The organism is Streptomyces sp. NPDC058464 (genome assembly GCF_042721035.1).
In the GTDB taxonomy this organism is placed as follows: Bacteria; Actinomycetota; Actinomycetes; order Streptomycetales; family Streptomycetaceae; genus Streptomyces.
In genome coordinates this window covers 1-55063 of sequence record NZ_JBHXMA010000033.1, presented here as the reverse complement: position 1 = coordinate 55063, position 55063 = coordinate 1, and the positions used below count along the sequence as shown (strand labels likewise).

Genomic DNA, 55063 nt, shown 5'->3' with positions numbered 1-55063 from the left:
TGCTGGGCTGACCCCACGCGGGCGTACCTCGCCAAGAGGGCCGGGTCCGGGCCGCGTAAGCTGGGGCCCGGCTCTTGTACGTACGCCCGCCTTCGCTCAAGGAGCACCCGTGGAAGCCTTCTTCGAAACCCTGCTGGTCCTGGTCTGCGTCGGCGTCGTCGCCTTCGCCTGGCTGACCGTGAAGAAGCTGTACCAGGGCCAGCGCTGAACCGAGTCCGACCCTAGGAACCCCCACTCATGATCGAGATTCCGTCCGACCTGCACAAGGACCTGGTCCCGCTCGCCTTCCTGCTCGGCAGCTGGGCCGGCGCGGGCGTCCACGACTTCCCGGGCTCGGAGAAGTGCAACTTCGGCCAGGAGGTCAGCTTCAGCCACGACGGGCGGGACTTCCTGGAGTACCACTCCCACACCTGGGTGCTGGACAACGACGGGAACAAGGTCCGTCCGCTGGAGTCGGAGTCCGGCTTCTGGCGCATCGACGCCGACCGCAAGGTCGAGGTCACGATGGTCCGCGACGACGGCGTGATCGAGATCTGGTACGGCGAGATGGCCGCGAAGACGCCGCAGATCGACCTGGTCACCGACGCCGTGGCCCGGACGGCGGCCTCCGCCCCGTACAGCGGCGGCAAGCGGCTGTACGGCTACGTCAAGAGCGACCTCATGTGGGTCGGCGAGAAGCAGACCCCCGAGGTCGAGCTGCGCCCCTACATGTCGGCCCACCTGAAGAAGGTCGTCACCCCGGAGGACGTCGAGCGCTGGGCCAAGGCCCTCCCCGACGACATGCCGGACGACGGCATCGCGTTCTTCAAGTAGTTCCGAACATCGGAAGTAGTTCTAGACTTTCGGTGTGGTGAGCACCGACTGGAAGAGCGACCTAAGGCAGCGCGGCTACCGGCTGACGCCGCAGCGGCAACTCGTGCTCGAAGCCGTGGAGACCCTCGAGCACGCGACCCCCGACGACATCCTCGGTGAGGTGAGGAAGACGGCGTCGGGGGTCAACATCTCGACGGTCTACCGGACCCTGGAGCTCCTGGAGGAGCTCCAGCTGGTCAGCCATGCCCATCTCGGGCACGGGGCGCCGACGTACCACCTCGCGGACCGGCACCACCACATCCACCTGGTCTGCCGCGACTGCGACAACGTGATCGAGGCGGACGTGGCGGTGGCCGCGGAGTTCACCGCCAAGCTGCGGCGGGACTTCGGCTTCGAGACGGACATGAAGCACTTCGCGATCTTCGGGCGCTGCAAGGACTGCGCGCTGAAGAGGGCCAAGGGGGCGTCTCCCGCGTCCGCATCCGTCCAGAGTTCAATTACCGAGTCGTAGGCTTACTCATATGAAGAGCCCTCTGCTGTCCCTGCCCGGCGCGGTGCCCGCCGAGGGCGTGGACGAAGGCGTCGCCGCGCACTACGGCGACCTGTTCCGCGAGCAGCGCGCCCTCGCCGACGGCGCCGGTTTCGTCGACCTCTCCCACCGGGGGGTCGTGGCCGTCACCGGCGAGGACCGGCTGAGCTGGCTGCACCTCCTGCTCACCCAGCACGTCAGTGCGCTGCCGGCCGGCGAGGCCACCGAGGCGCTGATCCTCTCCGCGCACGGCCACATCGAGCACGCGCTGTACCTGGTCGACGACGGTACGACCGTCTGGGCGCACGTCGAGCCCGGCACCCAGGAGGCGCTGATCGCCTACCTGGAGTCGATGAAGTTCTTCTACCGGGTCGAGGTCGCCGACCGGACGGACGACTTCGCCGTCGTCCACCTGCCCGCCGGGTCGATCGCCGAGGTGCCGGACGGCGCCGTCGTCCGCGAGACGGCGTACGGCCGTGATCTCTTCCTGCCCCGCGCCGACCTGGAGCCGTACGCCCGGAAGGCGGGTCCGGCCGCCGGGCTGCTCGCCTACGAGGCGCTGCGCGTCGAGCACCACCGGCCGCGGCTCGGCTTCGAGACCGACCACCGGACCATCCCGCACGAGCTGGGCTGGATCGGCACCGCGGTGCACCTCCAGAAGGGCTGCTACCGCGGCCAGGAGACCGTGGCCCGGGTGCAGAACCTCGGCAAGCCGCCGCGCCGCCTGGTCTTCCTCCACCTGGACGGCAGCGACGTCCACCTGCCGCCGCACGGGACCGAGATCCGGGTGGCCGACGAGGGCGAGGACGGCCGGAAGATCGGCTTCGTGACGACGTCGGTACGCCACTTCGAACTGGGCCCGGTGGCCCTGGCGTTGGTCAAGCGCAACGTCCCGGCGGACGCCCGGCTGATCGCGGGGGAGACGGCCGCGGCACAGGAAGTGATCGTCGAGCCGTAGCCCCGCCGCGGGGATCCGTCCACAGGCTGTGGATCTCCACGGGCGGTGAATCCCCCAGGCCGTGGATCTCCACAGGCTGTGGATCTCCGCAAGCTCGCTGCGAGATATGCCGTTGACACTCCATAATTGGCAACGGGCAGCGACCACTTGGACACGGTGTGCACGTGTTCGACCCGATGAGCGGGGTGCCCTCGGGGGGAGGCGCCGTGACACCGCAGGAGGAGTTCGCCGAGGCGCTGCGCGTCCGCCGGGAGGCCGCGGACCTCTCCCTCGCCGAGCTGGCCCGCCGGGTGCACTACAGCAAGAGCTATCTCAGCCGGGTGGAGAACGGCCTGCGGCCCCCGGGCCGGCTGCTGGCCGAGCGCTGTGACGCCGCTCTGCGGGCCGACGGCGCCCTGCTCGCCCTGCTGCCGCCCGGACCCGAGCAGCACGAGAGACGGGACGAGAAGCGGGCCGAGGCCGACCAGCCCGTCCGCTCCACCCGGCGTCGCCCGTCCCCCGGTCCGGCCCCGGCCCCGGCCTCCGTCCCGGTCCCGGCCGTCGACCCGCCCGCCCGGCCGAGCGGCTACGGCGCCGCCTTCGACCAGCACATCCGGCGCGGCGACACCCGCCACCTGCTCGGCGAGATGTACGAGGCGGGCCGGCACTACCAGGCCGCCTACGAGGCCGCCGGCGGCGACGAACTGGCCCGCGCGCACGCCGTCGTCCGCAGCGCCCGGCGCTGGTCGGACCCCGGGCAGGTCGACCGCGACCTGCTGTTCCGCATCGACGCCTGCCTGGCCGCGCTGGCCGGCCGCGAGGACACCCGGGCGGTGGAGCTGCGGCTCCAGCTCACCGCCCACCGGGCCAAGAAGCTCGCCATGGCCATCGGCGACGACACCGCGGTCACCGGCGCCGAACCCCGCACCGGCGCCCGGCTGGCCCGCCAGGCGCTGGCGGAGCTGCGCGAGCGCGGCCGCCGGCCGGCCGGAGCACCCGGCGGCGTCGGCGACGAGGCCCGCTGCGAGGTGCTGACCGAGACCCGCTGGGCGCTGTACGACTTCGAGCCCGCCCGCACCCTGCTCGCCCTCTCCACCGAGCTCCGCGACCTCGCCGTCCGCTCCCACTCCGCCTACTTCCAGGGGGAGGCGCTGGTCGCCCTCGCCATCGACCAGCTGCGCACCGGCCGGGTGCCCGCCGCCGAGGCGACCCTCAGCCGCCACCGCGAGTACGCGGCCCGGCACCGCAGCCGCCTCGCGCACTGGCAACAGGGCACGTTGGACGCCCTGATGAACCTGTGGCGCGGGGATTTCGCCGCCGCCGAGGGCTGGATCCTCGGGGAGGCCGGTGAGGTGGCGGCGGCGATGGAGACGGGGTTGTCGATGCCGGCGGACGCCCTGAGCCAGACCGTGCTCGGCCAGGAGTTCTGGCTGCGCCACGAACAGGGCCGCCTGGCCGAGCTGTTCGCCTCCCCGCGGATGGCCGGCGTCCAGCGCCGCGGCTACTTCCCGGTGTGGCGGGCGGGCCTCGCCCTGGCGCTGTGCGAGACCGGACGGTACGAGCAGGCCGCGGACCAGTTGCGGGCGTTCGCCGCCGACGCCGACGGCTTCACCCGGTTCCCGCCGAGCGGCTGGGCCCTGCCCACCGCGGCGACCCTCGCCCTGGTCTGTACCGAGCTGGCGGAGCGCACGGACCGCCGTGCCGAGGTGTCGGCGTACGTCCCGGCGCTGCGCGCCCTCCTCGACGCGCACGGCGACGAACTGGTCCTGGCCGGCTGGCCGACCGTGCTGCTCGGCCCCGCCGCCCGCTTCAGCGCCCTGCTCGCGCTCGTCGCCGGCGAGCCGGAGACCGCGCTCGGGCACCTCGCCCGCGCCGTACGCCTGGCGCAGCGCTACCCGGCGCAGATGGCCCGGCTCCGCCTCGACGAGGCCCGCGCCCGGCTCCGTACCGGCTCGCCCGCCGCCCGGGCCGCCGCCCAGACTGCCGCCCAGACTGCCGTCCAGGCCGCCGCCCAAGGCCTGGCCCGGACCGCGCTCGGCACGGCGGAGGAGCTCGGCATGGCGGCCCTGGCCCGGGACTGCCGGGAGCTGCTCACATCTCCAGCAGGACGGTGAACGGGCCGTCGTTCGTCAGCGACACCCGCATCTGCGCCCCGAACCGCCCGGTCGCCACGGTCGCCCCCAGCGACCGCAGCTGCGCGACCACCTCGTCCACCAGCGGCTCGGCCACCTCGCCGGGCGCCGCCGCGTTCCAGGTCGGCCGCCGCCCCTTGCGGGCATCGCCGTAGAGCGTGAACTGGCTGATGACGAGCAGCGGTGCGTCGACGTCACTGCACGACCGCTCCTCCGCCAGCATGCGGATCGACCAGAGTTTCCGGGCGAGTTGGGCCGCCTTCTCCTTCGTGTCCTCGTGGGTCACGCCGACGAGCACGCACAGGCCCTCGCCCTCGATAGCGCCGACCGTCTCGCCGTCCACGACGACGCTCGCGCCGTCCACCCGCTGTACCACCGCTCGCATGCGGACCATCATGCCCGGTGTCCGCCCGGCCCTCGCAGGGGGTTGCCGCGGGGCCCATTATTGATCCTTAACGTCCCAACTAGGGCCGTTCGGGGGCACTCGGTCACATTGCGGCCACTTGGGGTGGCACCATGCTTCCACACGCCGGTCGAGGGGACGGTTGAGACGCATGAGCACACCGAGTACCGGGCGACTGAGGACGCAGGGCACGCAGAGCGTGCAGAGCCTGCACCGGCCGCCCGTACAGCGCGGCGAGGACATCCCGCTGCCCGCGGAACCACCGGAGCACGACCTGGCCCGCCTGAGCCTGCCCGAACTGCGCGTCCTGCGCCGGGACGCCCAGCGCGACGAGGCGGACCTGAGCTATGTACGACGGCTGCTCCAGGGCCGTATCGACATCCTGCGCGCGGAACTGGCCCGCCGCTCCCCGGCGGGCGCGGCCTCCGTCGTGGACCGCCTCCCGGAGATCCTCACGGACGCCCCGGCCCGCCACCGCTCCTCCGCCCGCCACGTCACCCTGGGCACCCCGCACAACGAGGAGTACGGCAGGCTGGCGGCCGACATGCTGGCCGAGGTCGAACTCTCCGACCTGCGGGCCCGCACGGACACCGAGCTGACGGCGGCGATGGGCCGCCTGGTCCGCTACGAACAGGAGGTGTCCCGCCGCAGGCAGCGCCTGCAGCGGACGGCGGACGATTCGAGCGGCGAGATCACGAGGCGCTACCGGGAGGGCGAGGCGCAGGTCGACGATCTGCTGACGTGAGGCAGAGCGCCCCTGTCTTCGGTCCTTCAGGGGCGCGGGACTGTATCGATATGCGGCTCCGCCGCGTGGGCGCGGCCAGCCCCCACCGGCCCGCACCCGAAATTGAATCGGCACCACCCCCACCCACCACCTACCGTGCTGTCATGACTGACGCCGTCGAAGTCCGCCCCATAACCGAACCCGAACTCGCCGACTGGCACCGCGCCCTGTCCACCGGCTTCCTCCAGACCCCCACCCTCTCGGCCGACCAACTGGACGCCCGCCGAAGGCAGTTCGTCCCGGGCAGGCTCCTCGGCGCCTTCGACGGCCCCCGCTGCGTGGCGACGTTCCGCTCCTTCGACCAGGAGCTGACCGCGGTCGGCGGCGCGACCGTCCCCGCCGACGCCATCTCGAACGTCACCGTGACCCCCACCCACCGCCGCCGCGGCCTGCTCACCCGCATGATGAGCCAGGACCTGGCCGCGGCGAAGGAGCGCGGCGACGTGGTCGCGACCCTGATCGCCGCCGAGTACCCGATCTACGGCCGCTACGGCTTCGGCCCGGCGACCACGCTGACGGAGTGGACGGTCGAGGTCCCGCGGTCCGGCCTGGACCCGCGCTGGTCGGGCCCCGGGGACGGCGGCCGTATCGACCTCGTCGACGGCGAGGACATCCGCAAGCTCGGCCCCGACCTGCACGAGCGCATCCGGCGCAGCACCCCCGGCGCGGTCAGCCGCACCGACCTGTGGTGGCAGTTGCGCACCGGCGTGGTCCGCTTCGACGAGGAGTGGAAGGAGCCCTACTTCGCGGTGTACCGCTCGGCGGCCGGCGAGGTGGAGGGCATCGCGTCCTACGAGTCGGACGACAACTGGCAGGGCAAGCAGCCGTACAACACGGCCGAGGTGCACTGGCTGCTCGGCACGACCCCGGCGGCCGAGCGCGCGCTGTGGCACTACCTGTGCTCGATCGACTGGATCACCCGGGTGAAGACCGGCTGGCGGTCGCCGGACGACCTGCTGCCGCACTACCTGCCCGACCCGCGCGCCGCACGCGTCACCAACCAGGCGGACTGGCTGTGGGTGCGGATCCTCGACGTCGTACGGGCTCTGGAGGCGCGGACGTACGACAGGGCGGGCTCGCTGGTCCTCGAGGTCGCGGACCGGCAGGGGCTGGCCGGCGGCCGGTTCCGGCTGGACGCCTCCCCCGAAGGCGCGTCCTGCACCCCGACCACCGACACCCCCGAACTCACCCTCGACATCGCCGAGTTGGCGAGCGTCTGGCTCGGGGACCAGTCCGTGGCGCGGTTGCACGCGCTCGGACGGGTCCGGGAAGAGCGAGTGGGCGCCGCCCGGGAGGCCGACGCCCTGCTGCGCACGTCCGGGCGTCCTTGGTGCCCGGACATCTTCTGAGGCGGGTCTCCTTCCTCCCGGGGGCGGTACTCAATCCGTAGCGAGCTGTGAAGTTGTGACTGTGCGGGTCTGCCTGTGTTCGGTTGTCGGTGTTCAGTTGTGACTGTGCCGTGTGCTGGTCGTGCGCCCCGACAGCCGGCCCTGGTGGACCGGGCTCCCGGCTCCCCTCCGGAAGGGAACCCGGATGGCCAACCGCCGAGGAAGTATGACCATGTTGCTTGAGTTGGTGACCAACTCAAGAGTACTTATCTCCACTTGGATGCGACTCATAACCACCTTCCCGTGAACTGCCGAAAGATGGCGGGAAGTTGTACTGTTTGTCCGTGGACCCGGAACTCGCCTCCGTCAATGGGCGGAAGAGGTCACAGCGGCCTCAGGCGTCACACCGCGAGGTGGCCGACGAGCTGCGCACCCGGATCAGGTCCGGGGTGCTGCGGCCGGGCCAGCGCATGCCCACACAGGCCAAACTGGCCGACGAGTTCGGCGTCGAGCGCGGAGCCGTACGGCAGGCCCTGCGCATCCTGCAGTCGGAGCACCTGCTCATCAACGTGTCGAAGGGCGCTCCGGCGACGGTGGCCCAGGGTCAGGGCCCGGCGCGGCCCGCGAGGGGCCGGGAGGCGCCGCCGCAACCGACCATGGTGGCCCTCACCCCCCGCATAGAGGCGGCCTTCGCGGCCTCGCACGTGAGGATCGACGCGCTCTGCCTGACCTCGGTCTCGCTCAACCTCGCGCTCGGCGGGCCGCTGCGGCTCATCCACGCGGGGAGTCTGGAACCGGCCAAGATCGACGTCCGGGTGCTGCTGCCGAGCCGGGACATCGACCTCGCGTTCCCGACGGCGGTGGCGGCCGACGCCTCGGCCGAGGACGCGGTGCACGACCGCTGGCTGGCCCAGCGCAACGCCCAGGGGCAGGTGCTGCAGCACAACCTGCTGGCGCTGCGCGCCACGCACGGCATCGACGTGCACGTCACCTTCCGGGCCCTCCCGTTCACCCCGCCGGTCAAGCTGTACCTGCTCAACGGGGCGGAGGCGCTCTTCGCGTACTACACGCTGGGGCGCCACGAGCGGGAGATCGACCACGAGCACCTGCAGACGTACGACGCCGAGGGCACGCGGTCGATGCTCTTCGCCTTCGAACAGGGCGCGGGGCTGCGGGACACCACGTTCGTGGACCAGTCCACGAGGTGGTTCGACGCCCTGTGGGAGACGATCAGTTCGGAACTGCACCTGACGGCCTAAGCGGCCCGTCGGTCCCTACAGGGCGGGCCCGGTCAGCATCAGCGCGAGCAGGACGGCGCCGGCGGAGCTGAACGCCGGGCTCTTGGCCTTGATCCCCACGGTGAGCAAGAGCAGGCCGATAATGCCAGTGGCACCGTACTTCGACTGGACCATCTGCTCGAAGCCGATGACGAAGACGGCGGAGACGAGAGCGAGGGCGGCGGGCATGGTGGTTCCCCCATCAGTCGGGAAGCAAGGCTTCCGCCAACTTGACCAAGTTGGTGACCAACTCTGATTAAGTTGTCCCCAGTTGGCTACTACTTATAAACAACCTTCAAACAACTCCCGCTAGATGGATCAAAGTTGTAGCGTTTGGTCGTGACTCAGGAGAACGTGGCAGTGAACGGCGGCAGCACACCCAAGGAGATCGCCGACGCCCTGCGGGAACGCATCCGTTCGGGCGACCTCAAGGCCGGCGACCGCCTGCCCACCCAGGCCGAACTGGCCGAGGAGTTCCGGGTGGAGCGGGGGACCGTACGCCAGGCCGTGCGGGTACTGCAGGACGACGGTTTCCTCGTCGACGTCGGCAAGGGCAGCCCGCCGCGCATCGCCGAGCCGTCCGCCCCGGCGCTCGACGAACCCCAGCCGACGATGGTCGGCCTCGGCCCCCGTATGACGGAGGCGTTCGCCGCCGAGCACGTCCGCATCGACGCCGCCTGCCTCACCGCCCAGAGCCTGCTGCCGGCCCTCGCCGAGCCGCTGCGCATGATCCACGAGGGCCGGTTCCGCCCCGAACGCATCGACGTCCGGGTCCTGCTGCCCAGCCGGGACATCCCGCTCGCCTTCCCGACGGCGGTCGACGGCGACGACGACACGGTCCACAACCGCTGGCTCGGCATGCGCAACGCCCAGGGCCAGGTCCTCCAGTACAACCTCCAGGGCCTGCGCTCCACCCACAAGATCGACGTGAACGTCACCTTCCGGGCCCTGCCGTTCACCCCGCCGATCAAGCTGTACCTGCTCAACGGCGCGGAGGCGCTGTTCGCGTACTACACGGTCACCCGCCGCGAGGAGCAGACGGAGGACGGCCTGCTCGACATGTACGACGCCGTCGGCTCGGAATCCCTCCTCTTCTCCTTCGAGAAGAGAACCAGCCAGCGGGACGCCGCGTTCGTGGAGCAATCGCAGAAGTGGTTCGACGCCCTCTGGGAAACCATCACGACGGACCTGACACTCTCTTAGTGACTTCTGATACGACGCAGACTGAACTGGTGGCGGCCGAGCGCAAGAACACGACCGAAGAGCTCACCCGACTGGTCAGAGACGCCCGTGTCGTCCTCTGGGACTTCGACGGGCCGATCTGCCGGTTGTTCGCGGGCCACTCGGCGGCAGGCGTGGCCGGCGACCTGGTCGAGTGGCTGGCGGACCGGGGCCTGCACAGCCTGGTCACGGACACGGAGCGGGACTCCCTCGACCCGCACCTGGTACTGCGCGCCGTGGACCGCCGGCACCCCGGCAGCGACCTGGTCGCGGAGCTGGAGGAACGTCTCACCAAGGAGGAACTGCGGGCCACGTCGACGGCGATGCCCACGGCGTTCGCGGACATCGTCATCCAGACGTGGCGTGCGCGTGGCGCCCGCATGGCGGTCACCACCAACAACTCCCCCCGGGTGGTTCGCGCCTACCTCGACGACCGCGCCCTGACCCCCTGCTTCGCCCCGCACATCTACGGCCGCACCCAGGACCTGCACCGCCTCAAGCCCGACCCGCACTGCCTCAACCGCGCCCTCAACGCGATGGGCGCCGCCCCCGGCGCGGCCCTGATGATCGGCGACTCACCCACGGACTTCCAGGCGGCCCGGACGGCCGGGGTGCCGTTTCTTGGCTACGCGCGTAACGCCCGGAAGGCCAAGCTCCTGACCGAGGCCGGCGCGGAGTACGTGGTGGGATCCTTGTGGCCGTTGCTGGAGATACTGCGGTACTAGGCGGTGCCGGGCGGGTCTGTCTGCTGCGGGGTGTCCGGGGGAGCGATGCGCTTGCGGCGCCATGCCACCAGGATGGCGATCACATTCGACAGGGTGACGGCCAGTTGCAACAGGTCGTCGATCTGTACCGTGATCCCGAGTGCCCGTAACTCCATGGTGTCCGCCCCCTGAAAGCTCCGGTCGACCGTGCAGCATCCGGGCCCACCTGCCTGGTTGCCGGTCAATATCAGGCATGCCCGGGCAGGTTGATCCGTTAACCGGCAATGGTGCCTGGCTTCCTGTCCGACCGGATGGTGTTTGCATGGCGGCTGTGAGAGGAAAGTTCGCTGTATGGCGGCCAGGCAGGCACGTGACGGTGGTGGCAAGGCGTTCCGGCAGGTTTCGGAGGCGCTGCGGACCCGGATGGTCGACGGAACGTACCAGCTGGGTGCCGAACTGCCCGCGCAGGGCAAGCTCGCCAGGGAGTTCGGGGTGTCCCGCGACACCGTCCAACGGGTGGTGCGCGAACTGGGCAACGAGGGGTGGATCGAATCCCGCCAGGGCAGCCCGGCGCGGGTCGTCAAGGTCCAGCGCGTGCAGTCCACCACGGCCAAGGCCACCAGGTCACGGCAGGCGATGACGCTGCAGCCGCTGATAAGCGAGGCGTTCGAGCAGTCCGAAGTCTCCCTGGACGTCTTCACGTTGACCTCGGAGTCGCTCGACACCCACATCCGGCTCCAGGCGGAACGGATCCGGGCCGGTGCCATCGCTCCCGGCAGCATCGCCGTACGGCTGCTCCTGCCTGACCCCGGGCTCGACCTGCCGTATCCCGTGGTCAGGCAGGACAAGGAGGATCCGCGCCTCCGGGAGCGCCTGCGCGCCATCACCGACCGGCACACGGAGTCGCTGCGCACCGCGCTGCGGGACCTGCAGGCCGAGCGGTTGGTGCCGTCCGTCGACGTGCAGGTCAGGCATGTACGGCTGGCTCCGGCCTTCAAGCTCTACGTCATCAACAGAACTGAGGTGCTGCACGGCCTCTACGAGGTCATCGGACGGCCCATCATCCTGGACACGGGTGAGGAGATCGACGCGCTCGACGTGCTGGGGCTGGGTGCGATGCTGACGCACCACGTGGAGGACACCGACGTGGACTCGCCGGGATCGGTCTTCGTGCTGAAGATGCGGTCCTGGTTCGAGTCGGTTTGGAACCTGCTCGCCGAGTAGCGCTTCTGTCAGGTCTTGGACGAATCGAGGTGGGGGCAAGCAACGTGCGCTAGCATGCCCGCATTATCTGAGCAACCGCTCCGGTTCCTCCGTATGAGAAGGTCAAGCACACCGATCTCAGAACGACCTGACGCAGCGGGGTACCAAACCCACCCGTTGTGGCTACTCGATTGCGCCTCTGGTCGTGCGGGCAGTCCTTCGAGTTTACCGTTTGCCGTACTTTCCAGCCAGCGCTAGCAATCCCGGAGTGGCCAGTGGGCGCATCTTCTGTTCCCTCCATGTCCTTTGGGGAGCGCGCCAAACCCGGTGCAGGTCATGCGCTTTACCAGCAGATCGTGGGCCATGCCATGGAGCACGGCAAGGCGCACAGCGGGTACCACAACAAGAACTACGTCCTGCCCTTGACCGGTCCTATGGCGCTGCTGCTGCGCCGTGAGCCAGGCATGTCGGCGACCGTGCGCATCCGGCGTGCCGACGCACTGCCGGTGGTGATCAGGACCTGGCAGAACGAAGCGGAGATCCTCAGGGCCGTCAAGGCCGCGCTGCCGCACGTTCCGGAATGCCTCTTCGAGGGAAACGGCTTCGCCATCCACAGCTATGTGGAAGGAGTGCCGCTGTCCAGCGTCTGCGGCAACGGCAAACCCGTGGACACACTGCTCATCGAGGAAATCGCCCGGCTTCTGGCGCAGATGACCCAGGTGCGCAGAGGCACGCTTCCGGCGCTGCCGGCCTCCTGGCCCAGCAACGGGCATGACGGCCAGGGCTTTCTGCAGACGCTGGCGCACTGTGCCGACCAGCAGGTCCGACGGGCCAACTTGTACGCCTACGGTGGGCTGTTCGCGGCGCTGGGCATCCCGGAGGACGCGCTCACCCGGTTCGCGGAGCGGGTGCCGGTGATGGCCCGCCGGCCGTACAGCCTGCTCCACGCGGACCTGCACCGGGACAATCTGATCGTCACCTACGGTGGTCGTCCGTCGCTCATCTGCGTCGACTGGGAACTCGCCACGTACGGCGATCCCCTGCACGACCTGGCGACCCACCTGGTGCGTATGCAGTATCCCGGCGATCAGTGGTCCGAGGTGATCGAGGCCTGGGCCCGGGCCATGGAATGGACCCGGCCCGGAGCCGTCAACGGCGTGGGCAAGGACCTGCGCCACTACGTCGCCTTCGAGCGGGCGCAGTCCGTCTATCCGGACGTGATGAGGGCCGCCACATCCCTGGACGAATCGTTCGATCAGAAGGGTCTGGACGAGGCCACGTCGGCGGTGCGCCGTGCCCTGGAAGCGGCCCAGACCCCCCTGCGGCTGCGGCAGCTGCCCAGCGAAGCCGAGATCGAGCGTGTCCTGTTCCGGTGGCGGATTTCCCGGGGCGCGGCACGTGAGGAGACTTTCCACAGTTTCGTCACCGTGCCCTGGACACCGGACAGACGTGTTCCGGAGCGCCCGGACTTTCCTTATCTGGCTGTGCACAGAGCACTGCTCGCCGAGGGCGCGGCCCCGGCCGGCCGGGTGTTCAAGGGAACCGGCCACCTGAATTCGGTGGTACGGGTCTCCGGCATCGAATTCCCTGTCGTCGTACGGCGCAAGGTGAAAAACGTGTTCCGCCGCGAACGCAGTTTTCTCAGCGAACATGCCGTGCTCACAGCCATCGAAAATTCGGGTGTCTCGGTGGCGGCACCGAGAATCCTGGCCCTCGGCGAGAGCTATCCGGAAAAGTACCGGAAAGACAGCTTTGCCATTCACACCTACGAAGGATCGCCCGACATCGACCGGCCGCCCAGTCATCCGGTCCACGGCCTGCTGCCGCACGAAGCGGACCGGCTCGTCGACCAGCTCAGCGCGCTGAAGGACGTCGACTACACGAGGCTCGATCCGGCCGCCGGTGAAGCGGGCTACCGCTTCTACAGCTATCTGAGTGACCAACTCGTCCTGCTGGTGGAGAACCTGCCCAAGGAGTCGCAGCAACTCGCCAGGCAGCTCGGCCTGCCGGATGCCGGACGGCTGCGGCAGATACTGGCCCGGCACGAGGTGACTGATCGCAGACCGATCCTCCTGCACGGTGACCTGAATCCCTGGAACCTGGTGCGGCGGGACGACGCGATGGCGCTGACCATCATCGACTGGGAGATGGCGGTCGTCGGCGACTCCCTGTACGACCTGGTGCGGCACATGCATCTCACCCCGACCCGGCCGGAGATCCGGGACCGGATGTTCCGCCGCTGGGAGCGCCTGCTGCCGGCCGAATACACCCATGCCTGGCAGCAGGACTGGCGGGTCTACCGGTGGATCGAGATCGTCCGCTCCGCCTACGTGGACCTGGACCGGCTGGTCACCGGGGCGAGCCTGGACGCCCCCAACGTCCGCCGGGCCGTGGACTCGTACGCCATGACACTGGCGGCGGCGATCGCTTCCCTGGGCCTGCCGGTCCGGGCGACCGCGAATCCCCATCTTGCCCGTGCGCTGGCCTAGGGGGAGCATGGCGGAACCGCGTACCTGCCTGCCCATGGGCCTGCAGCGCCGGCCGGGCAGGGCGGGCGGAGGGGGGCGTGCGTGTTCGGGCGGAGCGGGCATTCGGCGGGCGAGGACGGGGTATCGCGGCTGAGGCGGTTTCAGGAGCGGGTCGAGCCGGTGGTGACCCGCGTCCTGCTGCTCGGCATCTTCGTCACCGGCCTCACGGCCCAGTTCGTGAAGCCGGTCGGTGACGCCCTGGCGGGCCAGGCCTATCTCGGCGGCGCCCTGCTGAGCCTGGTCGGCTATGTGCTCTACGACCAGGTGAAGGAGCTGACGGCATCCGTTCGTGCCCCGAGCCGGGCACTGGTGAACTCCAGCCAGCTGGGCAGCTTCGTGAGTGAGGCCTTCGAGGCGCGGAGAGTGGAGATCAGCTTTCTCGGGTACACGGGTGAGACGCTCTACGCCACGCTCTACCACCATCTGGAAGACCTCTTCGACCGTCCCGGCCCCACCCGCAGGGTGCTGGTCCGCATGCTCGTCCCGGACTTCGGCCAGCCGATGACGGTCCCCTCCAAGGTCGGGGAGCAGGACCTGCCCGTGGACGACCCCGACTTCCGCAAGCGTATGGAGCAGCGGTGCCGTGAGTACGACGGCATCCTCTCCGAGCTCGCGGAGCGGCTCACGGCCGCCGGCCGGGTGCGCGTCGAATGTGAGTACCGGCTCTATCCCGGCATCCCGCGCGACAAGATCTGCATCTTCAACCGACAGCAGGTGCTGCACGGTCTGTACGACCTGTCCGTGCGGATGCGGCTGCACCACCTGGGCGACGAGTACTACGACCCCAAGGGGTACCGGACCGACCTGAACGTGTGGTCCCGGGAGGGCGTCGCCGAGGCGGCGGTGGCGACCTGGGCCAAACATTTCGACGACCTGTGGAGCCTTGCGAAGCTCCCGCACTGGCGGCAGGTACCGTCGGCCTGACCCCCGCTGCGTAGGCTCGGCCCCATGGGTGAGATGGGCCTGCGTGAGCGCAAGAAGCGGCGGATGTATGAGGACGTGTCGGACATCGCCGTGCGGCTGTTCCTGGCGAAGGGGTTCGACGCGGTGTCCGTCGCCGAGGTGGCCGCCGCCGCCGGGATCTCCAAGCCGACGCTGTTCCGGTACTTCCCGGCCAAGGAGGACCTGGTCCTGCACCGGATCGCCGACCACGAGACGGAGGCCGCGCGGCTGGTCGCGGGGGCCGGGTCGCCGGTCGGGGTACTGAGGGCGCACTTCCTGGACGGGCTGCGGCGTGGTGACCCGATCACCGGGCTCAACGACCACCCCCAGGTCCTCGCCTTCCACACCCTGCTCAACAGCACCCCCACCCTGGTCGCCCGCCAGTACGCCTACCTGGAGCGGTCGGAGGCCGCGCTCGCCGAGGCCCTCGGCGGCACCCTGGCGGACAGGCTGGCCGCCGGCCAGATCATCGCCGTACAGCGGATCCTCGCGCAGGACAACTGGCGGCGGATCGTGGCGGGGGAGCAGGTCGAGGACGTGCGGGAGGACGCGGTGCGGGCGGCGGAGGAGGCGTTCGGGCGGCTGGAGCGGGCTGTCGCGGGTGACTGACGGGTTCGGGTTAAAAATTTAACCCGGTTACATTTTCTCGTCTACGCTGTCCCCATGCAGCAGGAACTCGACCGCGAACGCGCCTACCACGACAGCTGCCGAGCCGCCCTCGCCCGCATGGTCGAAGGCGCCGTCGAGCACGTCGTCACCGGGGTGGACGTCTCCGCGTCCGGTGCCGACGCCGAGGTGCTCGGGTACCGGCTGCGCAGCCGGGCCAAGGAGATGCGCGAGCTGCCACAGGGCCCGCTGTTCTTCGGCAAGCTGGACTTCGAGGCGGGCGAGCACGCGGGGCAGAGCTACCGCATCGGCCGGCTGCGGATCAGCGAGGAGCCGACCGCCCCGCCCCTCGTCGTCGACTGGCGCGCCCCCGTCTCCCGCGCCTTCTACCAGGCCGGCCCCGACGACCCGCAGGGCGTGGCGGTACGGCGTCGGTTCGGCTGGGCACCCGGCAGCCGCGGCGACTCCGCCGACCTCACGGGGATGGAGGACGAGCGGCTCGGCAAGGGGGAGTCGGGGACGGGGGCGCTGCTCACCCATGAGATCGAACGGCCCCGCGTCGGCCCCATGCGCGACATCGCCGCCACCATCCAGCCCGACCAGGACGACCTGGTCCGCGCCGGCCTCGCCGACTCCGTCTGCGTCCAGGGCGCCCCGGGCACCGGCAAGACCGCCGTCGGCCTGCACCGCGCCGCCTACCTCCTCTACACCCACCCGCAGCGCATCCGCCGCTCCGGCCTCCTGATCCTCGGCCCCAACCGCACCTTCCTCTCCTACATCTCCGAGGTCCTCCCCGCCCTGGGCGAGACCGGCGTACGGCAGGCGACCCTGCCCGAGGAGATCGGCCGCCAACCGGTCACCGGTACCGACCCCGAGCCCACCGCCGCGCTCAAGCACGACCCGCGGATGGCCGAGGTCCTGCGCCGCGCCCTGTTCGCCCACGTCCGCACGGACACCGCCACCCCGCTCTCGCTCTCCGACGGCACATACACCTGGCGGGTGCCCGCCGGCACGCTCACGGCGATCGTCGAGGGGGTACGGGACGAGGAACCGCCGTACGCCGTCGGGCGGGAGCGGGTGCGGGGGCGGGCGATGCGGGCCGTACAGCTCCAGGCCGAACGGCGGGCGGGCCCGCAGCCCGGCGCCTGGACCCGGCGACTGGAACGCTCCCGGGCGATGAGCGCCTGCCTCGACACCGTCTGGCCCAAGGTGCGCCCGGAGGAGGTGGTGGCCGAACTCCTCACGGACGGCGAGGTGCTGGCGGCGGCCGCGGACGGGCTCCTCACCCCCTCCGAACAGCGGGACCTGCTCTGGGCCCGCCCGCCCCGCTCGTACAGGTCGGCCCGCTGGTCGGCCGCCGACCTGGTCCTCCTCGACGAGGTCGCGGGACTGGTCGAACACCCCGAGGGGTACAGCCACATCGTCGTCGACGAGGCCCAGGACCTGTCCCCCATGGAGTGCAGGGCGATCGCCCGCCGCGCCGCCTTCGGCTCCCTCACCGTCCTCGGCGACCTCGCGCAGGCCACCACGCCCTGGTCGGCGCGGAGTTGGGGCACCGTACTGGGCCACCTGGGCAAGCCGGACGCGACCGTCGTCCCGCTCACCACCGGCTTCCGTGTCCCGGCGGCGGTCGTGGCCCTGACCAACCGGCTGTTGCGGCGCCTGGGCACCGACGTACCCCCGGCCGAGTCCTACCGCGGCGACGGCGAGGTGCGGATCCGCCCGGCCGACGACGTGCACGCGGCGACGGTCACCGCCGTGCGGGAGGCCCTGGCCCACGAGGGGTCGGTCGGGGTCGTGGCGGCGGACGCACAGGTGACCGCCGTACGCGAGGCGCTGACGGCCGCCGGCCTCGAACCGGCGGGACCGGACGAGCTGGGCGCGCGGGTGGCCGTGGTCCCGGCGAGCGTGGTCAAGGGCCTGGAGTACGACCACGTGGTGGCCGTGGAACCGGCGGCGGTGGCGGAGGGGGAGGCGAGAGGGCTGCACCGGCTGTACGTGGTCCTGACCAGGGCGGTGTCCCGGCTGGACGTGGTGCACGCGAGGCCGCTGCCGTTCTGAACAGTTTTTGGGGGCGCGAGGCTGCATCGATGTGCGGCTCCGCCGCGTGGGCGCGAGCAACTCCCACACACACCCGCAGCCGCCCCACCACCTTTCCCGGCACTCTCTGCGCTGCCATCCTGTCCCCGATGCTCCTCTTCCTAGACATCGACGGCACCCTCATCCCCTTCGGCGCCCCCGCCGACCACCCCTACCCGGTCTACGAGACCGGCCACACCCCACCGCACCCCCTGCTCACCCGCGTCGACCCCGCCCTCGGCCCGCGCCTGCGCGCCCTCCGCTGCGACCTCGTCTGGGCCACCACCTGGATGGACGACGCCAACGCCTGCGTCGCCCCGTGGCTGGGCCTGCCCCCGCTGCCGGTGGTGGAGTGGCCGGACGAGGAGGCGCCGCCGGGCCTGCTGCACTGGAAGACCCGGCCGCTGGTGGCGTGGGCGGGGCGGCGGCCGTTCGTCTGGATCGACGACGAGCTCACCGAGGCCGACCGCGCCTGGGTCGCGGCCCACCACCCGGGGCCCGCCCTGCTGCACCGCGTCGACCACGAGTTCGGCCTGACGGAGGCGGACATGGCGGTGCTGGAGGACTGGCTGGCGGCCCAGCGCTGACGCCTCACGCCCGGCGCGGCGCGCTCGCGGTGACGCAGTCCGCGACGGTGTCGGCGAAGATCCGGGCGAGCGGGGAGAGCGCGTCCCAGCGGCGCACCGCCCAGCCGACGGTCAGGGGCGGCAGGTCGGGTACGGGGATGAGCCGGAGGGGGTCGGCGTCGCCGGGTGCCCGGCGGCCGGGCAGTGCGGGTACGACGGCGTGGCCGAGGCCGAGTTCCGCCAGCAGGAGGGCGGTGTCCCAGTCGGCGACGCCGGTGTCGGAGCTGGTCCGGACGCCCAGTGCGGTGAACGCGGCGTCGAGCCGGGTACCCGAGACGGAGCTCTGCGGCAGCCGGATGAGGCGGATGCCGGCGAGATCGGCGGCCTCGACACGGGCCCGACGGGCGAGCGGGTCGTCGGCGCGGACGGCCAGTACCCAGGGCAGGTCCACCACGGGGCGCTGCTCGATGCCGCGGACCGGGCTGCCGAGGGTGACCCAGGCGAGGTCGAGGTTGCCCGCGGCGAGGGCGTCGAAGCAGCGGCGGCCGGAGGTCTCCGTCTGGAACTCCAGGCTCACCTTCGGGTGGCGCTGCCGGAAGGCGACGACGGCCTCGGACATGAAGTGGCGTACGGTCGTTCCGCCCGTGGTGACGCGTACCGAGCCGCCTTCGCCGTCGACGAGGTCGCCGAGGCGCCGCAGGGCCGAGTCCAGACCGGCGATGCCGTCGGCGGCCGCGTCCCACAGGATCCGTCCGGCGTGGGTGGGTACGACGCCTCGTGACTGGCGCTCCAGGAGGCTGACGCCGGTCTCCCGTTCCAGCCGCTTCACGTGCTGGCTGACCGCGGACTGGGTGCAGGCCAGCTCCCGGGCGACGGCGCTGAGGCTGCCCGCCCGGCACACGGCCACGAAGACACGCAGGTCGTCCAGAGTCATGAGCCGAAGGTATCCACGGTGGCCATCACATCCAAGCCAGAGCTTGGGGCTGGCGAGAAATCCTTAGGATTGACTGGGGTCGGCGCACTCGCGATGATCGAGGCAGGGCCCTGGGCGGCAACCCGTCCGGCGCCTTCGCGGAGGTCCGGACCCCTGGCGGAGGCACCGGACGGGTGCCGACCCGAGCGACGGAAGGAACCCGCCTCGTGTCCGCGTCCCACGTGTCCCCCGAGTCCCCCGCTTCTTCCACGTCCTCTGCTGCCTCCGCTCGTGCCGTCGCGTTCCTGCGCGCGTTCGGGGCCGCGGAGATCGACCATCCCGGCGGCACGCTTCTCGTGCACCTCCAGCGCGTCCAGGAGCAACTCGCCGCCTGGGGCGCCCGCCCCGCCCTCCAACTCGCGGGCCTGTGCCACGCGTTCTACGGCACCGACGGCTTCCCCACCGCCTTGCTGTCCCTGGACCGCCGCACCGAACTCGTGACGGCGATCGGTGCGGAGGCCGAGGCGATCGTGTACCTCTACGCCTCGTGCGACCGGAAGGCCGCCTATCCGGTGCTCGCCGACCCCGACGCGGCCCTTCTCGACCGCTTCACCGGCCACAGCCGTGTCCCCGAACCCCGGTTGCGCCGGGACCTCGCCGAGCTGACCGCCGCCAACGAACTCGATCTCGCCCGGGTGGACCCGTCCTTCCGCGAGCGGTGGGGAGGCCGGCTCCTCGTCCTGTTCACCCGCTTCCGCCCGCTGCTGAGCGAGTCGGCCTGGTCCGCGTGCCGCGCGGTTCTCGCGAGTCCCCAGGGTGTTCATCCCGGAAGTCCACTGCCCGGCCCGGAGGCCCCATGTCCCTGCAGATGAAGCTGGTCGCCATCACGCTCGACTGCCCCGACCCGCCGGCTCTCGCGGCGTTCTACCAGCAGGCCACCGGTCTTGAGCCGCATCCGAAGTCGGACGCCGACTTCGCGGGTCTCAACGGTGAGCACGGACTTCTCATCGGTTTCCAGCGGGTCGACGACTACCGGGCGCCGAACTGGCCCGGCCAGACCGTTCCCCAGCAGCTCCACATCTGCTTCAGGATCGACGAGGACCTGGCCGAGGCCGAAGCCCGGCTGCTGGAGCTGGGCGCGGGCAGGCCGGACCACCAGCCGCACGGGGACAAGGCACGGGTCCTCACCGATCCGGTCGGCCATCCGTTCTGCATCACCACATGAGGCAGCTCCGCCGGGCCTTCGGGATCGCCACCCACTTCTGATCCGGCGGACGCGTGCGCATGCGTGCCGCCGACGTGCCGCCGCCGTGCCGCCGACGTGGCGTCAGCGGACGGGGCGGGCCGGCTTGCGGGCCAGGAGCTGGATTCCCTCGGACTCGTGCCCGTTCATGGTGGCCACGGTGATGTGGCGGGTGCCGGCGATCTCGAAGTCCGCGAGAAGGGACGTGAACCAGTCGCCCGGGTGGTGGCGGCAGACCGCGCCGTCGTCGGTCTCGAACACCCCGTAGACCCCGTAGGTGCCGTGGCGTGCCGCGAACCTGGCATAGCGGTCACGGTTGCGTTCGTCGTCCTGGAGCAGCAGGTCGCTGACGTAGAGCAGTCCGCCCGGTTTGAGTACGCGGCTCAGTTCGCCGACCAGTCGTCGCTGTGCGTCGTCGTCGGGTATGCAGGTCAGCACCGCGAAGAGGAGTACCACGTCCACGCTCGCGTCCGGGTGGTCCGGCATCGGCGGCGGGGCCGCCACGGCGAAGCGCAGCGTGGGATGCAGGGCGCGGGCCCGGGAGATCATCCCCGGTGAGGTGTCGACGCCGCGGAGTCCGGTGAAGCCCTGCTGCTGGAGGGCGTGCATGGTCCGGCCGTAGCCGCACCCGTAGTCCAGGACCGCGGCACGCCGGTCGACGCCGTCCAGCCACGGCATGTGCAGGGGGTGCGTGAACGTCTTGGTGGTCGCGGCGGCGTCCCAGTAGGCGGTCTGGCTGCCGGGGTCGGACATGGCGGACACCTCCGTCGCGCTGCCGGGTGAGGGAGTCGGTGATCGCGGTCGGCTCCCGGCCGTCAGGCCGTGCGCACCGCCATCAGCAGTCCGCTTGCCCACGCCAGGCGTACGCATCGGAAGTCCTCGCGTTCGTCCAGCTCGGCCAGAAGGCGTTTGACGGAGGCTTCGTGGCTCTCCGGCCAGCCGGGCTGGGGGACCAGGTCGTCGATCAGGTAGGTCCCGCCGGGAGCCACGAGGTCCAGGGCTCGGTCGAGGTGGGTGAACTTGCCCGGCCAGGTGTCCGCGAAGACGAGGTCGAAGGGGGCGCCGTCGAAGTCCTCCAGCCAGGTGCCGGCGTCCCCGGACACGAAGGTCACCCGCAGGTCGGTGCCCAACTGTTCCCGGGCGATGGCCTGGACGGTGGGGTCGAGTTCGACGGTGGTCAGACGGGCGGCGCGGTCCATGCCACTGAGGATCCAGGCGGCGCCCTCCCCGACTCCGGTGCCGAGTTCGAGGATCCGGCCCCCGGGCCGGGCGGCGGCGAGTGCTGCCAGGAGGCTTCCTGTGCGGTCTTCGCTGGACCTGACGAAGCCCACGTCGTGCGCCTTGGAGCGCAATGCGGGCAGGGCGGTCGGGCGGCGGCTCGGCGTGTCGTCCATCCGCAGATGATGCGAGGGCCGTGTCCTTGCGGGCAAGGCCAATTCTTGTCGCCGTGTCGGCAAAGCACAGGAAGTCTCCTGCCTGGCCGAGAACGTCGTCGAGGTCTGGCGTCAGGCCATGAGTCCGGGCACGAGTCCCGGCACGAACCGTTCCGGTCGCCATTTGTGCGTCGTCCAGCGGACGGGCACACCTCCGTTGGCCTCCGTACGCACCGCGTCCTCGTCGCCGACGTGCGTTCCGGTGATGACGTGTCCGCCCGGCTTCAGAGCCCGCGCGAACAGGGCCAGGACCCGAGGAAGAACGGCGCGCGGGAGGTTGAACAGTGACCACCACCCGAGTACACCGCCGAGGGACGCCTCTTCGAGGCTCAGGGGCCGTCCTGGACGTCGCCTCGTAGTTCTCCAAGCTGCCGACCCGCACGAAGCGCGGAAGCGTCCGACCCCGCTCGTCCGAAACCCGCGTGACGCCGACCGCGCTCTCAGCACCTGCCTGCGACGCCCCGCATGGATCTCGTAGCCCTTGCGGGTTGCTGTCGAGGACAACTGGCCCGCGGGAGAGGAACTCGGCGCACGGCCACTCGCATCCGAGAGTCAACTCGGCCACGGCAGCACGGTGAGCTCCGGCCACTCGTCCTTCCAGCGAGCCACCTTGGCCTCATAGACCTCCCGCGGGGCAAGCACCGGGTTGGGCCGGACCACAAGGTTGAACACGTCGGAGAGCCCGTGGGGCGCGTAGACGCGCCACCCTCCGCCCGGCTCCAGTCGCACCCCCAGGCAGCACGTGGTCGCAGCGAACGAGTCGATCGCCGCCTCGGTGGACTCGTGAGGCGGGCAGGGCTCGCCGAATTTCTGCTCGTACCAGAGATGCACGCGGGCCTCGTTGCGGATCTCCACCTCGGCCGGCAGTCCGGCGAACACTTCCTGCCCTGCCTTGATCGCGGCATCCTCCGCCTCCCAGGAGAGGTCGGTGCCGTCGAAGTAGAAGATGTCGTAGTCCTTGATGGCGCCGGCCGGGGGCCTGCCGGTGACCACGTTCCACACCGTCTGGAACAGACAGCCCGCCGTCAGATACCAGCCGGGCAGCTCCAGCGTCGCTGCCCTGGTCAGCACGTCGGTCAGGACCTCGTTCTGGGAGAGTGCGCACCGCAAGCCATCGAGCTGCTCAACGAGCGGGAGCCGACCAAGCATCCGTATTTCCTCTCACGAACAGCGGCTGTTACCGGACTCGTCGGCCGCGAGCAGGCTTCCTGGCCCGCCAGCGCACGATCTTGATCGTCGACACGCTCCACCAGTTCATCCACGACGGACACCCTGGCAGAGCCCACCGACAACGCCGCTTCCCGGCGACTCGCGGAACCGAACCAAGAACATCCGCACCAGGAGGCCGGACCCGGACCATGGCAGCCGATGTTCACCCTGGTCGTCCCGCCAGCCGACCTCGAAGCCGTCCACTTGTGACGGCTTCGTTCCCTCCAACGCACCCAGCCCCATGTACGTCACTTTGCAGACCTGCAGGGACTGGTCAGCTTGAATGGGACCAAATCCCTCGTTCGGGTGATTGCCCAGTCAGGCGCGAACCCCCGTCGCTGGGCCGTGTCTCTCAACTGCTCAGGCGAGGCAAGGGGCTTTCGGTGAGCCTCGTAAGGTGTAGGCATGTGGACCCAGCACGCCCAGGCTCTGTGATCACGAGGCATTGAGGGCGATGCCGTAGGGCGTCGCCTTCCTTGGCGTGCCTGCTACGTGATCCATCCTCCTTGCGCCGCCCGCACCGAGGCGGCGGGATGCCGGGCCTCGTTCTCTTTACGACGGCGGCCTCTGAGAGCGCGTACAGGCACGGTCCCTTTCCTTCACCGTTGCCAGGAGTGCCTTGTGCTTGCGTTGCTTCCCCCTGCCCTCGAACCGTTCCTCGACTCGCTGCGCTGCCCGGTGTGCCGCGCCCGTCTCCGACCCGACCGTGGCTCACTGCGCTGCCCGTCGGGCCACACCTTCGACATCGCCCGTCAGGGCTACGTCAGCCTCCTGACGGGCATCCGCGCCACCAGCGGTGACGACGCAGCCATGGTCCAGGCCCGAAGCCAGTTCCTGTCCACCGGCAGGTACGCCCCTATTCGCCACACCCTGACCCGTATGACAGCCGACGTCCTGCCTGGTCATGGCATGGTCGTGGACATCGGATGCGGCACCGGCTACTACCTGGCCGGCGTACTCGATCACCTGCCCTGCGCCCTCGGCCTGGGGCTGGACGCGTCAGTACGCGCCCTGCGCTCGGCAGCCCGAGCCCATCCGCGAGCTGCTGCGGCAAGCTGGGATGTCTTCCGCCCATTCCCCTTGGCTGACCAGGCGGTCGACGTACTGCTGGACGTGTTCGCCCCGCGCAACCCGGCGGAGTTCCACCGAGTACTCCGTCCGACCGGCCGGTTGATCGTGGTGCGCCCCATCGAGCGGCATCTGGCCGAGCTGCGGGGCCAGGTCCCCGCGATGGTCACGATCGACCCGGACAAGGAACAGCGCCTGCAACAGGCGTTGGGCCCCTACTTCCAGGCCGCCGGTACTCAGCACGTCGAATACACCGCACCCCTGACCAGGCAAGAAGCCGTCGACCTGGTGGGGATGACACCGAGCGCACGCCACCTGACCCACGCGGACCTGTTCGATCACGGTCCCCTGCCTGGCCAGGTCACCGTCTCCGTCGTGGCCACCTCCTACCAGCCTCGGTGACCACGAGCGGCGGACACGCCTGCTGACCGACGAACCATTGAGTGCTTGGTGCCCCACCCTCTTTGGCAACTCTGGGAGGGTGGGGCGTCCGAAGGAAGGTATGCAGTCCGCCCGGGGCGAAACCGCGACCTCGTCTGTCGGGGTTCAGCGAACCACGACAGGAGGTCTGGGGGCGGAACGCGCCGGTGACAGACGTGCACCCTGCGGATACATATACTGGATATTGCCCTTGAATAAAGGAGTCCAGTATGAGCGTGACGACGATCGATCTTGATGACGATGCGCTGGAGAAGGCCATGCGTGTCGCCGGTGGTGGCACCAAGAAAGATGTGGTCAATGCCGCCCTTCGCGAGTACGCCGAACGCCACGAGCGGGCCGCGCTCGTAGCCAAGCACTTCCACGCCGCCCAGCAGTGGGACTACGAGGGCTGGCAGCAGCGCCGTGTCGAGGACAAGCAGGGTGGCGCGTGATCCACTACCTGCTCGACTCCTCTGGTCTGTGGCGTCTCCTGCGCGAGGAGCAGCTGAGGGACGCGTGGCTGGAGACCACCACCCTCCGGGCCATCGGGTCGTGCGCTCCCCAGCGGGCCGAGTTCCGGCGCTCAGCGCGTAACGCCGTGGAGTACGAGGCCATGGGGGAAATGTTCATGGATCTGTACCCCGACGTACCTCTCCCGAAGAGGTTGTGGGACTGGATTGAAACGGCCCAGTACGCGCTCGCGGAGAAGGGGGCGCTCGGTGCGGCCGGACCGCTCGACCTGATGATCTGCGCGACCGCCGTGCATCATGGACTGGTTGTGCTGCACGACGACGCTGATTTCGTCACTGTGGCCCGCTTCCTGCCCGACGTCAGCGAGCGGAATGTGCGTAACGCTCCAGGCCTCTAGCACCCTTGGCCGTCGTGGACACGCGAGTACACCGGAGCCCCGCCTTCATCACGCACCCGGCCGAGCCGACAGCAGGGTACGTCGTGGAAGACGTGGGCGACGCTACTGACAGGCCAGGCACGGAGTTCGTCTTCGTCGTGCGGCGCCTGTAGGGCAACCTGCGAGAGACCTCGTTGCGCAGATCGACCGGGACCCGATCACATCACCGAGCAGATTCCGTGGGAGTCCGCACAAACACTGGGACCGGACAGTCGTGCTCGGGCTCATCGCCCATCCGGGTATGGCGCGGCACACTTTTGCAAGCAGGTGCTTGCAATTGTTAGCGGAGGTGGGGCACTGTGGAGGCATGGCATCGCTGAACGTCGGCAATCTCGGTGAGTATCTGCGTGAACAGCGGCGCAACGCGCAGCTGTCGCTCAGGCAGCTTGCCGATGCCGCCGGGGTGTCCAATCCGTACCTGAGCCAGATCGAGCGCGGGCTGCGCAAGCCGAGCGCGGAGGTGCTGCAGCAGGTCGCCAAGGCCCTGCGGATCTCCGCCGAGACGCTGTACGTCCGCGCCGGAATCCTCGACGCCGAGCGGGATCTGAACGAGGTGGAGACCCGTGCGGTCATCCTCGCCGACCCCACCCTCGACGAGCGGCAGAAGCAGGTGCTGCTGCAGATCTACGAGTCGTTCAGGAAAGAGAACGGCTTCGGGTCGGGCGAGGAGCGCGTGAGCGACACGGACATCCCCGGCGCCGAGGGCGACGACGCCGACGGCGAGATCGACGACAGCGGAACCGACGACAGTGAGACCGATCCGCGGCGGACGGCCGGATGAGCCGGCCAAGCGCGCCGGCCGCCGCGCCGCGGATCACAAAACCCTCAGCCGAACTTTAATACGGGAGGACCATCACCATGGCCATCACCGACGACCTGCGCAAGACCCTCAGCGACCCGACTCCGCTCTACTTCGCCGCAGGCACCGCCGACCTGGCCCTCCAGCAGGCCAAGAAGGTCCCCGGCCTGGTCGAGCAGTTGCGCGCCGAGGCCCCGGCCCGCATCGACGCGGTCCGCCACACCGACCCGAAGGCCGTGCAGGAGAAGGCCACCGCCCGCGCCAAGGAGGCCGGTGCCAAGGCCAAGGAGGCGCAGGCCAACCTCCAGACGAAGGTCAACGACTTCATCGTCTCCCTCGACGGCGACCTCAAGAAGCTCGGCGAGTCCGCCCAGGACTTCGCCCTGCGCGGGGTCGGCGTGGCCGCCGAGTACGCGGTCAAGGCCCGTGAGACCTACGAGAAGGTCGCCGAGCACGGCGAGCAGGCCGTGAAGACCTGGCGCGGCGAGGCCGCCGACGAGATCGAGGACCTGGCCATCGCCGTCGAGGGCAAGCCCGAGCCGGTCGTGGTCAAGGCGGAGGAGAAGCAGGCGGAGGAGCCGAAGGCCGCCGAGGCCAAGCCGACCGCGGTGAAGAAGGCCCCGGCCGCCAAGAAGACCCCGGCCCCCCGCAAGGCCACCCCGGTCAGGAAGACCACTCCGCCGGCCAAGTAGAGCGGCGTGCGCGTCAGCAGAACGTACGGGCCGGGCACCTTGAGGGTGCCCGGCCCGTTCTACGGGTACGGTGGCCGCGTAGGGATCGGGAGAGAGCGGGCGGTGGCAGCATGCTGATGTTGGGGTTCGCAGGGTTCCTGGGACTGTTGAAGATCGTCCTGATGGCCCTGGCCGCGTTCGGGCTGGTCGACGCCGTGTTCCGGCGCGAGGACGCCTTCCGCGCGGCCAACAAGCAGAACAAGATGTTCTGGCTGATCATCCTGGCCATCGCCCTGGTCGTCAGCTACCTCTTCTCGATCCTCTCCATCCTCCCGATCGCGGGCCTGGTGGGGAGCATCGTCTACATCGTCGACGTCCGCCCGGCGGTCAAGCAGGTGTCGGGCGGTGGCGGCGGCTGGCGAGGCCGCCGCGGCGGCAGCAGCAGCGACGGCCCGTACGGCCCGTACAACGGCGGACGGTAACTTTTTCGAGGCGCGCCCGCCGAGGCGCGCCCGCCGAGGGGCGCGGGGAACTGCGCGATCAGCCACGAACCACCCGCACCCGGCTGACGACAGAACCCCTACGGCGAGTAGTCCGTCAAACTCCCCGGTCCAGCAGCACAACGGCCACATCATCCGTCAGCTCACCCCCATTGAGCTGCCGCACCTCGTTCACCGCCGCCCGCAGCAACGCCTCCCCGGTCAGGCCGGAGGCCAGCTGCCGCCGGACCATCTCGACCATCCCCTCCTGCCCCAGCCGCTCGCCGCCCGAGCCCACCCGGCCCTCGATCAGGCCGTCGGTGTAGAGCATCAGGCTCCACGCGGCGCCCAGCTTCACCTGCATCCGGGGCCAGCGGGCCCCCTTCAGCAGCCCGAGCGCCGGGCCGTTGTTGTCGTACGGCAGCAGCTCGGCCGGCCGCCCGGGCCGGGCGATCAGCGGCGCCGGATGCCCGGCCAGGCACAGCCCGGCCCGGCGCCCGTCCGGCGCTATGTCCACGGTGCAGAGCGTCGCGAAGATCTCCTCGTCGGAGCGCTCGTGCTCAAGGACCTCCTGCAGAGTACTCAGCAAATCGTCGCCGCTCAGCCCCGCCAGGGTCAGCGCCCGCCAGGCGATCCGCAGCTCCACGCCGAGCGCGGCCTCGTCCGGGCCGTGCCCGCAGACGTCGCCGATCATCGCGTGCACGGTCCCGTCGGGCGTGCGCACGGTGTCGTAGAAGTCGCCCCCGAGCAGCGCGCGGGAGCGGCCGGGGCGGTAGCGGGCGGCGAAGCGCAGCGCGGAACCCTCCAGCAGCGGCGTGGGCAGCAGACCGCGCTCGAGACGGCGGTTCTCCTGCGCCCGCAGCCGCCCCTCCGCGAGCTTCCGCTCGGTCGTGAGGGAACGTTTGCGCTCGACGGCGTACCGGATGGCGCGGCTCAGCAGCCGTCCGTCCAGTTCGTCCCGGAAGAGGTAGTCCTGCGCGCCGACGCGCACGGCCTCGGTGCCGCGCTCGGTGTCGCCGGAGGCGGTGAGCGCGAGCACGGCGTGCCGGGGCGCGAGCTCCAGCACGTGCTTGAGCACGGCAAGCTCGCCCTCCGCGTCCTTGCCGCCCGGCGCCGGCAGCGCCAGGTCCAGCAGGATGCAGTGGACGTCGTCGGTCAGCAGCCGCTCGGCCTCGGTGAGGTTGCGCGCGGTGCGGACGCGGATCGAGGTGCCGGACGCGTCCCGCAACTCGGGCAGCACCGGTGAACCGGCCGGATCGTCCTCGATCAGCAGCAGGGTGAGAGTGGTGCCGCCGGTGTTCTGGGCGACGGCTTCCGTGCGGTTGGCCTCTTCCTTGAGGGGGCCGCCGTCCTGTGCGGGCGCGGCGGCCGGCGCCTGACCACTCTCCACGGCCGGGATCGCTCTCTGCCGCGGTACGGGTACGGGCATCTGTTGGGTTCCTTCCCTCCCCCCGAGGGCATGGTGGGGCGAGGGACCTCGACCCACCAGACGGGGACCATAGCGTTACTGGCCACCGCAACGGAATGGTGTGAGCCGCGTCGCTCTGTCTCAGGCCTCTGTCATATGCCGCGTGCCGTACCGCAGTTGGACAAGAGGGCCGGCCTGCGGGAATGACGAAGGTCACGTGCTGTCGGAGTTTGGGCGGGTGTTGCGGTGCACTGGGTCACATGGTGCAGCTCACGAAAGGAACATCACGCCCAAAATGCCTGGCGATGCTCAGGCGTCCGGCCGTACCACCCCGAGGATCGGCATCGAACCCGCGCCGCCGATCGACACCGTCCGCCCCGGGCGCGGGGCCTGGATGATCGCGCCGTCCCCGATGTACATCGCGACATGGCTGGCGTCGTCGTAGTAGATGATCAGGTCGCCCGGGCGCATGTCCGCTACGTCGATGTGCTCGAGCTGCTTCCACTGCTCCTCGGAGGTGCGCGGGATCGGCTTCCCGGCGCTCGCCCAGGCCTGCGAGGTCAGCCCGGAGCAGTCGTAGGAGTCCGGGCCCTCCGCGCCCCACACGTACGGCTTGCCGAGCTGGGCGGTGGCGAACGCGACCGCCTTCTTGCCCGCCGCGGACGCCTTGGTGTGGATCTCGTCGAGTATCCCGGTGTCCAGCCAGGCGGTCTGCGCCTGGTAGGCGGCCTCCCGCTCCAGCTCGGCGAGACGCTCCTTCTGCTTCTTCTCGAGCGTCGACTCGAGCTTCTCCGCGGCGGCGATCCGCTCCTTGATCTTCTTCTTCGCGGCGGCCTTCGCCTTGCGGCCGGCCTCCAGCCTGTTCCACTGGTCGGCCGCGTCCGCCGCGTACTGCTTCAAGTCCTGCTGGGTCCGGGTCAGTTCCCTGAGCAGGGCCTTGGTGGCCCGTTGGCCCTGGAGCACCCGCCCGGCCCCGTCCAGGAACTGGGTGGGGTTGTCGCTGAGTATCAGCTGGGCGCTGTCCGGCAGCCCGCCGGTGCGGTACTGGGCGGCGGCCGCCCGGCCCGCCCGCTCCTTCAGCTCGTCGAGCTTCTGCTGCCCCTTGACGATCTTCTTGGCCAGGTCGACGATCTCGGCGGACTGCTTCTGGGCCGCCTCCTCGGCGGCGTTGTACGCGTCGGTGGCGACGGCCGCGTCGTGGTAGAGCTTGTCCAGCTTCTCCCGTACGGCTTCGAGGTCCTTGTCCTGCGGGACGGTCACGGAGGCGCCGGCCGAGGCCGAGGCCGAGGCGCTGGGGGAGGGGGTCGGGCCGGGTGCCGCGAACGCCGTGCCCGGCGCCGCCAGCACCGTCACCGCGCAGACCACCGTCACCGCCGTAGCCAGGATCCCGCGCCCACCCGGCCGGACGGCGTGCTTGTCCGGTCCCATGACCCGACCCCCCCAAATCTGATTAACCGTCAGTAACTTACGGTACGTGGAGGATCGTGCCACGTAGTGCCGCAAAGTGACAGAGGTAACGGCAGGCGGGTTCCTCCCCGGTTTCCCCCCGAGCATGACGATCTTCCCGCCTTTGTGACGAACGACTCATCGAGATCGTTCCCGGCCCGCGGCCCCCTCAGTCCGAGGGCGCCAACGCCTCCCACGCCACCGTCACTTCGCCCTGTCGCCAGCGTGCCGCCGAGTCCGTCACCGGCCAGTCGGCCGTCAGTTCCCGGACCGTCCGGATCCACCGCTGCCGGGCGCCGTAGGACGCGTAGGGCGCGGCCGCCGCCCAGGCGCGGTCGAAGTCCCGCAGGAACGTGTGCACCGGTTCGCCCGGCACATTGCGGTGGATCAGCGCCTTCGGCAGCCGTTCGGCGAGGTCCGAGGGCCGCTCCAGGGATCCCAGCCGGGTCGCGAAGGTCACCGTCCGCGGCCCCTCCGCCCCGAGCGCGACCCATACGTGCCGCCGCCCGATCTCGTCACAGGTCCCCTCCACCAGCAGCCCGCCGGGCGCGAGCCGCCCGCGCAGCCGCTGCCACACGCCGGCGACCTCGCTCTCGTCGTACTGCCGCAGCACGTTGGCCGCGCGGATGAGCAACGGCCGCGCGGGGAGCGGGATCTCGAACCCGCCGTGCCGGAAGGTGAGCCCCTCGCGCTCGTAGGGCCTGGCGGCGGCGACCCGCGCGGGCTCGATCTCGACCCCGACGACACGCGCGCGTGGCGCGACGGTACGGAGCCGGCCGAGCAGTTCGACGGCGGTCCAGGGGGCGGCACCGTAACCGAGGTCGACGGCAACGGGATCGACGGCCCGACGCAACGCGGCACCGTGCACGGCGGCGATCCACCGGTCCATGCGACGCAGCCGATTGGGATTGGTGGTCCCGCGCGTCACGTTCCCCACGGGGCGGGAAGCGGCGCGGGCTGTCATGCGTACGAGGGTAAGCGCCCCGAGGGTAGGCGCCCCGAGGGTAGGCGCCCCGAGGCGAGGCGCCCCGTAAGGGGCGCGGGGAACTGCGCGACAAGCCCCCACCGGTCCGCACCCGCCCCCCCACCGGTCCGCACCCGCCCCCCCACCGGTCCGCACCCGAACCCCCCAACCGAACCACCCCCGCACCCCACGCACTCCACCCTCGAACGGTTGAGCGACGGCAAGTAACGTATCGGCAAAGTCGACCGCCCCCGGAATGGGAATCCACCCCTCCGCGTTGCACCCCCGTGGAGGGCACTCGATGTCCTCCCACCGGCATGCCCGCACAAAGGAGGACCGCCACGTGAGCCAGTACGTCAGCAGGCTCGGGCGCCGCTCCCCGTCGGCTGCCACCCGGCTCCGCCGGGCCCGGCGTCCCACCGTGCCCCGCCGCGTCGCGATGCTCTCCGTGCACACCTCCCCCCTCCACCAGCCCGGCACCGGCGACGCCGGCGGCATGAACGTCTACATCGTGGAGCTGGCGCAGCGCCTCGCCGCGATCAACATCGAGGTCGAGATCTTCACCCGGGCCACCTCCGGCGGCCTCCCGCACACCGTGGAGCTCGCCCCCGGCGTCCTCGTCCGGCACGTCGACGCCGGCCCCTACGAGGGCCTCGCCAAGGAGGACCTCCCCGCCCAGCTGTGCGCCTTCACGCACGGCGTGATGCAGGCCTGGGCCGGCCACCGCCCCGGCCACTACGACCTCGTCCACTCGCACTACTGGCTCTCCGGCCACGTCGGCTGGCTCGCCGCCCAGCGCTGGGGCGTCCCCCTGGTGCACGCCATGCACACCATGGCGAAGGTCAAGAACGCCAACCTGGCCGACGGCGACACCCCCGAGCCCGCCGCCCGGGTCATCGGCGAGACCCAGATCGTGGCCGCGGCCGACCGCCTCATCGCGAACACCTCCGAAGAGGCCGACGAGCTGGTACGGCACTACAGCGCCGACCCCGAGAAGGTCGCCGTCGTCCACCCCGGCGTGAACCTCGACCGGTTCCGCCCCGCCGACGGCCGCGCCGCCGCCCGCGCCCGCCTCGGCCTCCCGCAGGACGCCCTGGTCCCGCTCTTCGCGGGCCGCATCCAGCCCCTCAAGGCCCCCGACATCCTGCTCCGCGCCGTGGCCGTCCTCCTCGACGAGCGCCCCGAACTCCGCTCCCGGATCGTCGTACCGATCGTCGGCGGCCCCAGCGGCAGCGGCCTCGCCAAGCCGGAGGGCCTGCAGAAGCTGGCCGCGCGGCTCGGTGTCGCGGACGTCGTCCGGTTCCGTCCGCCGGTCGGCCAGGAGCAGCTCGCGGACTGGTTCCGGGCCGCTTCCGTCCTCGTCATGCCTTCCTACAGCGAGTCCTTCGGCCTGGTGGCGATAGAGGCCCAGGCGGCCGGCACCCCCGTCCTCGCCGCCTCGGTCGGCGGCCTGCCCGTGGCCGTACGGGACGGCGAGACCGGCTTCCTGGTGTGCGGCCACGATCCGGCCGACTACGCGCGCGTGCTGCGCCGGTTCGCCGACGACGCGTCTCTGGCGGACCGTTTCGGCAGCGCCGCCGCCCGGCACGCCCAGTGCTTCGGCTGGGACACGGCGGCCGCCGCCACCGCCGACGTCTACCTGGCCGCGACCCAGTCCCACCGCCGTCGCGTACGCTCGGCCCATGGGTGAAGCTTCACAGGAACGGCAGGCCACGCAGGTCATCGAGGGTGTCCTGAAGGACGCCGAACTGGAGTGGGAGAGCCCCGAGTCCGGCACCTACGTCGTACAGCTCCCCGGCACCCGCAAGCTGAAGACGACCGTCTCGCTCCGCGTCGGCCGCCACTCCCTCTCCCTGAACGCCTTCGTCATCCGGCACCCGGACGAGAACGAACCGGCCGTCCACCGCTGGCTCCTGGAGCGCAACCTCAAGCTGTACGGCGTGAGTTACGCCGTCGACCGCCTCGGCGACGTCTACGTCACCGCCCGCCTCCCGCTCTCCTCCGTCACCGTCCCCGACCTAGACCGGCTCCTCGGCCAGGTCCTGGAGGCCGCGGACGGCGCCTTCAACACCCTCCTGGAGCTGGGCTTCGCCGCCGCGATCCGCAAGGAGTACGCGTGGCGGGTGTCCCGGGGCGAGTCGACGCGGAATCTGGATGCGTTCACGCATCTGATCGAGCGCTCCGCTGACTGAGTTGCAGGTCCGTACCTGAATTACCCTGCACGACTCTTTCGAGGCGTGGGGGCGTCGTGGCATGCTCACGGCCGACGCACATATGAACGTCGTTCACAACCATGAAAGCCGCCATGGGAAGGACGTACGGAATGAGCACCACGCACCACGGCATGACCAGACGGGCCCTCCTCGCCGGCGCCACGGCCGTCGCCGCGACCGCTGTGGCGGGCAGCACGGCCCACGCCTCCGACGGCCAGGTCCCCTCCCTCTGGCGGGAGTTCGCCCGCATCCCGTTCACCCACCCGCAGATCCCGTACGTCGGCCGGGCCGGAGCCGCCCGCATCCGCCGGCTCCCCGTGGTGGCCGACGTCCGCGCGTACGGCGCCGTGGCCGACGGCGTCACCGACTGCGCCCCCGCGATCAACCGTGCCATCGCCGCTGCCGGAAGGGCCGGCGGTGGCACGGTCACCATCCCGCCCGGCACCTTCCGCATCGACGGCCTGATCCTCCTCGGTCACGACAACGTGGTGCTGCGCGGCGCCGGCAGCGGCCGTACCAGGCTGTACGCGACGAAGAACCTCACCGAGCTGATCGGCCCGTACGGCTCCCGCTACGGCGGCACGAAGTCGGCGTGGTCCTGGGCGGGCGGGCTCATCTGGCTGGCGCCGAAGTCCCGTTGGGACTCCCTGGTCGCCGCGATCAAGGCGCAGGCCTGGCCCTTCGAGGGCTGGACGGGCAACAAGCGGGACGAGTGGGAGCAGCTGACGCCCGTCGAACCGGCCCGCCGGGGCGACCGGACGGTCACCGTCACCGACCCCTCCCACCTGCGCCCGGGCCGCCTGGTCCTGCTCCGCATCGCCGACGACACCGCCCACACCCTCCTCCAGCACATGTCGGGCGGCGGCCCCGGCCCGGCGTCGTACTACTGGGAGGACAAGACCAAACTGCTGTCGTACGTCCCCTACGAATGGCCTGTCCGGGTCAGGGCCGTCCGCGGCCGCAGGGTGACCCTGGAACGCCCCCTCCCGCTGGACCTGCGCCCGGAGTGGAACCCCCAGTTCACCACCCACGTCCGTGAACTGACCGGCTCCGGCGTCGAGGGCCTCACCCTCGACGTCATGGAGACCCCGCAGTCCCCGCACCTCCTCGACAAGGGCTACAACGGGGTCGTCCTGCAGTGCGCGTACGACTGCTGGGTGGACGACGTCACCGTCCGCAACGTCGACAACGGCTTCGGCCTGGTCGCCGCCTCCGCCTGCACCCTGCGCCGCACCCGGGTCGGCGGCCGGGGCGAGCACCACCCCTACTTCTGCCGCGAGGGCTCGCACGACAACCTGATCGAGGACTTCACGGTCGAACAGCGCACGGTCCCCGCCCCCGCCGACACCCAGCTCCACGGCATCAACGTCGAAGGGCTCTCCTCCTACAACGTCTGGTCGCGCGGCGAGATGGAGATGGGCACCTTCGACTCCCACCGTGGACTGCCGTTCGCCAACGTCCGCACCGACATCACCGTGAACAACAACGGCCGGCACGGTGGCGACGCCAACGCCGGGCCGCTGTTCGGTGCCCGTTTCACCCACTGGAACGTTCGAGTGACCAACGGCCGCGCGGGCCTGATGAGACTGGACGGACTCGCCCCCTGCTCCGCCACGGTCGGCCTCGACACGGTCACCGAGTTCGACCAGATCGACGTACCGGACTTCACCGGCGACCTGAACTCCCGCCTGGAGCTGTACGGCACCTGGGACGCGGTACGGCCGCGGAACCTGTACGAGGCTCAGCGCGACCTCGACTGCTGTTAGCCTGCCGCGAGTCCGGCCTCTCACCGGACTCTTACCTTTCCTCGTCGGTGAAGAAGAGGTCGTGCATGCGCGCAGGCAGATCCGGTTCGGTGGCGGTCGTACTCGCGGGGGCGCTGGCCCTGGGGGCGTTCACCGCGCCCACGGCCCAGGCCGCCGACACCGGGATCAAGGTGACCGAGCTGGTCCTGAACCAGGGCCGGCCCATCGTGGTGGGCACCGACGCGGAGGTGACCCCCGACTTCACCTTCCGCATGTCCTGGCCGTCCGGCGTCAAGGTCAGCGACGTGAACGCGTGGCCGTACCTCTACCACGACACCACGGCCGCCAAGGGGGCCGAGGACGGCGGCATCTACACCAGCAGCGTCACCTACTACGACGGCAGCAGCACGACCGCCGAGTGCGACGGTGAGCTGTACATCGAACCGCGCTACACCCTGGACTCCAACAACGACGCGACGACCTGGAAGATCGCGGTCTTCGCGCGCATCTGGGGCTCCGACGGCCAGCCCAAGAGCGAGGAGCACCTGACCGGTTTCGGCTCCGTGCAGGTCAAGCGCAAGGCCAAGGTCACCGCCAACGCCACTCCCGAGCCCGTCACCAAGGGCAGGACGCTCACCGTGAAGGGCGCGATCACGCGCGCGGACTGGGTGAAGCACAAGTACACCGGTTTCGGCGGCAAGTCGGCCAAGCTCCAGTTCCGCGCGAAGGGCAGCGGCACGTACACGACGCTGAAGACCGTGAAGGCCGACTCGGCCGGCGCGTTGAAGACCACGGTCAAGGCGTCCGCCGACGGCTACTACCGCTGGACCTTCGGCGCCACGGCCACCACGGGCGGCGCGACCTCCGCCGGCGACTACGTCGACGTCAGGTGAGGGACCGCGCGCTGTCGCGGTAGCGCCCCGGGGTCACCCCCACCAGCTTCCTGAAGTGCCGGGTGAGGTGGGCCTGGTCGTAGAAGCCGGTGGTGGTGGCCGTCTCGCCGGGCGGTACGCCGTCGAGCAGCAGCCGGCGGGCCCGGCCGACCCGGCGGGACATCAGGTACTGGTGCGGGGCGATGCCGTACGCGCCGCTGAACGCCCGTACCAGGTGGGCCGGGTGGGCGTGCAGCAGCTGTGCGGCCTCCGCCAGGACGAGCCCGTCGGCGACCCGCTCGTCGAGGAGTTCGCGCAGGGCACGGGCGAGGGCCGGGTCGGCCGGCCTTTCCGGCCTTTCGTCATCGAGCCGGGGGCGGAGCAGGCCCCGCAGCCGCTCGCCGATGAGGGTGAGCCGGCTCTCGGCCTCCAGTTCGTCGCCGGGGCGGGCGAGGGCGGAGTGCAGCTGCCCGACCCGCCGGCGCAGCAGGGGATCCCGCAGATCGGGCCCGTCGACGGCCGCGCCGATCAGATCCTCCCCGAGGAGGGTCCCGTCCAGGTACACCACACGCTTGCGGAAGCCGTCGGCGGTGGCCGGGGAGCCGTTGTGCGGGACATGCGGCGGCAGCAGGGTCACGGTGTCGTCCGGGGTGCCGTGCTCATGCCGTTCGAGGTCGTACCGTACGGCGCCGTCGTCCACGATGAGCAGCGTCCAGGCGTCATGGACGTGCATCGGGTACGCGTACTCGGTGAAACGGGCGTGGAAGACCTCGGTGACGCCCGGGACGGAGGGGCGCCAGGCGGTGACTTCCTGTGGGGCGGACTGCCGGGCGGCCATGCAAAGAACGTACAAGACCCGGATGAACGACGCCCGGCAGTCTCGGGGCATGAGCACTTTCGACACGAAGATCGCCGTGCTGCTGCGCGAGGACCTGGAGCCCTGGCAGCGCCTCAACGTCACCGCGTTCCTGGTCAGCGGCCTGGGCGCGACGCTCCCCGAGGTGGTGGGGGAGCCGTACGAGGACGCCGACGGGGTGGCGTACCTGCCGATGTTCCGGCAGCCGGTGCTGGTCTTCGAGGGCACGAAGGAGACCCTCAAGGCAGCCCACGAACGGTCCCTGAGCCGGGCCCTGCCCCGGGCGGTCTTCACCGCCGACCTCTTCTCCACCGGCAACGACCACGACAACCGCGCGGCGGTACGGGCGGTACCGACGGCGGAGCTGGACCTGGTCGGGCTGGCGGTGTACGGGCCGCGGAACGGGGTGGACAAGGTGCTGAAGGGGGCGCGGATGCATCCGTGAGATCCGGGGGCGCCTACCGGGGTCGACTGAGCCGACCGAAGGAATCGTGTGGCGTGACCGGGTGATCAGGTCATTTAATCTGATCAACTTCCTCGCGGATGTCGCATCTCAGAGTCATGCGATACATCCGATTCTCCAGTGTGGCCGCGGTAGCGGCGGCGATCGTCACGTGCGTGACGGGCGGACCGGCGGCCGCCGGCGACGACTCCTCGACACCGGTCCCCTGCTACACGGCAGCGCTGACGAACGCCATCAGCAGCGCCTCGTCGGGGGACACCCTGTCCCTCGCCCGTGACTGCACCTACCACCTGACCACCCCCTTCAGCACCGGTGAAGGCCTGCCGACCATCTCCCAGCCCCTCACGATCAGGGGCAACGGCGCGACGATCGTCCGCGACGGGAACGCGACCCCCGCGTTCCGCATCTTCCATGTCCTCGCCGGCGGCGACCTGCGCCTGCAGGACCTCACCGTCCGCGGCGGCAACGCCACCATCGCCACCGGTACCGGCAACGGCGGGGGCATCCTCGTCGACAGCAACGGCAAGCTCAAGCTGGTGGGAGTCGACGTGATCGACAACACCGCATCGCTCAACGGCGGCGGCGTGGCGCTGTCCACGAACGCCACGGCGAACATCCGACGCAGCTGGGTGGCGTTCAACAATGCGCTCAACGGCGCCGGGCTGCACAGCCAGGGGACGTTGACCGTGGACAACTCCGAGATCGGCCGCAACCACGCCCAGGCCCTCGGCGGCGGACTCCTCCAGAACGGCAGCATCGCCTTCATCCACGCGAGCATCATCAGCCGCAACACCGCGAACCTCAGCGGTGGCGGTGTCCTCAACACCGGCGGCGCGTCGACGACGATCAGCGAAAGCAAGATCGCGAACAACACGACCTCCGGTGTCGCGGGCGGCGGGATCGCGAACGCGGGGGCGACGCTGACGCTGGAGAAGTCGGAAGTCAGCGGCAACGTCGTCGGAGGCCCGGGAGGTGACGGCGGCGGCATCCACAACTCCAACGTGGGTACGGTGACCGGCACGCTCTACCTCAAGGGCAGCAAGGTCATCCGCAACAGCGCGAACGGCCCGAACGCCGGCACGAACCTGTCCCAGGCGGGCGGCATCTTCAACAACAGCGGGTCGGTCACGCTCGACCACAGCTACGTCCGCAACAACGCCTCCACGTCGGCGCCCGGAGGCCTGCGCACGAACGTCCCGATCACGCTCACGGACTCCAGCATCACCCACAACGTCCCGACGAACTGCGTCCCGTTCCCGATCACGGGTTGCACGGACTGACTCGTCCAGGCCGGCAGGGCCCCCACCCTCGGTCTTCGAGGGCGGGGGCCCGCGCCGCGCTCAGGCCGCCCGTACCCCTGCCTCCGCACTCGCCGGCGCGGCAGCCGCAGCCCGTTCCTCCGGCAGCCGCCGCATCAGCAGCCCGTACCCGAAAGCGGCCGCCGTCCCCACGACGGCGCACACCCCCCACAGCCACCGCGCCCCGAACCGGTCGATGACGACTCCGGACAGCAGCGGGGCGATGAGCGCGGCGGCGGACCAGGACAGCGTGTACATGCCCTGGTACCTGCCCCTCCCGTGCACCGGCGAGAGCCGCACCACCAGCCCCGTCTGGGTCGGCGCGTTGACGATCTCGGCGAGCGTCCACACGCACACGGTGAGCGCGAACACCCCGACCGACCCGGCGAAGGCGGTGAGCCCGAACCCGTATCCCGCGAGGAGCGACGAGACGACGAGCAGGGACCGCGGATCCCGGTGCTGGATGACCCGGGTCACCGGGATCTGCAGCACCACGATGAGGATCCCGTTCACGGCGATGGCCATGCCGTAGTCGGCGGGCGAGAACCCGGCCTCGCCCATCGCGACCGGCAGTCCGACCGACCCCTGCTGGAAGATCAGGGCGACGAGGAACGACAGCCCGACCACGCCCATGTACCGCCCGTCGCGCACCACGTTCAGAAGGCTGACCTCCCTGTCCCCGGCGACCTCCGCGGCGGCACGCTCGGGCCGCGACTCCGGCAGCCGGAGGAAGACGAGGACGGCGCAGACGGCGGTCATCCCGGCCTCGATCAGGAACCCGGCGCGGTAACTCACCTCGGCGATGAACCCGGCCCCCATGGACGACACGGCGAAACCCAGATTGATCGCCCAGTAGTTGAGCGAGAAGGCCCGCACCCGGTCCTCGGGCCGCACGATGTCGGCCATCATGGCCTGCACCGCCGGCCGGGAGGCGTTGGAGGCCACGCCGACGAGGAAGGCGACGGCCGCGATGGCCACCGGATCCCGGACGAACCCGAGCAGCGCGACGGCCCCGGCGGTGGAGCCCTGGGCGACGAGCAGGGTCGGCCGCCGCCCCAGCCGGTCGGCCATCACCCCGCCCGCCAGCGAGGACACGACCCCGCCCAGCCCGTGCAGGGAGGCGACGAGCCCGGCGTAGGACGCGCTGTACCCCCGGTCCAGCGTCAGGTACAGGGCCATGTACGTGGCGACGAACGCCCCCAGCCGGTTGACGAGGGTGCTGGTCCACAGCCACCAGAACTCCCGGGGCAGACCGGCGACGGTCTCCCGGACGGCGCGTCGCAGGGCGACGGACGGCATGGCTCCCCCAGGGCAAGGCGTAAGTGGCGTGCAGGCATTGCGGAACTTACTTCCGCGACGCTCGCCTGAGCCACTCAATTAACAAATGCAGTCAACTGTCCGCCCTCTGGGACGCCCCACGGGCGCCCGCACTCCGCCCCGAATACGTGGATTACGCTCTGACCCATGGCCGACGCACCGTACAAGCTGATCCTCCTCCGCCACGGCGAGAGCGAGTGGAACGCGAAGAACCTGTTCACCGGCTGGGTGGACGTCAACCTCAACGAGAAGGGCGAGAAGGAGGCAGTCCGCGGCGGTGAGCTCCTGAAGGACGCCGACCTCCTGCCCGACGTGGTCCACACGTCCCTCCAGAAGCGCGCGATCCGCACGGCCCAGCTCTCGCTGGAGGCCGCGGACCGCCACTGGATCCCGGTCCACCGCAGCTGGCGCCTGAACGAGCGCCACTACGGCGCCCTCCAGGGCAAGGACAAGGCGGCGACGCTGGCCGAGTTCGGCGAGGAGCAGTTCATGCTCTGGCGCCGCTCGTACGACACCCCGCCCCCGCCGCTCGCGGACGACTCGGAGTTCTCCCAGGCCTCCGACCCCCGCTACGCCTCCATCCCCCCGGAGCTGCGCCCCCGCACGGAGTGCCTCAAGGACGTCGTCGTCCGCATGCTCCCGTACTGGTACGACGGCATCGTCCCCGACCTCCTGGCCGGCCGCACGGTCCTGGTCGCCGCCCACGGCAACAGCCTGCGCGCCCTGGTCAAGCACCTCGACGGCATCTCGGACGCCGACATCGCCGGCCTGAACATCCCGACCGGCATCCCCCTCGCCTACGAACTCGACGCCGACTTCAAGCCGGTGACCCCGGGCGGCCAGTACCTCGACCCGGACGCAGCAGCCGCGGCCATCGAGGCGGTCAAGAACCAGGGCAAGAAGAAGTAACGCGACGCCGAGCGCCCCCGACCTGCTGTTTTCCTGGCGGGGCGGGGGCCTTTTGGTGGTCGGGAACACGCCAGGCGGTGACCCTCCGTGGAGGGAGGGTGTTCGGTTCGTAACATGAGTCAATGATCAGGTCGGTCGAACGGCGTCCCCGGCAGGGGCGCGAGCGGTGGAAGCCGGTGCGCCGTCACTGTCTGTTCGCTCTCGGTGTGGTCGGGAGCGGTGTGGTGGCTGTTGCGGCGTTCGTGTTCGGCGTCGGTGCCGGCGCAGGTACCGAGGACGCGGCCTCCGTCGGCTCCGCCCCGACCCCCCTGCGGACGATCAGGACCACGAGGCCCGGTGCGCCGGCGCCGCCGCATCCTGTCGGCACCGTGCGGATCGCCGCCGTGGGAGACATCGTCATGGGCTCGCTGCCGGACGACCTGCCGCCGGATGATGGCGCCTCGTTCTTCGACTCCGTCGGCGACCTGCTCGACGGCGACGTGGTGCTGGGGAACCTGGAGGGCACGCTCACCACCGGCGGTTCCAGCAAGTGCGACTACATCGAGGGCCCGAACTGCTTCGCGTTCCGCGCGCCGCCGTCCTACGGCCATCGGCTCAAGGAGGCCGGGTTCACGGTCCTGAACACGGCGAACAACCACATCGACGACTTCGGGGCGGAGGGGCGGCGCGACACGTTCGCCGCGCTACGCTCCGCGAACCTGCCGTTCACCGGCCGCCTGGGCCAGATCACCGTCCAGCGCGTACGCGGCATCAGGGTCGCACTGATCGGGTTCGCTCCCGACCGAGGGGCGAACGACCTCACGGACATCCCCGCGGCACAGCGACTCACCGCCCGCGCCGCGGCGATGGCGGACATCGTGATCGTCACGATGCATGCCGGCGCGGAGGGCTCGGACCGCACCCATGTGGAACCCGGTACCGAGTACTTCGTCGGCGAGGACCGCGGCGACAGCTACCGCTTCAGCCGTGCGGTGATCGACGCAGGCGCCGACCTGGTCGTGGGCAGCGGCCCGCACGTGATGCGGGGCATGGAGTTCTACAAGGGCCGCCTGATCGCCTACAGCCTGGGCAACTTCTCCGGCTACAAGGTGCTCGGCCTCGGCGGCACGCTCTCCACCAGCGGCGTGCTGCAGGTCACCCTCGGCGCCGACGGCACCTACGTGTCCGGGCGCCTGCACCCGACCCGGATCGTGGAGCCCGGCACGCCGGAGCCGGGCGGCGACGCGATCGACCTCGTCTCCAGCATGTCCGAGGAGGACTTCGGCCCGCACGCCGCCGACATCTCGGAGGACGGGACGATCCAGAGCCCGTAGCGCTCGTCGGCGGGGTTTGCCGAATCGGCAAACGGGCTCGGCCCCTTGGCGCCTGGCTTCGCATGATCTGTGGGGAGCCGGCAGTCAGGCCGGCAGATCGGCGATCCCGAAGGGCAGGGAGGGCGTATGGCGGCGCAGCATCGGCTGGTTGTCGAGGCCGGAAGGCGGATCCATCTCGTCGAGCAGGGGTCCGGGCCCCTCGTGCTGCTCGTGCACGGGTTCCCCGAGTGCTGGTACTCCTGGCGGCATCAGCTGCCGGTGCTCGCCGCGGCGGGGTACCGGGCGGTCGCCGTCGACGTACGGGGGTACGGGCGGTCCTCGAAGCCGGCCGCGACCGACGCCTACCGCATGGTCGAGCTCGTGGCGGACAACGCCGCCGTCGTGCGGGCCCTCGGCGAGGAGTCGGCCGTGGTCGTCGGGCACGACTGGGGCGCGGCCGTCGCCGCGAACTCCGCGCTGCTGAGGCCGGAGGTGTTCCGGGCCGTGGGGCTGCTGAGCGTTCCGTACACGCCGCGTGGCGGGCCCCGCCCCAGCGACGTCTTCGCGCAGCTGAGTGCTGGGGGTGGGGGCGGGGATGGCGGGGACGGTGGGGGCGAGGAGTTCTACGTCTCGTACTTTCAGGAGCCCGGGCGTGCCGAGGCCGAGATCGAGCCGGACGTGCGGGGCTGGCTCGCCGGGTTCTACGGCGCTCTGTCGGGCGACACCATGCCGGGACCCGGCGCTCCCGACCCGCACTTCGTCGGCGGCGGGGGGACCCTCAGGGACCGGTTCCCCGCCGGCCGGCTGCCCGGGTGGCTCGGCGAGCGGGACCTCGACGTCTACGCGGCCGAGTTCGAGCGCACCGGACTGACCGGGGCGCTCAACCGCTACCGGAACATGGACCGGGACTGGGAGGACCTCGCGGCCTACGACGGCGCCCCGATCACCCAGCCGTCCCTGTTCGTCGGCGGTGGCCTCGACGCCTCCACGACCTGGCTGGCCGACGCGATCGAGGCGTACCCGGTCACCCTGCCGGGCCTGGTCTCGTCCCACATCCTCGACGGCTGCGGGCACTGGATCCAGCAGGAACGGCCCGACGAGGTCAACCGGCTGCTCGTCGACTGGCTCGCCGGGCTGCCCGCCGCCTGAGCATCAGCGTGACGGGCAGACGACGACGGCTACCAGATCGACAGCGGTACCTGGTGGACCTCGTCCGCGGGATGCCCCGTGCGTTCGTGGACGCGCCTGACCGCATCGGCCGAGGGGGCCTCGGAGAGGCAGTAGACGTGGCCGGAGTCCGGGTCGGCCCAGGCCCGTTCGAAGTGGACGCCCTCGTCCTTCTCAGCCGCCAGGTCGGCCTCGTGGGCCTCCTTGAGCTGGTCGGCGGTGATGCCCTTCATCCCGTGGTGTACGTCCATGAACTGCGGCATGACTGCCACCTCCTGTCCTGCCTCCCGCGCCGTTCCCTCCCGATTCCCCTCCCGATTCCCCTCCCGCTTCCCGTCCCTCTCCATGCTGCGCCCGTCCGTGCCGTCCCGCGCGCCGCCCCTCATCAGTACGACGCGCCGCTCCTCATCAGTACGACGCGCCGCCCCTCATCAGTACGACGCGCCGCCCCTCGTCAGTACGACGCGCCGCCCCTCGTCAGTACGACGCGCCGCCCCTCGTCAGTACGACGCGCCGCCCCTCGTCAGTACGACGCGCCGCCTCTCATCAGTACGACGTGCCGGACCGCACCAGCACGAAGGGCCCCCGACCGGAGTCGGGGACCCTTCCTCGTGCCTGGAGCGCCGGGTCAGCCGCACTGGCAGGGGCTGCCCGACTGGCAGCCGCAGCCGCAGCCCGAGCCGCAGCCACAGGCGCCGATGACCAGGAGGTTCTTGATCTCGACGGGCTGGTCGGTCTCGCGCTGCTGCGTGGGGTCGGGCGTGGCGCTGGGGGATTCGGCCATGGATCCCTCCTAGAGGTCCCTAGGTGCCCTGGAAGCAGGGCGTGGTGCCTTTGCCCATCCCATGCCCGTTTCACTGGGGGCATCAACGGCGCATCTACGGCGCACAGTGGCGCCCACATGCCTGACCCGCACCCCGCGAGCCCCCACCCAGCTGGGGGTTACACCCCCTCGGTGCCCGTCACCGGCTGGATGTCGGGCTGGAGGTCGTCCGCGTGCTCGCCGGTGACCAGGAAGACGACGCGCTTGGCGACGGCGACCGCGTGGTCGGCGTACCGCTCGTAGTAGCGGCCGAGCAGGGTCACGTCGACGGCGGTCTCGATGCCGTGCTTCCAGCGGTCGTCCAGCAGGTGCTGGAAGATCGTGCGGTGCAGCAGGTCCATCTCGTCGTCGTCCTGCTCCAGCTGGAGGGCCAGGTCGACGTCCTTGGTGATGATCACCTCGGCGGCCTTGGCCATCAGGCGCTGCGCGAGCTGGCCCATCTCCAGGACGGTCGCGTGCAGGTCGTGGGGGATGGCGTTCGCCGGGTAGCGGAGCCGGGCCAGCTTCGCCACGTGCTGGGCCAGGTCGCCGGAGCGCTCCAGGTCGGCGGACATGCGGAGCGATGTGACGACTATCCGCAGGTCGGTCGCCACCGGCTGCTGGCGGGCGAGCAGGGCTATCGCGCGCGCCTCCAGGTCGTGGTGGAGCTCGTCCACCTTCTGGTCGGCCTCGATGACGCTCTCGGCCAGCTTGAGGTCGGCGTCGAGGATCGCCGTCGTGGCGCGCCCGATCGCCGATCCGACCAGCCGGGCCATGTCGACCAGGCTGTCGCCGATCGAATCGAGTTCCTCGTGGTACGCGTCCCGCATCAGGGTTCCCTCTCCTACGTGTGTTCCATGGGGCTCCGGGGGCCGGGGCCCGTGGCCGAAACCAGCTGCGAACCCCACGCTTCCACGTTCCGGTCTCAACGCGACCGTTTCTGCCACCCCAAATGAACCAATACTGGCTCCAAGGTGAACTCTGGGCGACGAGTGTTCGAGCTGACACCTCGCGGACTGTGGGGATGTCGTACCCCCTGCTTAACCTGTTTGCATGGACGTGAACGCGGCGGTCGCCGCAGCGGCAGCGATCGCCGGGGTGCTTACCGGTGTCATCGCCATGCTGGCGTTCCGCTGGAGCGAACGCGACCAGAAGCGACCGACCAGGACTTCTCTGCACACCGACCCCGTACTGCCCCCGGGCGTGGACACCGTACTGAGCGTGCTGCGCTCCTCCGCGGTCGTCCTCGACGAGGCCGACACGGTCGTCAAGGCGAGCTCGGCGGCGTACGCCCTCGGACTCGTGCGCGGCGGCAAACTCGCCATCGAGCCGATGCTCGGGATGGCCCGGGACACCCGGCGCGACGGCGAGATACGACAGGTCGAGCTGGACCTCCCGAGGCGGGGGACCGGACGGGGCGAGGCCCTGGCCGTCTCCGCGCGGGTGGCGCCGCTGGGCTCCCGGCTCGTCCTGCTCCTCGTGGAGGACCTCACCGAGGCCCGACGCATCGAGGCGGTACGGCGGGATTTCGTGGCGAATGTCAGTCACGAGCTGAAGACCCCGGTCGGCGCGCTCTCCCTGCTCTCCGAGGCCGTCATGGACGCCTCGGACGATCCGGAGGCCGTGCAGCGCTTCGCCGGTCGCATGCAGATCGAGGCCACGCGCCTGACCAACCTGGTCCAGGAGCTGATCGATCTGTCGAGAGTGCAGAACGACGACCCGCTGGAGGACGCCGAGCCCGTCCGGGTCGACGAGCTGGTCGCCGAGGCGATCGACCGGTGCCGGCACCAGGCCGGCACCAAGCAGATCACCATGGCCGCCGGTGGTACGGCGGACCTGCACGTCTGGGGGAACCGCGGCCAGCTCGCCGCCGCCCTCGGCAACCTGGTCGAGAACGCCGTGAACTACTCCCCGGCCCGCACCCGGGTCGGGATAGCCGCCCGCCGGGTCAGCGCGCCCGGCGGCGACATGATCGAGCTCGCCGTGACCGACCAGGGCATCGGCATCACCGACAAGGACAAGGAGCGCATCTTCGAGCGCTTCTACCGCGTCGACCCGGCCCGCTCGCGGGCCACCGGTGGCACCGGTCTCGGCCTCGCCATCGTCAAGCACGTGGTCGCCTCGCACGGCGGGGAGGTCACGGTGTGGAGCGCCGAGAACCAGGGCTCCACGTTCACCCTCAGACTGCCGGAGGCGGGCGCGGCCCGTGACCGCGCGTCGCAGCACCCCGACCCCGACCTCGAGGACGAGGCCGGTACCACCGAGTCATCCCCGTACGAACCGCTTCCCGCCCCGGAGGTCCTTCCGTGACCCGAGTGCTCGTCGTCGAGGACGAGGAGTCCTTCTCCGACGCCCTGTCGTACATGCTCCGCAAGGAGGGCTTCGAGGTCGCCGTGGCGGCCACGGGCCCCGACGGACTCGACGAGTTCGAGCGCAACGGCGCCGACCTCGTCCTCCTCGACCTGATGCTGCCCGGCCTGCCGGGCACCGAGGTCTGCCGCCAGCTGCGCGGCCGATCCAACGTCCCCGTCATCATGGTGACGGCCAAGGACAGCGAGATCGACAAGGTTGTCGGGCTCGAAATAGGAGCAGACGACTACGTCACCAAGCCCTTCTCCTCCCGTGAGCTGGTCGCCCGCATCCGTGCGGTGCTCCGCCGCCGCGGCGAGCCGGAGGAGGTGACGCCGGCCGCCCTGGAGGCGGGCCCCGTCCGCATGGACGTCGACCGCCACGTGGTGACGGTCTCCGGCTCCAAGGTCGACCTCCCCCTCAAGGAGTTCGACCTCCTGGAGATGCTCCTGCGCAACGCCGGCCGCGTCCTCACCCGCATGCAGCTCATCGACCGGGTCTGGGGCGCCGACTACGTCGGCGACACCAAGACCCTCGACGTCCACGTCAAGCGCCTGCGCGCCAAGATCGAGCCGGACCCGGGCGCGCCGCGCTACCTGGTGACGGTGCGTGGTCTCGGCTACAAATTTGAGCCCTAAGTCGCCGACCGGCTACGATGAGCAACTCTCGCCGTCGGGTGGACGGAGAGGCTAAACGCCTGTGGAGCGTTGGTAAGACCCGGAGCGATCCGGGCGCGATGCCGTGAAGCAGGAATCCCCTTGAGGGTGCGCCGAAAGTTCGAGCCGTAAAGCTCGGCAACGCCAAGGGCGGGAACCGATAACCAAGGTTCCCGCCCTAGCTGCTTCAGGCGCCACTCAGCCCGCGTTCGTCGACTCCGAGGCCGAGTCGGTCGGGGTGGCCGAGGCGCTCTCGGACTCCTTGTTCTTCTTGCCCGCCTTCGCGCTCTCGCTCGCCGTGGAGCCGGCGAGCGGAGTGGTGGAGGTGGACGGCGAGGGCGACGGCACCGCGCTCGGGCCCCAGCCCGTGAAGTAGCTCTCGGCCGGCACGACGAACGCACGCAGGCTCACGTCACCCGTCTTGCTGAAGGTGAACGTGATCTTCTGGGCGTTGCCGTCCGTGACCGCCTCACGGCTGCTGGCCAGCACCGCGGAGGCGTTGTCCTTGCCGCCGAGGATCAGCCGGCCGCCGGCCGCGATGGTCAGCGGCTGCGACTTCGTGGCGTGCAGCTCGGCGGTCTTGCCGGTGCCGGCGACGACGATCGACTGGAGCGTCTCCGGCTCGGTGCCGGTGTTGAAGATCGTCGCGGAGACCACGGCCGGCCCGGTCGACGTGAGGTCGGGCTGGGTGATCACGGTCGCGTTCTGGACCTTGATGTCGCCGACACTCGCCGCCGCGTTGTCCGGCTTGACCTCCAGCGTCTGCGAGTTGTTGCCGGCGCCGCAGGCGGAGAGCGCGGCGACGGAGAAGGCGAGGGCGGAGGCGGCGAGGGCGCCGCGTCGAAGGCTGCTGCTCACGGCGGCGGCAACTCCTTGAACGCACGGGCGGCCCTCTGTAAAGCCGCCCTAAGTGTCTGTCAGCGGCCTTAGGTTACCGAGCCGTTCCCGCGCGGCTGCACCCGACCCTCCCCAAGCCCCCCGCTTCCCGCAACGCTTCCCTCGTGCAGGGGGTACCCGGGGCTCCGCAAGTGACTCTTCGGTCACTTTGCAGCAGTGCTCGTCGGGCATTCACATAACCCACCCGCAACACCGCGCAAAACTTCCGTGAAGGAATGCACGACCGCCGGGAAAATCGATCACTCGCCGCTTCGCGCACCGCTTCATGCACCCCTTCACGTGCGTCTTCACGTACCGTTCGGTCGGACTCCGTGATCAATTCCGGAAACGTCCGGGATCCGGCTCCGGCAACCGAACGGAGTAGCGGAAGTCGTACGCTTGGAAGCGGACATATAGGGATGTTCGGCCGCTTGGGCGAGCGTCCGGATGTGTGTAACGTGCGCGTTTCACCTCGCCCGGAGAGCCGCTCCGACCTGCGAATACCTGCTTCCGGACGGCCTGCGAAGCACGTTCCTGTTGCTGTTGTCAAGCCCCGAGATATGCCCTGACCTGCGAAAACGCCATTCAGAACCGCCGGTTTCCGTGTTACCCTGGATAGCCACGGAAGGGGTACCTGTCACATGACGTTCAAGGTTGGCGACACCGTGGTCTATCCCCATCACGGGGCCGCGCTGATCGAGGCCATCGAAACTCGCCAGATCAAAGGCGTGGACAAGACCTACTTGGTGCTGAAGGTCGCCCAGGGTGACCTGACGGTGCGTGTGCCAGCGGACAATGCGGAGTTCGTCGGCGTGCGTGATGTGGTCGGTCAGGACGGGCTGGACCGGGTCTTCGAGGTGCTGCGCGCGCCGTACGCCGAGGAGCCCACGAACTGGTCCCGTCGTTACAAGGCAAACCTGGAGAAGCTCGCCTCCGGCGATGTCATCAAGGTCGCGGAAGTCGTGCGTGACCTGTGGCGTCGTGAGCGCGAGCGTGGACTCTCCGCCGGTGAGAAGCGCATGCTCGCCAAGGCCCGCCAGATCCTGGTGAGCGAGCTCGCCCTCGCGGAGAACACGAACGAGGACAAGGCCGAGGCCCTGCTCGACGAGGTCCTCGCGTCCTGACGCAGACGCCGTCCGGCTAGGCGTGACGAACTCCGCACACCCGAAATGCCGCGGTGCCCGATGACACAGCAACTGTCGCCGGGCGCTGCGGCATGTTCATGTCCGGAACGCACGTGCCAGGACGTACGTGTCCGGAACACACCGGGAACTCACCCGGAACACTTCTCCTCGGGGCGTTCGTACCCGGCGACCCGGCACCCGGCCCCGGTGGAAACCCCCGATACTAGGCGTGCCGGGCCCGGGCTGCTGGCTCGACCAGTGTCACGGAAGGGTCCGGTCAAGGCGTCGCGCCCGGCACTTCCCAGGCCATACCCACGCCAGGCCCGCACACAAACCTGACAGGAACCGATGTCTGACGATTCGCGTCCTTCGCGTACGGAACCGCGTACCGCACTGCGCACGGCAGCCGTGATTCCCGCCGCCGGCCGGGGCGTACGGCTCGGTCCGGGCGCTCCCAAGGCGCTACGCGCGCTGAACGGCACGCCCATGCTCATCCACGCCGTGCGCGCCCTCGCCGCCTCCCGCGCGGTCTCCCTGGTCGTGGTCGTGGCCCCGCCCGACGGTGCGCCCGAGGTCAAGTCCCTCCTGGACGCCCACGCCCTCCCCGACCGCACCGACTTCCTCGTCGTCCCCGGCGGCGACTCCCGCCAGGACTCGGTCAGGCTCGGCCTGGACGCGCTGCCCCCCGACTACGACATCGTCCTGGTCCACGACGCCGCCCGCCCCCTCGTCCCCGTCGACACGGTCGACGCGGTGATCCAGGCGGTCCGCGACGGCGCCCCGGCCGTGGTCCCCGCCCTCCCGCTCGCCGACACGGTCAAGGAGGTCGAGCCGGCCACCACCCCCGGCGACCCGGAGCCGGTGCTCGCGACCCCCGAGCGGGCCCGCCTGCGCGCCGTGCAGACCCCGCAGGGCTTCGACCGGACGACGCTGGTCCGCGCCCACGAGACGGTCACCGACAACGTCACCGACGACGCCAGCATGGTCGAGCAGCTCGGCGAACAGGTCGTGGTCGTCCCCGGCCACGAGGAGGCCTTCAAGGTCACCCGCCCCCTCGACCTGGTCCTCGCGGAGGCTGTCCTGGCCCGCAGGAGGCTGAACGATGGCTTCTGAGGTCGTACTGCCGCGCGTCGGCATCGGCACCGACATCCATGCCTTCGAGGAGGGCCGCGAGCTGTGGTGCGCCGGCCTGAAGTGGGAGGGCGAGGGCCCGGGCCTGGCCGGCCACTCCGACGCGGACGTCGTCGCGCACGCCGCCTGCAACGCCCTGTTCTCGGCGGCGGGCCTGGGTGACCTGGGGCAGCACTTCGGCACGGGGCGCCCGGAGTGGTCCGGCGCATCCGGCGTGACCCTGCTGACGGAGGCCGCCCGCATCGTCCGCGCCGCCGGTTTCACCATCGGGAACATCGCCGTACAGGTCGTGGGGCCACGCCCGAAGATCGGAAAGCGGCGGGACGAGGCGGAGAAGATCCTTTCCGACGCGGCCGGGGCACCGGTTTCGGTTTCGGGGGCCACGACCGACGGCCTCGGATTTCCCGGCAGGGGAGAGGGTCTTATGGCGGTGGCGACGGCTTTGGTCGTCGAACAGGCGTAAGCGGTCCTACTCGAGGGGCGCGGGGAACTGCGCGCTCGACCCCCACTGCCCGCACACGCCCATGGCACTGCACATACCGGTCCCACCCACTACCGTCGGCCCACTACCCTAGGTCCCGTGACTATTCGCCTGTACGACACCAACGCCCGGCAGATCCGTGACTTCGCCCCGCTCGCGCCGGGCTGTGTCTCGATCTACCTCTGTGGTGCCACCGTGCAGGCGGCGCCCCACATCGGGCACATCCGGTCCGGCCTGAACTTCGACATCATGCGCCGCTGGTTCGAATACCGCGGCTACGACGTGACGTTCATCCGCAACGTCACGGACATCGACGACAAGATCATCGCCAAGTCCGCCGACCAGGGCCGCCCCTGGTGGTCGATCGGCTACGAGAACGAGCGCGCGTTCAACGACGGCTACGCCGCGCTCGGCTGCCTCCCGCCGACGTACGAGCCCCGCGCGACCGGGCACGTACCGGAGATGATCGAGATGATGCGCGGGCTGATCGAGCGCGGGCACGCCTACGAGGCCGACGGCAACGTCTACTTCGACGTGCGCTCCTACCCGGACTACCTCCAGCTCTCCAACCAGGAGCTGGACAACCTCCGCCAGCCCGAGGGCGAGGGCGAGACCGGCAAGCGGGACCAGCGCGACTTCGCGCTGTGGAAGGCCGTCAAGCCGGGCGAGCCCAGCTGGGAGACGCCGTGGGGGCGCGGTCGGCCCGGCTGGCACCTGGAGTGCTCGGCGATGGCCCACAAGTACCTGGGTGAGGCCTTCGACATCCACGGCGGCGGCCTGGACCTGATCTTCCCGCACCACGAGAACGAGATCGCCCAGGCCAAGGCGTACGGCGACGACTTCGCCCAGTACTGGGTGCACAACGCCTGGGTCACCATGAGCGGCGAGAAGATGTCGAAGTCCCTCGGGAACTCGGTGCTCGTCTCGGAGATGGTCAAGCACTGGCGCCCGATCGTGCTGCGCTACTACCTGGGCACCCCGCACTACCGCTCGATGATCGAGTACAGCGAGGAGTCGCTGCGCGAGGCCGAGCAGGCGTTCGCGCGGATCGACGGGTTCGTGCAGCGCGTGGTGGAGCTGGCCGGGGGAGCCGTCGAGCCCTCGGCCGAGGTGCCGCCGGCGTTCGCCGAGGCGATGGACGACGACCTGGGCGTCCCGCAGGCCCTCGCGGTCGTGCACACCACCGTCCGGCAGGGCAACTCCGCCCTCGCCGCCGACGACAAGGAAGCCGCCGTCGCCCGCCTCGCCGAGGTCCGGGCCATGCTCGGCGTCCTCGGCCTGGACCCGCTGGACCCGCACTGGTCCGGCGGTGCCGAGAAGGGCGAGGATCTGCACGGGGTCGTGGACGCCCTGGTCCGGCTCGTCCTCGACCAGCGCGAGTCCGCGCGCGCCCGCAAGGACTGGGCGACCGCCGACGCCATCCGCGACCAGCTGAACCAGTCCGGCCTCGCGATCGAGGACAGTCCGTCCGGCCCGCGCTGGACCCTCAAGTCCTAGCGACCGGCCCCCGCTGGTCAGTGAAGATCGACTGTGCCGCCCGGCCCCCCGGGCGGCACACTGCATAAGACGCACAACACGTACGTACGAAACGAAGCTCACGGAGACGGGTAACCCATGGCAGCCAACAACCGCCGCATGTCCGGCAAGAAGGGCGCGCAGATCGGCAGTGGCGGCCAGCGGCGCCGGGGCCTGGAGGGCAAGGGACCGACCCCGCCCGCCGAGATGCGCAAGGGACACAAGAAGAACCGCATCGCCACCGCCAAGGCCAAGCAGACCCAGCGCCGTCCGGTGGTGCGCGGCCGGGGCGGCAAGGGCACGTCCGAGATGGTCGTGGGCCGCAACCCGGTGGTGGAGGCGCTGCGCGAGGGCGTCCCGGCGTCGACCCTCTACGTCCAGCAGTTCATCGACAACGACGAGCGGGTCCGCGAGGCCCTCCAGCTCGCGGCCGAGCGCGGCGGCATCAACCTCATGGAGGCCCCGCGCCCCGAGCTGGACCGCATGACGAACGGCCTCAACCACCAGGGCCTGGTCCTCCAGGTCCCGCCGTACGAGTACGCCCACCCCGAGGACCTGGCGAACGCCGCGTACGACGAGGGCGAGGACCCCTTCATCGTCGCCCTCGACGGCGTGACCGACCCGCGCAACCTCGGCGCGGTCGTCCGCTCGGTCTCCGCCTTCGGCGGCCACGGCGTGGTCGTCCCCGAGCGCCGCGCGGCCGGTATGACCGCCGGCGCCTGGAAGACGTCGGCCGGTACGGCCGCCCGCACCCCGGTCGCCCGCGCCACGAACCTGACCCGGGCCCTGGAGGCGTACAAGAAGGCCGGCATCGTGGTCGTCGGCCTCGCCGCGGACGGCGAGCACGAGATCGGCGACCTGGCGGCCCTGGGCGGCCCGGTCGTCATCGTCGTCGGCAGCGAGGGCAAGGGCCTGTCCCGGCTGGTCGGCGAGACGTGCGACTTCCGGGTCCGGATCCCGATGCCCGGTGGTGCCGAGTCGCTCAACGCGGGTGTGGCGGCGGGCATCGTGCTGTACGAGGCGGCGCGCCGCCGGGTGTGAACGGATGTCCGTAGCCTGATCCGTGCGGGGTAATTCCGGCGTCCCGGACATCCTTGACGGGGTCCGGACACATCCGGCCGGTCAAAGCAGTGTCCTAACTCCACGTCACTCGGTTAGATGAGTGTGGACACCAGAACACCCCGCACACCCACGGGGGACCGCTCGTCGGGATTCCGCTCCGGATTCGCTTCCGGGCCCGACGACGCTCCCGCGCTGAGCATGGTGAAGGTGCCGAGCGATCCGGCGCAGGTCATCGTCAACCACGCGAGCTTCCGCGTGCAGCTGGGCGTATCGACACGGCGTACCCAATCTCCCCGGGTCGTACGGCACTTGAGCGCCACCGAGGACACCGCGCGCATCCCGGTCGTCGGCACGGCGGGCAGAGCGGGGGCGGCACCCGGCCGTCGCCGCCCGGTCGTCTGGAGCGGCAAGTCCGCGCCCGACGACACCGGCGCCCACCGGCTGCTCCAGGCCGTCCGGGGCGGCAGCGTCCGGCACGTCGAGGAGCCCGCCGAACCGGCCGGCGCGACCCAGGTCATCCCGCGCGTCGGCGGCGGCTACGACGGCCTCGACCAGACCGTCGAGACCCCGATGGTCGGCCACCCGCGCTCCCCGGCCTCCGGCGAGAACCGGCTCATCCCGAACATGCCGGCGGTGGGCAGCGCCTACGACGAACCGGCCTACCACGACCCGGCGTACGGCCGACCGTCCTACGCCGACGACGAGTTCGAGGACTTCGAGGAACCGCGGTCGGCCCGGCGGCCCGGCGACGGCGACCCGGCCCGGCACGCCTACTACCCCGGCCGCCGGATGAACCTCGGGGTGGTCCTCCTCCCGCTCCGGATCTTCCTCGGCTTCATCTCCATCTACGCCGGCATGGGCAAGCTGTGCGACCCCGTCTACTTCGACGGCGGCAAGCGCGGCTCCATGGTCACCTGGCTCAACACGCTGCACCCCTGGGAGGTCGCCGAGCCACTGCGCCAGTTCGCCCTCCAGCACCCGGTCGGCTCCGGCCTCGTCATCGCCTTCTTCCAGGTGATCGTCGGCGTCCTGACCGTCCTCGGCTGCTGGCAGCGGGTCGCCGCGGTCGTCGGCGCGCTGCTCTCGGCCGCGCTCATCGTCACCGTCAGCTGGAAGACCGTCCCCGCCTACGACGCCCCCGACATCATCTACCTCGCCGCCTGGTCCCCGCTGATCATCGCCGGCGCCCCCGTCTACTCCGTGGACGGCCGCCTCGCGGGCAGCGCCTGGCGACGGCTCGGCCCCCACTCCGACATCTGGGACCTGCGCGCCTACGTGCTGCGCCGGGGCGCCCTGGTCACGGCCGTCACCATCGGCCTCACCCTCCTCATCGGCTCCCTGCTCGGCGGCGCGGTCCGCGACTCCAGCCGCGTGGTCGTCCCCGGCCCCGGCGAGGCGCCCCGCAACAACCTCCCCGGTTCCCCCCTGCCCGGCGAGCCGACGAAGGCCCGCAAGAGCACCCCGCCCGCGTCCACGCCTCCTTCCGGCGGCGCCTCGGCGAGCCCTTCGCAGGCGGCGACCACCCCGAACGCCGACCGCACCACGAGCGGCGCCACCACCACGACCCCCAGCGAGACCCAGGGCACCACGGGTCAGGCCCCGCCCCAGCACACCGCCCCGGCGCCGACCACCGCGGGCCCCACCTCCGGCGGCACCGCGACCGGTGGCACGTCCTCGACGGGCGGCGGCACCGGCAGCAACACGGGAAGCACCGGCGGCGGCGCGTCCTCCTCGGGCCAGCCGGGCCTGGTGGGCGGCCTCCTCGGCTGACGGCCGCTTCACAGTGACGCAGCCCCGCGCTTCAGCAGCGCGGGGCTGCGGCGTACCAGGCGTACCGAAGGGGTGCGATCTGCCGTCTGCCGACCGCGGCGCCGTCGTGGCTGATCGCGCAGTTCCCCGCGCCCCTTACAGGGGCGGTTCGGC

Annotated in this window: 57 protein-coding genes and 1 pseudogene (1 of these 58 cut by a window edge); 41 read left to right on the top strand and 17 right to left on the bottom strand. The window is 70.6% G+C overall.

Features of this window, described 5'->3' with window-relative positions:
* The 5 genes from ACFWPQ_RS35860 to ACFWPQ_RS35840 all read left to right on the top strand — a co-directional run.
* Nucleotides 1-11: the end of a hypothetical protein gene (locus ACFWPQ_RS35860; protein ID WP_384044307.1), read on the top strand. It extends 919 nt beyond the left edge of the window; 11 of the gene's 930 nt are visible here — the last part of the coding sequence; the start codon falls outside the window, past its left edge; it ends in the stop codon at nucleotides 9-11.
* A gap of 226 nt (nucleotides 12-237) precedes the next feature.
* Nucleotides 238-813: an FABP family protein gene (locus ACFWPQ_RS35855; protein ID WP_361300119.1), complete on the top strand. Its 576-nt coding sequence runs from the start codon at nucleotides 238-240 to the stop codon at nucleotides 811-813.
* Nucleotides 814-847: 34 nt separating this feature from the next.
* Nucleotides 848-1324, top strand: coding sequence for a Fur family transcriptional regulator (locus ACFWPQ_RS35850; protein ID WP_384044305.1), 477 nt, complete (start codon nucleotides 848-850; stop codon nucleotides 1322-1324).
* 10 nt (nucleotides 1325-1334) lie between these two features.
* A complete protein-coding gene (locus ACFWPQ_RS35845; RefSeq protein ID WP_384044303.1) occupies nucleotides 1335-2300 on the top strand; it encodes a YgfZ/GcvT domain-containing protein in 966 nt (321 codons plus the stop codon).
* 206 nt (nucleotides 2301-2506) lie between these two features.
* Nucleotides 2507-4393 (top strand): helix-turn-helix domain-containing protein, encoded by a 1887-nt coding sequence (locus ACFWPQ_RS35840; protein WP_384044301.1) that lies wholly within the window; start codon nucleotides 2507-2509, stop codon nucleotides 4391-4393.
* Here the strand turns inward: ACFWPQ_RS35840 and dtd are convergent.
* A complete protein-coding gene (dtd, locus tag ACFWPQ_RS35835; protein ID WP_384044298.1) occupies nucleotides 4371-4796 on the bottom strand; it encodes a D-aminoacyl-tRNA deacylase in 426 nt (141 codons plus the stop codon). The genes ACFWPQ_RS35840 and dtd overlap by 23 nt on opposite strands.
* A gap of 169 nt (nucleotides 4797-4965) precedes the next feature.
* Between dtd and ACFWPQ_RS35830 the strand changes: the two genes are divergently transcribed.
* The 3 genes from ACFWPQ_RS35830 (at nucleotide 4966) to ACFWPQ_RS35820 (ending at nucleotide 8185) form a co-directional block, all read left to right on the top strand.
* Nucleotides 4966-5559 carry an aerial mycelium formation protein gene (locus ACFWPQ_RS35830; RefSeq protein WP_384044296.1) on the top strand — a complete coding sequence of 198 codons (594 nt, stop codon included), beginning with the start codon at nucleotides 4966-4968 and terminating at the stop codon, nucleotides 5557-5559.
* Between the two features lie 143 nt (nucleotides 5560-5702).
* A complete protein-coding gene (locus ACFWPQ_RS35825) occupies nucleotides 5703-6947 on the top strand; it encodes a GNAT family N-acetyltransferase (RefSeq protein WP_384044293.1) in 1245 nt (414 codons plus the stop codon).
* Between the two features lie 317 nt (nucleotides 6948-7264).
* Entirely contained in the window at nucleotides 7265-8185 is a 921-nt protein-coding gene (locus tag ACFWPQ_RS35820) for a winged helix-turn-helix domain-containing protein (protein WP_384044290.1), read from the top strand.
* Nucleotides 8186-8200: 15 nt separating this feature from the next.
* Here ACFWPQ_RS35820 and ACFWPQ_RS35815 read toward each other — a convergent pair whose 3' ends face one another.
* Entirely contained in the window at nucleotides 8201-8392 is a 192-nt protein-coding gene (locus ACFWPQ_RS35815; protein ID WP_089101768.1) for a hypothetical protein, read from the bottom strand.
* Between the two features lie 144 nt (nucleotides 8393-8536).
* Between ACFWPQ_RS35815 and ACFWPQ_RS35810 the strand changes: the two genes are divergently transcribed.
* Entirely contained in the window at nucleotides 8537-9406 is an 870-nt protein-coding gene (locus ACFWPQ_RS35810; protein WP_384044287.1) for a FadR/GntR family transcriptional regulator, read from the top strand.
* Nucleotides 9355-10149, top strand: coding sequence for an HAD family hydrolase (locus ACFWPQ_RS35805; RefSeq protein ID WP_384044284.1), 795 nt, complete (start codon nucleotides 9355-9357; stop codon nucleotides 10147-10149). The genes ACFWPQ_RS35810 and ACFWPQ_RS35805 overlap by 52 nt, the downstream gene beginning before the upstream one ends.
* On the opposite strand, the gene ACFWPQ_RS35800 is transcribed toward ACFWPQ_RS35805, so the two are convergent.
* Nucleotides 10146-10304: a hypothetical protein gene (locus ACFWPQ_RS35800; RefSeq protein ID WP_361300092.1), complete on the bottom strand. Its 159-nt coding sequence runs from the start codon at nucleotides 10302-10304 to the stop codon at nucleotides 10146-10148. The two genes, ACFWPQ_RS35805 and ACFWPQ_RS35800, sit on opposite strands and share 4 nt — an antisense overlap.
* 175 nt (nucleotides 10305-10479) lie before the next feature.
* Between ACFWPQ_RS35800 and ACFWPQ_RS35795 the strand changes: the two genes are divergently transcribed.
* The 6 genes from ACFWPQ_RS35795 to ACFWPQ_RS35770 all read left to right on the top strand — a co-directional run bounded on the left by ACFWPQ_RS35795 (nucleotide 10480) and on the right by ACFWPQ_RS35770 (nucleotide 18073).
* Nucleotides 10480-11352 (top strand): GntR family transcriptional regulator, encoded by an 873-nt coding sequence (locus ACFWPQ_RS35795; RefSeq protein ID WP_384044281.1) that lies wholly within the window; start codon nucleotides 10480-10482, stop codon nucleotides 11350-11352.
* Nucleotides 11353-11630: 278 nt separating this feature from the next.
* Nucleotides 11631-13820, top strand: coding sequence for a phosphotransferase (locus ACFWPQ_RS35790; protein WP_384044278.1), 2190 nt, complete (start codon nucleotides 11631-11633; stop codon nucleotides 13818-13820).
* Nucleotides 13821-13979: 159 nt separating this feature from the next.
* Nucleotides 13980-14783 carry a hypothetical protein gene (locus ACFWPQ_RS35785; RefSeq protein ID WP_384044275.1) on the top strand — a complete coding sequence of 268 codons (804 nt, stop codon included), beginning with the start codon at nucleotides 13980-13982 and terminating at the stop codon, nucleotides 14781-14783.
* Nucleotides 14784-14807: 24 nt separating this feature from the next.
* Complete coding sequence (locus tag ACFWPQ_RS35780) at nucleotides 14808-15410, top strand: TetR family transcriptional regulator (protein ID WP_384044272.1); 603 nt, start codon at nucleotides 14808-14810, stop codon at nucleotides 15408-15410.
* A gap of 54 nt (nucleotides 15411-15464) precedes the next feature.
* The gene (locus ACFWPQ_RS35775; RefSeq protein ID WP_384044269.1) at nucleotides 15465-17468 is read left to right on the top strand and encodes a HelD family protein; all 2004 of its coding nucleotides are present in this window, start codon (nucleotides 15465-15467) and stop codon (nucleotides 17466-17468) included.
* A 128-nt stretch (nucleotides 17469-17596) separates the two neighbouring features.
* On the top strand, nucleotides 17597-18073 hold the full coding sequence (locus tag ACFWPQ_RS35770; protein ID WP_384044266.1) for an HAD domain-containing protein: 477 nt from the start codon (nucleotides 17597-17599) through the stop codon (nucleotides 18071-18073).
* Nucleotides 18074-18077: 4 nt separating this feature from the next.
* Here the strand turns inward: ACFWPQ_RS35770 and ACFWPQ_RS35765 are convergent, their stop codons facing one another.
* Nucleotides 18078-18986, bottom strand: a complete 909-nt coding sequence (locus ACFWPQ_RS35765) for a LysR family transcriptional regulator (RefSeq protein WP_384044263.1) — start codon at nucleotides 18984-18986, stop codon at nucleotides 18078-18080.
* A gap of 221 nt (nucleotides 18987-19207) precedes the next feature.
* Between ACFWPQ_RS35765 and ACFWPQ_RS35760 the strand changes: the two genes are divergently transcribed.
* Both ACFWPQ_RS35760 and ACFWPQ_RS35755 read left to right on the top strand, forming a co-directional pair.
* On the top strand, nucleotides 19208-19837 hold the full coding sequence (locus tag ACFWPQ_RS35760) for a DUF6817 domain-containing protein (RefSeq protein ID WP_384044501.1): 630 nt from the start codon (nucleotides 19208-19210) through the stop codon (nucleotides 19835-19837).
* Nucleotides 19822-20190: a VOC family protein gene (locus ACFWPQ_RS35755; RefSeq protein ID WP_384044260.1), complete on the top strand. Its 369-nt coding sequence runs from the start codon at nucleotides 19822-19824 to the stop codon at nucleotides 20188-20190. Before ACFWPQ_RS35760 ends, ACFWPQ_RS35755 begins: the two co-directional genes overlap by 16 nt.
* Before the next feature lie 102 nt (nucleotides 20191-20292).
* Here ACFWPQ_RS35755 and ACFWPQ_RS35750 read toward each other — a convergent pair whose 3' ends face one another.
* The 4 genes and pseudogenes from ACFWPQ_RS35750 to ACFWPQ_RS35735 form a co-directional block, all read right to left on the bottom strand.
* Complete coding sequence (locus ACFWPQ_RS35750) at nucleotides 20293-20961, bottom strand: class I SAM-dependent methyltransferase (RefSeq protein ID WP_384044257.1); 669 nt, start codon at nucleotides 20959-20961, stop codon at nucleotides 20293-20295.
* Between the two features lie 62 nt (nucleotides 20962-21023).
* Nucleotides 21024-21602, bottom strand: coding sequence for an O-methyltransferase (locus tag ACFWPQ_RS35745; RefSeq protein WP_384044254.1), 579 nt, complete (start codon nucleotides 21600-21602; stop codon nucleotides 21024-21026).
* A 141-nt stretch (nucleotides 21603-21743) separates the two neighbouring features.
* Nucleotides 21744-21974, bottom strand: a pseudogene (locus ACFWPQ_RS35740) (class I SAM-dependent methyltransferase); the annotation flags it as partial.
* A gap of 219 nt (nucleotides 21975-22193) precedes the next feature.
* The gene (locus ACFWPQ_RS35735; protein ID WP_384044251.1) at nucleotides 22194-22790 is read right to left on the bottom strand and encodes a nucleotidyltransferase family protein; all 597 of its coding nucleotides are present in this window, start codon (nucleotides 22788-22790) and stop codon (nucleotides 22194-22196) included.
* A gap of 681 nt (nucleotides 22791-23471) precedes the next feature.
* Here ACFWPQ_RS35735 and ACFWPQ_RS35730 point away from each other — a divergent pair.
* The 6 genes from ACFWPQ_RS35730 to ACFWPQ_RS35705 all read left to right on the top strand — a co-directional run bounded on the left by ACFWPQ_RS35730 (nucleotide 23472) and on the right by ACFWPQ_RS35705 (nucleotide 27197).
* The gene (locus ACFWPQ_RS35730) at nucleotides 23472-24320 is read left to right on the top strand and encodes a putative RNA methyltransferase (protein ID WP_384044248.1); all 849 of its coding nucleotides are present in this window, start codon (nucleotides 23472-23474) and stop codon (nucleotides 24318-24320) included.
* Between the two features lie 248 nt (nucleotides 24321-24568).
* Complete coding sequence (locus ACFWPQ_RS35725) at nucleotides 24569-24790, top strand: type II toxin-antitoxin system VapB family antitoxin (RefSeq protein WP_181801051.1); 222 nt, start codon at nucleotides 24569-24571, stop codon at nucleotides 24788-24790.
* On the top strand, nucleotides 24787-25206 hold the full coding sequence (locus tag ACFWPQ_RS35720) for a PIN domain-containing protein (protein WP_181801050.1): 420 nt from the start codon (nucleotides 24787-24789) through the stop codon (nucleotides 25204-25206). Before ACFWPQ_RS35725 ends, ACFWPQ_RS35720 begins: the two co-directional genes overlap by 4 nt.
* A 346-nt stretch (nucleotides 25207-25552) precedes the next feature.
* Entirely contained in the window at nucleotides 25553-26026 is a 474-nt protein-coding gene (locus tag ACFWPQ_RS35715; protein WP_384044243.1) for a helix-turn-helix domain-containing protein, read from the top strand.
* A 77-nt stretch (nucleotides 26027-26103) separates the two neighbouring features.
* Entirely contained in the window at nucleotides 26104-26736 is a 633-nt protein-coding gene (locus tag ACFWPQ_RS35710; protein ID WP_384044240.1) for a hypothetical protein, read from the top strand.
* Nucleotides 26737-26846: 110 nt separating this feature from the next.
* Nucleotides 26847-27197, top strand: a complete 351-nt coding sequence (locus tag ACFWPQ_RS35705) for a DUF2516 family protein (protein ID WP_361300053.1) — start codon at nucleotides 26847-26849, stop codon at nucleotides 27195-27197.
* Nucleotides 27198-27312: 115 nt separating this feature from the next.
* Here the strand turns inward: ACFWPQ_RS35705 and ACFWPQ_RS35700 are convergent, their stop codons facing one another.
* The 3 genes from ACFWPQ_RS35700 to ACFWPQ_RS35690 form a co-directional block, all read right to left on the bottom strand.
* Nucleotides 27313-28623, bottom strand: coding sequence for a PP2C family protein-serine/threonine phosphatase (locus tag ACFWPQ_RS35700; RefSeq protein ID WP_384044237.1), 1311 nt, complete (start codon nucleotides 28621-28623; stop codon nucleotides 27313-27315).
* Between the two features lie 288 nt (nucleotides 28624-28911).
* On the bottom strand, nucleotides 28912-30030 hold the full coding sequence (locus ACFWPQ_RS35695) for an NlpC/P60 family protein (RefSeq protein ID WP_384044234.1): 1119 nt from the start codon (nucleotides 30028-30030) through the stop codon (nucleotides 28912-28914).
* A 187-nt stretch (nucleotides 30031-30217) separates the two neighbouring features.
* A complete protein-coding gene (locus ACFWPQ_RS35690) occupies nucleotides 30218-31012 on the bottom strand; it encodes a class I SAM-dependent methyltransferase (protein ID WP_384044231.1) in 795 nt (264 codons plus the stop codon).
* Nucleotides 31013-31355: 343 nt separating this feature from the next.
* Between ACFWPQ_RS35690 and mshA the strand changes: the two genes are divergently transcribed.
* The 4 genes from mshA (at nucleotide 31356) to ACFWPQ_RS35670 (ending at nucleotide 35863) form a co-directional block, all read left to right on the top strand.
* Complete coding sequence (gene mshA, locus ACFWPQ_RS35685) at nucleotides 31356-32702, top strand: D-inositol-3-phosphate glycosyltransferase (protein ID WP_384044228.1); 1347 nt, start codon at nucleotides 31356-31358, stop codon at nucleotides 32700-32702.
* Nucleotides 32695-33204, top strand: a complete 510-nt coding sequence (locus ACFWPQ_RS35680; protein ID WP_384044226.1) for a YbjN domain-containing protein — start codon at nucleotides 32695-32697, stop codon at nucleotides 33202-33204. The genes mshA and ACFWPQ_RS35680 overlap by 8 nt, the downstream gene beginning before the upstream one ends.
* Nucleotides 33205-33335: 131 nt before the next feature.
* Nucleotides 33336-34991, top strand: a complete 1656-nt coding sequence (locus tag ACFWPQ_RS35675; protein WP_384044223.1) for a glycosyl hydrolase family 28-related protein — start codon at nucleotides 33336-33338, stop codon at nucleotides 34989-34991.
* Nucleotides 34992-35056: 65 nt separating this feature from the next.
* A complete protein-coding gene (locus ACFWPQ_RS35670) occupies nucleotides 35057-35863 on the top strand; it encodes a hypothetical protein (protein ID WP_384044220.1) in 807 nt (268 codons plus the stop codon).
* Here the strand turns inward: ACFWPQ_RS35670 and ACFWPQ_RS35665 are convergent.
* Complete coding sequence (locus ACFWPQ_RS35665) at nucleotides 35856-36680, bottom strand: helix-turn-helix domain-containing protein (protein ID WP_384044217.1); 825 nt, start codon at nucleotides 36678-36680, stop codon at nucleotides 35856-35858. The genes ACFWPQ_RS35670 and ACFWPQ_RS35665 overlap by 8 nt on opposite strands.
* Between ACFWPQ_RS35665 and ACFWPQ_RS35660 the strand changes: the two genes are divergently transcribed.
* Nucleotides 36679-37143: a DUF2000 family protein gene (locus ACFWPQ_RS35660; RefSeq protein ID WP_384044214.1), complete on the top strand. Its 465-nt coding sequence runs from the start codon at nucleotides 36679-36681 to the stop codon at nucleotides 37141-37143. The two genes, ACFWPQ_RS35665 and ACFWPQ_RS35660, sit on opposite strands and share 2 nt — an antisense overlap.
* 116 nt (nucleotides 37144-37259) lie before the next feature.
* Nucleotides 37260-38441 (top strand): hypothetical protein, encoded by a 1182-nt coding sequence (locus ACFWPQ_RS35655; RefSeq protein ID WP_384044211.1) that lies wholly within the window; start codon nucleotides 37260-37262, stop codon nucleotides 38439-38441.
* Nucleotides 38442-38501: 60 nt separating this feature from the next.
* On the opposite strand, the gene ACFWPQ_RS35650 is transcribed toward ACFWPQ_RS35655, so the two are convergent.
* On the bottom strand, nucleotides 38502-39758 hold the full coding sequence (locus ACFWPQ_RS35650) for an MDR family MFS transporter (protein ID WP_384044208.1): 1257 nt from the start codon (nucleotides 39756-39758) through the stop codon (nucleotides 38502-38504).
* A 165-nt stretch (nucleotides 39759-39923) separates the two neighbouring features.
* Here ACFWPQ_RS35650 and ACFWPQ_RS35645 point away from each other — a divergent pair, with 165 nt between their 5' ends.
* The 3 genes from ACFWPQ_RS35645 (at nucleotide 39924) to ACFWPQ_RS35635 (ending at nucleotide 43126) form a co-directional block, all read left to right on the top strand.
* The gene (locus ACFWPQ_RS35645) at nucleotides 39924-40685 is read left to right on the top strand and encodes a phosphoglyceromutase (protein ID WP_384044205.1); all 762 of its coding nucleotides are present in this window, start codon (nucleotides 39924-39926) and stop codon (nucleotides 40683-40685) included.
* Nucleotides 40686-40807: 122 nt separating this feature from the next.
* The gene (locus tag ACFWPQ_RS35640) at nucleotides 40808-41998 is read left to right on the top strand and encodes a CapA family protein (protein ID WP_384044202.1); all 1191 of its coding nucleotides are present in this window, start codon (nucleotides 40808-40810) and stop codon (nucleotides 41996-41998) included.
* Between the two features lie 126 nt (nucleotides 41999-42124).
* Nucleotides 42125-43126 carry an alpha/beta fold hydrolase gene (locus ACFWPQ_RS35635; RefSeq protein ID WP_384044199.1) on the top strand — a complete coding sequence of 334 codons (1002 nt, stop codon included), beginning with the start codon at nucleotides 42125-42127 and terminating at the stop codon, nucleotides 43124-43126.
* 29 nt (nucleotides 43127-43155) lie between these two features.
* Here the strand turns inward: ACFWPQ_RS35635 and ACFWPQ_RS35630 are convergent, their stop codons facing one another.
* The 3 genes from ACFWPQ_RS35630 to phoU form a co-directional block, all read right to left on the bottom strand.
* Entirely contained in the window at nucleotides 43156-43407 is a 252-nt protein-coding gene (locus tag ACFWPQ_RS35630; RefSeq protein WP_384044196.1) for an SCO4226 family nickel-binding protein, read from the bottom strand.
* Nucleotides 43408-43772: 365 nt separating this feature from the next.
* A complete protein-coding gene (locus tag ACFWPQ_RS35625) occupies nucleotides 43773-43928 on the bottom strand; it encodes a hypothetical protein (protein ID WP_384044193.1) in 156 nt (51 codons plus the stop codon).
* Nucleotides 43929-44086: 158 nt separating this feature from the next.
* Entirely contained in the window at nucleotides 44087-44776 is a 690-nt protein-coding gene (gene phoU, locus ACFWPQ_RS35620) for a phosphate signaling complex protein PhoU (RefSeq protein WP_384044190.1), read from the bottom strand.
* Between the two features lie 223 nt (nucleotides 44777-44999).
* On the opposite strand from phoU, the gene ACFWPQ_RS35615 reads away from it, so the two are divergent.
* Together ACFWPQ_RS35615 and ACFWPQ_RS35610 are read left to right on the top strand one after the other, a co-directional pair.
* On the top strand, nucleotides 45000-46256 hold the full coding sequence (locus ACFWPQ_RS35615; RefSeq protein WP_361299999.1) for an ATP-binding protein: 1257 nt from the start codon (nucleotides 45000-45002) through the stop codon (nucleotides 46254-46256).
* The gene (locus tag ACFWPQ_RS35610; protein ID WP_010358452.1) at nucleotides 46253-46933 is read left to right on the top strand and encodes a response regulator transcription factor; all 681 of its coding nucleotides are present in this window, start codon (nucleotides 46253-46255) and stop codon (nucleotides 46931-46933) included. Before ACFWPQ_RS35615 ends, ACFWPQ_RS35610 begins: the two co-directional genes overlap by 4 nt.
* 216 nt (nucleotides 46934-47149) lie before the next feature.
* Here ACFWPQ_RS35610 and ACFWPQ_RS35605 read toward each other — a convergent pair whose 3' ends face one another.
* Nucleotides 47150-47809, bottom strand: a complete 660-nt coding sequence (locus ACFWPQ_RS35605; RefSeq protein WP_384044185.1) for a DUF461 domain-containing protein — start codon at nucleotides 47807-47809, stop codon at nucleotides 47150-47152.
* Nucleotides 47810-48468: 659 nt separating this feature from the next.
* On the opposite strand from ACFWPQ_RS35605, the gene ACFWPQ_RS35600 reads away from it, so the two are divergent.
* The 6 genes from ACFWPQ_RS35600 to ACFWPQ_RS35575 all read left to right on the top strand — a co-directional run bounded on the left by ACFWPQ_RS35600 (nucleotide 48469) and on the right by ACFWPQ_RS35575 (nucleotide 54910).
* Nucleotides 48469-48951, top strand: a complete 483-nt coding sequence (locus tag ACFWPQ_RS35600; RefSeq protein WP_003953493.1) for a CarD family transcriptional regulator — start codon at nucleotides 48469-48471, stop codon at nucleotides 48949-48951.
* Between the two features lie 348 nt (nucleotides 48952-49299).
* Nucleotides 49300-50064, top strand: a complete 765-nt coding sequence (gene ispD / locus ACFWPQ_RS35595) for a 2-C-methyl-D-erythritol 4-phosphate cytidylyltransferase (RefSeq protein ID WP_384044180.1) — start codon at nucleotides 49300-49302, stop codon at nucleotides 50062-50064.
* On the top strand, nucleotides 50054-50545 hold the full coding sequence (gene ispF / locus ACFWPQ_RS35590; RefSeq protein WP_384044177.1) for a 2-C-methyl-D-erythritol 2,4-cyclodiphosphate synthase: 492 nt from the start codon (nucleotides 50054-50056) through the stop codon (nucleotides 50543-50545). Before ispD ends, ispF begins: the two co-directional genes overlap by 11 nt.
* Before the next feature lie 117 nt (nucleotides 50546-50662).
* Nucleotides 50663-52060: a cysteine--tRNA ligase gene (gene cysS / locus ACFWPQ_RS35585; RefSeq protein ID WP_384044174.1), complete on the top strand. Its 1398-nt coding sequence runs from the start codon at nucleotides 50663-50665 to the stop codon at nucleotides 52058-52060.
* Between the two features lie 117 nt (nucleotides 52061-52177).
* A complete protein-coding gene (rlmB, locus tag ACFWPQ_RS35580) occupies nucleotides 52178-53119 on the top strand; it encodes a 23S rRNA (guanosine(2251)-2'-O)-methyltransferase RlmB (RefSeq protein ID WP_384044171.1) in 942 nt (313 codons plus the stop codon).
* A gap of 117 nt (nucleotides 53120-53236) precedes the next feature.
* Complete coding sequence (locus ACFWPQ_RS35575) at nucleotides 53237-54910, top strand: DoxX family membrane protein (RefSeq protein WP_384044168.1); 1674 nt, start codon at nucleotides 53237-53239, stop codon at nucleotides 54908-54910.
* Nucleotides 54911-55063 lie beyond the last annotated feature (153 nt).

Coding starts and splice junctions, on each gene's coding strand:
- ACFWPQ_RS35855 (WP_361300119.1), top strand. CDS start 238: ATGATCGAGATTCCGTCCGACCTGCACAAGGACCTGGTCCCGCTCGCC.
- ACFWPQ_RS35845 (WP_384044303.1), top strand. CDS start 1,335: ATGAAGAGCCCTCTGCTGTCCCTGCCCGGCGCGGTGCCCGCCGAGGGC.
- dtd (WP_384044298.1), bottom strand. CDS start 4,796: ATGCGAGCGGTGGTACAGCGGGTGGACGGCGCGAGCGTCGTCGTGGAC.
- ACFWPQ_RS35830 (WP_384044296.1), top strand. CDS start 4,966: ATGAGCACACCGAGTACCGGGCGACTGAGGACGCAGGGCACGCAGAGC.
- ACFWPQ_RS35825 (WP_384044293.1), top strand. CDS start 5,703: ATGACTGACGCCGTCGAAGTCCGCCCCATAACCGAACCCGAACTCGCC.
- ACFWPQ_RS35815 (WP_089101768.1), bottom strand. CDS start 8,392: ATGCCCGCCGCCCTCGCTCTCGTCTCCGCCGTCTTCGTCATCGGCTTC.
- ACFWPQ_RS35800 (WP_361300092.1), bottom strand. CDS start 10,304: ATGGAGTTACGGGCACTCGGGATCACGGTACAGATCGACGACCTGTTG.
- ACFWPQ_RS35795 (WP_384044281.1), top strand. CDS start 10,480: ATGGCGGCCAGGCAGGCACGTGACGGTGGTGGCAAGGCGTTCCGGCAG.
- ACFWPQ_RS35790 (WP_384044278.1), top strand. CDS start 11,631: ATGTCCTTTGGGGAGCGCGCCAAACCCGGTGCAGGTCATGCGCTTTAC.
- ACFWPQ_RS35780 (WP_384044272.1), top strand. CDS start 14,808: ATGGGTGAGATGGGCCTGCGTGAGCGCAAGAAGCGGCGGATGTATGAG.
- ACFWPQ_RS35775 (WP_384044269.1), top strand. CDS start 15,465: ATGCAGCAGGAACTCGACCGCGAACGCGCCTACCACGACAGCTGCCGA.
- ACFWPQ_RS35770 (WP_384044266.1), top strand. CDS start 17,597: ATGCTCCTCTTCCTAGACATCGACGGCACCCTCATCCCCTTCGGCGCC.
- ACFWPQ_RS35765 (WP_384044263.1), bottom strand. CDS start 18,986: ATGACTCTGGACGACCTGCGTGTCTTCGTGGCCGTGTGCCGGGCGGGC.
- ACFWPQ_RS35755 (WP_384044260.1), top strand. CDS start 19,822: ATGTCCCTGCAGATGAAGCTGGTCGCCATCACGCTCGACTGCCCCGAC.
- ACFWPQ_RS35750 (WP_384044257.1), bottom strand. CDS start 20,961: ATGTCCGACCCCGGCAGCCAGACCGCCTACTGGGACGCCGCCGCGACC.
- ACFWPQ_RS35745 (WP_384044254.1), bottom strand. CDS start 21,602: ATGGACGACACGCCGAGCCGCCGCCCGACCGCCCTGCCCGCATTGCGC.
- ACFWPQ_RS35735 (WP_384044251.1), bottom strand. CDS start 22,790: ATGCTTGGTCGGCTCCCGCTCGTTGAGCAGCTCGATGGCTTGCGGTGC.
- ACFWPQ_RS35725 (WP_181801051.1), top strand. CDS start 24,569: ATGAGCGTGACGACGATCGATCTTGATGACGATGCGCTGGAGAAGGCC.
- ACFWPQ_RS35715 (WP_384044243.1), top strand. CDS start 25,553: ATGGCATCGCTGAACGTCGGCAATCTCGGTGAGTATCTGCGTGAACAG.
- ACFWPQ_RS35710 (WP_384044240.1), top strand. CDS start 26,104: ATGGCCATCACCGACGACCTGCGCAAGACCCTCAGCGACCCGACTCCG.
- ACFWPQ_RS35705 (WP_361300053.1), top strand. CDS start 26,847: ATGCTGATGTTGGGGTTCGCAGGGTTCCTGGGACTGTTGAAGATCGTC.
- ACFWPQ_RS35700 (WP_384044237.1), bottom strand. CDS start 28,623: ATGCCCGTACCCGTACCGCGGCAGAGAGCGATCCCGGCCGTGGAGAGT.
- ACFWPQ_RS35695 (WP_384044234.1), bottom strand. CDS start 30,030: ATGGGACCGGACAAGCACGCCGTCCGGCCGGGTGGGCGCGGGATCCTG.
- ACFWPQ_RS35690 (WP_384044231.1), bottom strand. CDS start 31,012: ATGACAGCCCGCGCCGCTTCCCGCCCCGTGGGGAACGTGACGCGCGGG.
- ACFWPQ_RS35680 (WP_384044226.1), top strand. CDS start 32,695: ATGGGTGAAGCTTCACAGGAACGGCAGGCCACGCAGGTCATCGAGGGT.
- ACFWPQ_RS35675 (WP_384044223.1), top strand. CDS start 33,336: ATGAGCACCACGCACCACGGCATGACCAGACGGGCCCTCCTCGCCGGC.
- ACFWPQ_RS35670 (WP_384044220.1), top strand. CDS start 35,057: ATGCGCGCAGGCAGATCCGGTTCGGTGGCGGTCGTACTCGCGGGGGCG.
- ACFWPQ_RS35660 (WP_384044214.1), top strand. CDS start 36,679: ATGCAAAGAACGTACAAGACCCGGATGAACGACGCCCGGCAGTCTCGG.
- ACFWPQ_RS35665 (WP_384044217.1), bottom strand. CDS start 36,680: ATGGCCGCCCGGCAGTCCGCCCCACAGGAAGTCACCGCCTGGCGCCCC.
- ACFWPQ_RS35655 (WP_384044211.1), top strand. CDS start 37,260: ATGCGATACATCCGATTCTCCAGTGTGGCCGCGGTAGCGGCGGCGATC.
- ACFWPQ_RS35650 (WP_384044208.1), bottom strand. CDS start 39,758: ATGCCGTCCGTCGCCCTGCGACGCGCCGTCCGGGAGACCGTCGCCGGT.
- ACFWPQ_RS35645 (WP_384044205.1), top strand. CDS start 39,924: ATGGCCGACGCACCGTACAAGCTGATCCTCCTCCGCCACGGCGAGAGC.
- ACFWPQ_RS35640 (WP_384044202.1), top strand. CDS start 40,808: ATGATCAGGTCGGTCGAACGGCGTCCCCGGCAGGGGCGCGAGCGGTGG.
- ACFWPQ_RS35635 (WP_384044199.1), top strand. CDS start 42,125: ATGGCGGCGCAGCATCGGCTGGTTGTCGAGGCCGGAAGGCGGATCCAT.
- ACFWPQ_RS35630 (WP_384044196.1), bottom strand. CDS start 43,407: ATGCCGCAGTTCATGGACGTACACCACGGGATGAAGGGCATCACCGCC.
- ACFWPQ_RS35625 (WP_384044193.1), bottom strand. CDS start 43,928: ATGGCCGAATCCCCCAGCGCCACGCCCGACCCCACGCAGCAGCGCGAG.
- phoU (WP_384044190.1), bottom strand. CDS start 44,776: ATGCGGGACGCGTACCACGAGGAACTCGATTCGATCGGCGACAGCCTG.
- ACFWPQ_RS35615 (WP_361299999.1), top strand. CDS start 45,000: ATGGACGTGAACGCGGCGGTCGCCGCAGCGGCAGCGATCGCCGGGGTG.
- ACFWPQ_RS35600 (WP_003953493.1), top strand. CDS start 48,469: ATGACGTTCAAGGTTGGCGACACCGTGGTCTATCCCCATCACGGGGCC.
- ispD (WP_384044180.1), top strand. CDS start 49,300: ATGTCTGACGATTCGCGTCCTTCGCGTACGGAACCGCGTACCGCACTG.
- ispF (WP_384044177.1), top strand. CDS start 50,054: ATGGCTTCTGAGGTCGTACTGCCGCGCGTCGGCATCGGCACCGACATC.
- rlmB (WP_384044171.1), top strand. CDS start 52,178: ATGGCAGCCAACAACCGCCGCATGTCCGGCAAGAAGGGCGCGCAGATC.
- ACFWPQ_RS35575 (WP_384044168.1), top strand. CDS start 53,237: ATGAGTGTGGACACCAGAACACCCCGCACACCCACGGGGGACCGCTCG.